This window comes from Tautonia rosea (assembly GCF_012958305.1).
Lineage (GTDB): Bacteria > Planctomycetota > Planctomycetia > Isosphaerales > Isosphaeraceae > Tautonia > Tautonia rosea.
On record NZ_JABBYO010000005.1, the window covers coordinates 115344 to 173014 of the forward strand.

At 60.1% G+C, this 57671-nt stretch carries 47 protein-coding genes and 1 tRNA gene (1 of these 48 only partly in view); 20 read left to right on the forward strand and 28 right to left on the reverse strand.

What is annotated here, in order from left to right; all coding sequences use genetic code 11:
• The first annotated feature begins 122 nt into the window (after window positions 1-122).
• Window positions 123-1388 carry an alkaline phosphatase family protein gene (locus HG800_RS10220; RefSeq protein ID WP_169976525.1) on the forward strand — a complete coding sequence of 422 codons (1266 nt, stop codon included), beginning with the start codon at window positions 123-125 and terminating at the stop codon, window positions 1386-1388.
• 71 nt (window positions 1389-1459) lie between these two features.
• Here HG800_RS10220 and HG800_RS10225 read toward each other — a convergent pair whose 3' ends face one another.
• The 4 genes from HG800_RS10225 to HG800_RS10240 form a co-directional block, all read right to left on the reverse strand.
• Window positions 1460-1855 (reverse strand): hypothetical protein, encoded by a 396-nt coding sequence (locus HG800_RS10225; protein ID WP_169976527.1) that lies wholly within the window; start codon window positions 1853-1855, stop codon window positions 1460-1462.
• A 92-nt stretch (window positions 1856-1947) separates the two neighbouring features.
• Entirely contained in the window at window positions 1948-2787 is an 840-nt protein-coding gene (locus HG800_RS10230) for a TatD family hydrolase (protein ID WP_169976529.1), read from the reverse strand.
• Between the two features lie 163 nt (window positions 2788-2950).
• Window positions 2951-3946, reverse strand: a complete 996-nt coding sequence (locus HG800_RS10235; protein ID WP_169976531.1) for a polysaccharide deacetylase family protein — start codon at window positions 3944-3946, stop codon at window positions 2951-2953.
• Window positions 3947-3984: 38 nt separating this feature from the next.
• Window positions 3985-5070, reverse strand: coding sequence for an isochorismatase family protein (locus HG800_RS10240; RefSeq protein WP_169976532.1), 1086 nt, complete (start codon window positions 5068-5070; stop codon window positions 3985-3987).
• A gap of 151 nt (window positions 5071-5221) precedes the next feature.
• Between HG800_RS10240 and HG800_RS10245 the strand changes: the two genes are divergently transcribed.
• Window positions 5222-5758 (forward strand): glycine cleavage system protein R, encoded by a 537-nt coding sequence (locus HG800_RS10245; protein WP_169976533.1) that lies wholly within the window; start codon window positions 5222-5224, stop codon window positions 5756-5758.
• 90 nt (window positions 5759-5848) lie between these two features.
• On the opposite strand, the gene HG800_RS10250 is transcribed toward HG800_RS10245, so the two are convergent.
• Window positions 5849-6721 carry a sugar phosphate isomerase/epimerase family protein gene (locus HG800_RS10250; protein ID WP_206352208.1) on the reverse strand — a complete coding sequence of 291 codons (873 nt, stop codon included), beginning with the start codon at window positions 6719-6721 and terminating at the stop codon, window positions 5849-5851.
• A gap of 291 nt (window positions 6722-7012) precedes the next feature.
• Here HG800_RS10250 and HG800_RS10255 point away from each other — a divergent pair, with 291 nt between their 5' ends.
• Window positions 7013-9466, forward strand: a complete 2454-nt coding sequence (locus HG800_RS10255) for a DNA topoisomerase 3 (protein WP_235963575.1) — start codon at window positions 7013-7015, stop codon at window positions 9464-9466.
• On the opposite strand, the gene HG800_RS10260 is transcribed toward HG800_RS10255, so the two are convergent.
• From HG800_RS10260 to HG800_RS10275, 4 genes are all read right to left on the reverse strand, one after another.
• Complete coding sequence (locus HG800_RS10260) at window positions 9467-10771, reverse strand: alkaline phosphatase family protein (RefSeq protein ID WP_169976534.1); 1305 nt, start codon at window positions 10769-10771, stop codon at window positions 9467-9469. It lies immediately after the preceding gene.
• A 224-nt stretch (window positions 10772-10995) separates the two neighbouring features.
• A complete protein-coding gene (gene gnd, locus HG800_RS10265) occupies window positions 10996-12459 on the reverse strand; it encodes a decarboxylating NADP(+)-dependent phosphogluconate dehydrogenase (protein WP_169976535.1) in 1464 nt (487 codons plus the stop codon).
• A gap of 63 nt (window positions 12460-12522) precedes the next feature.
• A complete protein-coding gene (locus HG800_RS10270) occupies window positions 12523-13815 on the reverse strand; it encodes a diphosphate--fructose-6-phosphate 1-phosphotransferase (RefSeq protein WP_169976536.1) in 1293 nt (430 codons plus the stop codon).
• Between the two features lie 178 nt (window positions 13816-13993).
• Window positions 13994-14896: an HAD family hydrolase gene (locus tag HG800_RS10275; protein ID WP_169976537.1), complete on the reverse strand. Its 903-nt coding sequence runs from the start codon at window positions 14894-14896 to the stop codon at window positions 13994-13996.
• A gap of 312 nt (window positions 14897-15208) precedes the next feature.
• On the opposite strand from HG800_RS10275, the gene HG800_RS10280 reads away from it, so the two are divergent.
• Entirely contained in the window at window positions 15209-16501 is a 1293-nt protein-coding gene (locus tag HG800_RS10280) for a serine/threonine-protein kinase (RefSeq protein WP_169976538.1), read from the forward strand.
• Window positions 16502-16524: 23 nt separating this feature from the next.
• On the opposite strand, the gene HG800_RS10285 is transcribed toward HG800_RS10280, so the two are convergent.
• Window positions 16525-17517, reverse strand: a complete 993-nt coding sequence (locus tag HG800_RS10285; protein ID WP_169976539.1) for a TIGR01777 family oxidoreductase — start codon at window positions 17515-17517, stop codon at window positions 16525-16527.
• Between the two features lie 332 nt (window positions 17518-17849).
• Between HG800_RS10285 and HG800_RS10290 the strand changes: the two genes are divergently transcribed.
• The 3 genes from HG800_RS10290 (at window position 17850) to HG800_RS10300 (ending at window position 21101) form a co-directional block, all read left to right on the forward strand.
• Window positions 17850-18707, forward strand: a complete 858-nt coding sequence (locus HG800_RS10290; RefSeq protein ID WP_169976540.1) for an alpha/beta fold hydrolase — start codon at window positions 17850-17852, stop codon at window positions 18705-18707.
• 101 nt (window positions 18708-18808) lie between these two features.
• Window positions 18809-19390 (forward strand): ornithine lipid N-methyltransferase, encoded by a 582-nt coding sequence (olsG, locus tag HG800_RS10295; RefSeq protein ID WP_169976541.1) that lies wholly within the window; start codon window positions 18809-18811, stop codon window positions 19388-19390.
• Between the two features lie 85 nt (window positions 19391-19475).
• A complete protein-coding gene (locus HG800_RS10300; RefSeq protein ID WP_169976542.1) occupies window positions 19476-21101 on the forward strand; it encodes a GH3 family domain-containing protein in 1626 nt (541 codons plus the stop codon).
• Between the two features lie 18 nt (window positions 21102-21119).
• Here the strand turns inward: HG800_RS10300 and HG800_RS10305 are convergent, their stop codons facing one another.
• Both HG800_RS10305 and HG800_RS10310 read right to left on the reverse strand, forming a co-directional pair.
• Window positions 21120-21371: an acyl carrier protein gene (locus HG800_RS10305; protein ID WP_169976543.1), complete on the reverse strand. Its 252-nt coding sequence runs from the start codon at window positions 21369-21371 to the stop codon at window positions 21120-21122.
• Between the two features lie 64 nt (window positions 21372-21435).
• A complete protein-coding gene (locus HG800_RS10310; protein WP_169976544.1) occupies window positions 21436-22980 on the reverse strand; it encodes an alkaline phosphatase family protein in 1545 nt (514 codons plus the stop codon).
• 309 nt (window positions 22981-23289) lie between these two features.
• On the opposite strand from HG800_RS10310, the gene HG800_RS10315 reads away from it, so the two are divergent.
• Window positions 23290-24027 (forward strand): polysaccharide biosynthesis/export family protein, encoded by a 738-nt coding sequence (locus tag HG800_RS10315; RefSeq protein WP_169976545.1) that lies wholly within the window; start codon window positions 23290-23292, stop codon window positions 24025-24027.
• Between the two features lie 52 nt (window positions 24028-24079).
• Here the strand turns inward: HG800_RS10315 and HG800_RS10320 are convergent, their stop codons facing one another.
• Window positions 24080-24529: a hypothetical protein gene (locus HG800_RS10320; RefSeq protein ID WP_235963576.1), complete on the reverse strand. Its 450-nt coding sequence runs from the start codon at window positions 24527-24529 to the stop codon at window positions 24080-24082.
• 294 nt (window positions 24530-24823) lie between these two features.
• On the opposite strand from HG800_RS10320, the gene HG800_RS10325 reads away from it, so the two are divergent.
• The 3 genes from HG800_RS10325 to HG800_RS10335 all read left to right on the forward strand — a co-directional run bounded on the left by HG800_RS10325 (window position 24824) and on the right by HG800_RS10335 (window position 29570).
• Complete coding sequence (locus HG800_RS10325; RefSeq protein ID WP_169976546.1) at window positions 24824-26461, forward strand: MFS transporter; 1638 nt, start codon at window positions 24824-24826, stop codon at window positions 26459-26461.
• Between the two features lie 124 nt (window positions 26462-26585).
• A complete protein-coding gene (locus tag HG800_RS10330; protein WP_169976547.1) occupies window positions 26586-28091 on the forward strand; it encodes a hypothetical protein in 1506 nt (501 codons plus the stop codon).
• Between the two features lie 153 nt (window positions 28092-28244).
• Window positions 28245-29570, forward strand: coding sequence for an MFS transporter (locus HG800_RS10335; RefSeq protein WP_169976548.1), 1326 nt, complete (start codon window positions 28245-28247; stop codon window positions 29568-29570).
• Between the two features lie 108 nt (window positions 29571-29678).
• Here HG800_RS10335 and HG800_RS10340 read toward each other — a convergent pair whose 3' ends face one another.
• The 3 genes from HG800_RS10340 to HG800_RS10350 all read right to left on the reverse strand — a co-directional run bounded on the left by HG800_RS10340 (window position 29679) and on the right by HG800_RS10350 (window position 33962).
• Window positions 29679-31052, reverse strand: coding sequence for a neutral/alkaline non-lysosomal ceramidase N-terminal domain-containing protein (locus tag HG800_RS10340; RefSeq protein WP_169976549.1), 1374 nt, complete (start codon window positions 31050-31052; stop codon window positions 29679-29681).
• A gap of 261 nt (window positions 31053-31313) precedes the next feature.
• Window positions 31314-32135 (reverse strand): acyl-ACP--UDP-N-acetylglucosamine O-acyltransferase, encoded by an 822-nt coding sequence (gene lpxA / locus HG800_RS10345; protein WP_169976550.1) that lies wholly within the window; start codon window positions 32133-32135, stop codon window positions 31314-31316.
• Window positions 32136-32654: 519 nt separating this feature from the next.
• Window positions 32655-33962, reverse strand: coding sequence for a type II secretion system F family protein (locus tag HG800_RS10350; protein WP_169976551.1), 1308 nt, complete (start codon window positions 33960-33962; stop codon window positions 32655-32657).
• 244 nt (window positions 33963-34206) lie between these two features.
• On the opposite strand from HG800_RS10350, the gene HG800_RS10355 reads away from it, so the two are divergent.
• A complete protein-coding gene (locus tag HG800_RS10355) occupies window positions 34207-35631 on the forward strand; it encodes a dicarboxylate/amino acid:cation symporter (protein WP_169976552.1) in 1425 nt (474 codons plus the stop codon).
• Here HG800_RS10355 and HG800_RS10360 read toward each other — a convergent pair.
• Both HG800_RS10360 and HG800_RS10365 read right to left on the reverse strand, forming a co-directional pair.
• Window positions 35620-36774 carry a glycosyltransferase family 4 protein gene (locus HG800_RS10360; protein ID WP_169976553.1) on the reverse strand — a complete coding sequence of 385 codons (1155 nt, stop codon included), beginning with the start codon at window positions 36772-36774 and terminating at the stop codon, window positions 35620-35622. The two genes, HG800_RS10355 and HG800_RS10360, sit on opposite strands and share 12 nt — an antisense overlap.
• A gap of 109 nt (window positions 36775-36883) precedes the next feature.
• Window positions 36884-38038 carry a carboxypeptidase-like regulatory domain-containing protein gene (locus HG800_RS10365; RefSeq protein WP_169976554.1) on the reverse strand — a complete coding sequence of 385 codons (1155 nt, stop codon included), beginning with the start codon at window positions 38036-38038 and terminating at the stop codon, window positions 36884-36886.
• 251 nt (window positions 38039-38289) lie between these two features.
• Here HG800_RS10365 and HG800_RS10370 point away from each other — a divergent pair, with 251 nt between their 5' ends.
• The 3 genes from HG800_RS10370 to HG800_RS10380 all read left to right on the forward strand — a co-directional run bounded on the left by HG800_RS10370 (window position 38290) and on the right by HG800_RS10380 (window position 42898).
• Entirely contained in the window at window positions 38290-38565 is a 276-nt protein-coding gene (locus HG800_RS10370) for a hypothetical protein (protein ID WP_169976555.1), read from the forward strand.
• A 246-nt stretch (window positions 38566-38811) separates the two neighbouring features.
• Window positions 38812-41439 carry a PSD1 and planctomycete cytochrome C domain-containing protein gene (locus tag HG800_RS10375; protein WP_169976556.1) on the forward strand — a complete coding sequence of 876 codons (2628 nt, stop codon included), beginning with the start codon at window positions 38812-38814 and terminating at the stop codon, window positions 41437-41439.
• The gene (locus HG800_RS10380) at window positions 41429-42898 is read left to right on the forward strand and encodes a DUF1501 domain-containing protein (protein WP_169976557.1); all 1470 of its coding nucleotides are present in this window, start codon (window positions 41429-41431) and stop codon (window positions 42896-42898) included. Before HG800_RS10375 ends, HG800_RS10380 begins: the two co-directional genes overlap by 11 nt.
• Before the next feature lie 4 nt (window positions 42899-42902).
• Here HG800_RS10380 and HG800_RS10385 read toward each other — a convergent pair whose 3' ends face one another.
• The 4 genes from HG800_RS10385 to HG800_RS10400 form a co-directional block, all read right to left on the reverse strand.
• Window positions 42903-44000 carry a DSD1 family PLP-dependent enzyme gene (locus HG800_RS10385; protein WP_169976558.1) on the reverse strand — a complete coding sequence of 366 codons (1098 nt, stop codon included), beginning with the start codon at window positions 43998-44000 and terminating at the stop codon, window positions 42903-42905.
• A gap of 127 nt (window positions 44001-44127) precedes the next feature.
• Entirely contained in the window at window positions 44128-44496 is a 369-nt protein-coding gene (locus HG800_RS10390) for a thioredoxin family protein (RefSeq protein WP_169976559.1), read from the reverse strand.
• A gap of 272 nt (window positions 44497-44768) precedes the next feature.
• Window positions 44769-45623 (reverse strand): amidohydrolase family protein, encoded by an 855-nt coding sequence (locus HG800_RS10395; protein WP_169976560.1) that lies wholly within the window; start codon window positions 45621-45623, stop codon window positions 44769-44771.
• Between the two features lie 89 nt (window positions 45624-45712).
• Complete coding sequence (locus HG800_RS10400; RefSeq protein ID WP_169976561.1) at window positions 45713-46405, reverse strand: hypothetical protein; 693 nt, start codon at window positions 46403-46405, stop codon at window positions 45713-45715.
• Window positions 46406-47239: 834 nt separating this feature from the next.
• Between HG800_RS10400 and HG800_RS10405 the strand changes: the two genes are divergently transcribed.
• Window positions 47240-48133: an acetamidase/formamidase family protein gene (locus tag HG800_RS10405; protein ID WP_169976562.1), complete on the forward strand. Its 894-nt coding sequence runs from the start codon at window positions 47240-47242 to the stop codon at window positions 48131-48133.
• 30 nt (window positions 48134-48163) lie between these two features.
• Here HG800_RS10405 and HG800_RS10410 read toward each other — a convergent pair whose 3' ends face one another.
• From HG800_RS10410 to HG800_RS10420, 3 genes are read right to left on the reverse strand one after another with little or no spacing between them, the layout of a single operon-like run.
• On the reverse strand, window positions 48164-49075 hold the full coding sequence (locus tag HG800_RS10410; protein ID WP_169976563.1) for a dihydrodipicolinate synthase family protein: 912 nt from the start codon (window positions 49073-49075) through the stop codon (window positions 48164-48166).
• Window positions 49076-49088: 13 nt separating this feature from the next.
• Complete coding sequence (locus tag HG800_RS10415; RefSeq protein ID WP_169976564.1) at window positions 49089-49991, reverse strand: amidohydrolase family protein; 903 nt, start codon at window positions 49989-49991, stop codon at window positions 49089-49091.
• Between the two features lie 30 nt (window positions 49992-50021).
• Entirely contained in the window at window positions 50022-51410 is a 1389-nt protein-coding gene (locus tag HG800_RS10420; RefSeq protein ID WP_169976565.1) for an MFS transporter, read from the reverse strand.
• Window positions 51411-52070: 660 nt separating this feature from the next.
• Between HG800_RS10420 and HG800_RS10425 the strand changes: the two genes are divergently transcribed.
• Window positions 52071-52940 carry an endonuclease/exonuclease/phosphatase family protein gene (locus HG800_RS10425; protein WP_169976566.1) on the forward strand — a complete coding sequence of 290 codons (870 nt, stop codon included), beginning with the start codon at window positions 52071-52073 and terminating at the stop codon, window positions 52938-52940.
• A gap of 119 nt (window positions 52941-53059) precedes the next feature.
• Here HG800_RS10425 and HG800_RS10430 read toward each other — a convergent pair.
• A tRNA-Leu gene (locus tag HG800_RS10430) sits at window positions 53060-53145 on the reverse strand.
• Between the two features lie 144 nt (window positions 53146-53289).
• Window positions 53290-54081: a HisA/HisF-related TIM barrel protein gene (locus tag HG800_RS10435; RefSeq protein WP_169976567.1), complete on the reverse strand. Its 792-nt coding sequence runs from the start codon at window positions 54079-54081 to the stop codon at window positions 53290-53292.
• On the opposite strand from HG800_RS10435, the gene HG800_RS10440 reads away from it, so the two are divergent.
• The 3 genes from HG800_RS10440 (at window position 54080) to HG800_RS10450 (ending at window position 56996) form a co-directional block, all read left to right on the forward strand.
• Window positions 54080-55264, forward strand: a complete 1185-nt coding sequence (locus tag HG800_RS10440; RefSeq protein WP_169976568.1) for an ATP-grasp domain-containing protein — start codon at window positions 54080-54082, stop codon at window positions 55262-55264. The two genes, HG800_RS10435 and HG800_RS10440, sit on opposite strands and share 2 nt — an antisense overlap.
• The gene (locus HG800_RS10445; protein WP_169976569.1) at window positions 55261-56307 is read left to right on the forward strand and encodes a hydantoinase/oxoprolinase family protein; all 1047 of its coding nucleotides are present in this window, start codon (window positions 55261-55263) and stop codon (window positions 56305-56307) included. Before HG800_RS10440 ends, HG800_RS10445 begins: the two co-directional genes overlap by 4 nt.
• An 86-nt stretch (window positions 56308-56393) precedes the next feature.
• Window positions 56394-56996: an amino acid kinase family protein gene (locus HG800_RS10450; protein WP_169976570.1), complete on the forward strand. Its 603-nt coding sequence runs from the start codon at window positions 56394-56396 to the stop codon at window positions 56994-56996.
• Window positions 56997-57590: 594 nt separating this feature from the next.
• On the opposite strand, the gene priA is transcribed toward HG800_RS10450, so the two are convergent.
• Window positions 57591-57671 carry the final stretch of a replication restart helicase PriA gene (gene priA, locus HG800_RS10455; RefSeq protein WP_169976571.1) on the reverse strand. The gene runs 2217 nt beyond the window's last position, so 81 of the gene's 2298 nt are visible here — the last part of the coding sequence; its start codon lies off the right edge, out of view; it ends in the stop codon at window positions 57591-57593.

The window sequence follows — 57671 nt, forward strand, 5'->3', positions numbered from 1 at the left end:
ATCGGGAATCAATCACGGCCTTGGACGCGCGACTCGTCTGGTGCAAGACTGAGAACCTCTGAAGGTTGCGTCGGTCCTCAACCGATCGTCGAGGCCTTCCTGAGCAAGATGCCGAGGTGACGATGTCTGATCGTGTCGTGCTCTTGACGATTCCCCAGCTTCGGTGTCGGGATGTGACACCCGGGGGACTCGGATCGCTGGAACGCCTGACTTCCCGAGGGTCAATGACCTCGGCGGTTCCGCCGTTCCCGGGGCTGGCGTCGTCGGCGTTCGCCACACTGATGACGGGCCTTGAACCTCGGGAACATGGCCTGATTGGGAACATCTTCCTGGACCGTGTTGCCCGAAACGTGGTGACGGTTCCCCTGCCCGACTCGGCCGTCCTGGGTCGGAAACTCTGGCACATGGCCCGCGAAGAACGTCCCGACGCCCGGGTGATGCTCTGGTTTACTCCAGACACCCGAGGTGCCGACGTGGACCTGATGGCCTGGGTCGATCGCCCTCGCCAGCTTCACACCGTCCCCGAGACACTGCAGGAACGACTGGAAACCGCGCTCGGTCCGTTCCCGAAGGAGGATCAGACCGACGAACCAACCTTCGAGCCGGCGAGCACCTGGGTGCTCCAAAGCGCCGCTCAGATCATCCGAGACGAACGTCCCGATCTGGCCGTCGTCCGCGTCCCCTACCTTGGTCAAATTGCCCGCCGCTATGGCCCCGATGGCCGCCACGCCGGTCGAGCGATCCGATCGCTTGACGCAATGCTCACCGACTTTCTCAAGTCCCTTCCTGAAGGGACCGCCGTCGTCGCCGTGACCGAGTCGATTGTCACACCGGTGACAGAGACCATTTACCCGAACCGCATCCTGCGCGATCTCGGTTTGCTGAAGATGGAGACCCTGCCCTCTGGGGGGCTCGGTGTCGATCTCGCACATTCCCCGGCCTTCGCGTTGGCCGATCATCAACTCTGCCACATCTATTTCAATGATTCTTCCGTCGCGGGGACGGTGGCCTCGACCTTTTCCGGGGCTCACAGTGACGGCGTGGCGCTGGTGGTTGCCTCAGACGAACAACGGAACCTGCTGGGGCTCGATCATCCCAGGGCCGGCGATGTCGTCCTTGTCGCCTGCCCGGATTCCTGGTTTGCCCCGTCGTGGTGGATCTCTGATGAGGAACGACCCGTCGTTGTGACAGAGTCATCCATTCCCATTGGCGATTCGACGTTACTGAACCCCGACCATGTCCGAGGCTCCCTCGGCGCCCCGCCGCCGAGCGACCTGTACATCGGCGTCCTCATCTGCTCCGAGCCGGGAATGATCACGGTGAATGAGGAGCGCCCCTGCTCCAGTTCCGAGGTCGTCCGCCTTGTGCTCGACTTGCTCAGGCGGTGAGTTCTCCGTCAACAGATCGTGGTCGGGAAGCCGCATCCGGCGTGACACCTCGACGGAGCCTCGCGAGAGATTCAAGTCGAGAAGGAACCGACGAGAACCAAGCAGTAGAAGAAGGCGATGGTCAGGGCGAGGCTGAGGATGAACATGGTTGCAGCCCGTCTCCAACGCATATGAAGGCAGGAACGGGCCGCAACGGCGAAAAGAAGCGACATGACTCCAAGGATCGCAAAGGACCCCATGAGCATGATCCCGGCCGCGTCGGGATGGGAGATGATGCCAAAGCCTTCGAGTTCCGCCGAGACGAACAACATCAGGCCGAAGCCGAAGAACCCGAATAATGCAAGGGCAGCAAGTGCGAGGGGAACGGCGAGGACGAGCCCGAGCCTCGACGACCTGCGACCCACGGTGTCGCGATCATCGCGCGGGTGGGTCGTCGGGGGGGAATACGGATTCGAGGGTTCGGTCATGGTGAATCCCGTGGGCCCCGAATCGGAGGATCCCAAGAGTTCGAGCTATCAGCACCCTCGTCAGGCTCCTGGATTCGTCCCTGGATCGCAGATCAGACCGCCGAGGGTTCTCCCTGTGCAGCCCTCGGGGTGTACGAGAACCGCGAGCACTGCGAGAAGAAGGTGAGCGGATTGTCGTAGACGAGAGTCTTGATGGTGGCGTCGTCGTGACCCCGGGCACGCATCTCGAAGATGAATTCCGGGACGGCCAGGGGATCGCTGTGACCCCAGTCGCCGGCTGAATTCACCATGATCCGCTCGGTGCCGTAGACCTCGATCAGGTCGGCGGCACGGGCGGGGGTGCATTTGGTGGTGGGGTAGAGGGTCATGCCGACCCAGTGGCCGGCGTCGAGCGCGGGCTTGATCGTGTGCTCTTCGACGTGGTCAATGCAGACTCGTTCCGGAGCGATGGTGTCGCGGTACTCGCGGACCATGTCGAGAATCATCCGGGTCCCCTTGTACTTGTCCACCAGGTGCGGCGTGTGGACGAGTACCAGTTCATCAAGCTTCGCGGCGACGTCGAGATGTTCCAGGAACACGGTCGCCTCGTTCGGCGTGTTCTTGTTCAAGCCGATCTCGCCGATGCCGAGCACCTCGGGGTTGTCGATGAATTCCGGGATCATGGCGATGACCGCGCGGGCGAGTTCGACATCCTCAGCCTCCTTCGCATTGATGCAAAGCCAGGTCCGATGCTCGATCCCGTGGGCCATGGACCGCTTTCGTTCAAACGCCGTGAGCTGTCGAAAGTAGTCTCGGAACCCTTCCGGCCCTGACCGATCAAATCCGGCCCAGAATGCCGGTTCGCTAATGAGCACACAGCCGGCCAGCGCCATGCGCTTGTAGTCATCGGTGGTCCGACTGACCATGTGAATATGCGGGTCGATGTAATCCATGATGCCCTTTGCTCCTGAGTGACCAAGGTGTGAGGTCGTCGCAACGTACGAAGGGCAACGCTTGACCCGGGCCACGGAGCCCCGGAAGCCTTGTGTGCGTTCAATTTCAGGTTACCACGAGAACCCTCCCCGGGAAAACGCCGAGCTGAGGTGCCAGACCTTCTCACACCGCAACACGATCGGCAATGGTCTGCAGATCGACGATTGCGGCCCGATCTTTCGCGGTGTCGACCAGATCGCAAATCAAGTCGATGGATCGGAACTCAGGGTCTTCGACCAGCAAGCACGAGGGATGGGCAAGGAAATCGAAGACCGCCCCTCGATCAATCGCCCAGGAGATGCAGCGGCGGAGGGATTCAAGGAAGGCATCGAGCGGCCACCGGCTGGTCCGGAACGCGCCGACATCGCTGATCGGGCTCATGGGAATCTCGATCAGGCCCGAAGGATAACGGAACGGCTGGGCTTCGGCCTGAGCGTTGACGATCGCATCGAGCAAGGTATCATCGGGGGCTGTGCCGGGTTCGCTTGAGGAATGGGAAGGATACTTGCTGCTGACCCAACGATAGCCCTGGTCTATTAGCAAGCGTTGAATGTCGGGCCGTTGAGCGATCCCTTCGTGGAACCCGCCCGGAGTTCGAAACCCGGCCACCTCAATGCCGAGCCGGGTGCGCAGGGCACGATCGGCAAGCCGAACGTTTTCGCGGAGAACCTCCTCGATGGTACGACCTTCGATCAGCCAAGGAGCCCGTTGAAATCGGAACTGGATGGCTCCGGGTTCCGTGGCCAGAAGGTTGACGTGATCGTAGGTATGGTTCCCGATCGGATGCCCGGCCTCGGCGATCTGCTCAAGCCAGGAGACGTCTTCCTGCTCCATCGTCTGGCCAAGGGCGAAGAAGTGGAGCTTACCCCCGCGATCGGCGACCCGACGGGCGGCTTCCACGGCGTATTGCTTTGTGTCCCGGTCCAGATTCCCCTTCTCGTAATCCCAATGAAACTGGTCGCGGGTCGGGTACTGGCGAGACATCTCGAGGTCAAGCGTGATCGCCACCATCGCCTGTCCTGGCTCGGTCTCTCGTGCTTGGACTCGGGTCTTCGGTACGGCGCTCGCGAGTGTGGAAAGGGCGGTGGCTTCGGCCAGGAATTGCCGTCGGTCGATCATAACAACACTCTTTGGGTCATCGGTTCAAGAGAGCCAAGTTAATCGGATGAGAGGGTCTTGTCCCGAGGTCGAATCCAGGACACCTGTGTGATGAACAGGTCGAGCGCGGCAAAGGAGACGGCGGCATTCGTTGCGAGGCTAGGGCGAGGGTTCGCAGGGAACGTGGCAAGGGTAGCATCACCGACCAAAAAGACGTTGAAATCTTTGCGCAAGTTCTCATGCCCAGCCGTTGTGGAACACACGCACATGTCGGTATTATAACCGGCGAGGAGGACGTGCCGGATCCCTTGTGATTGAAGAAAATCTCGAAGCAGGTCGTACCCTTCTCCGTCATAGATGACCACGTCGTTCGGATCAACCTCGATGGACTTCATGACGGGGATAGGGAGCTCCCAGAACCCGGGCGGGTCGTAGATCGGCCCGGCGTCGAGTCCCCGGAACTGCTGGAAGTAGTCGATTGTGGGAGTCTCAGTCGAAACCGTGATCTGCTCTGGCAAGGCACTCCCCCGGTAGGCAAAGGATCGCAGTGTGGCGGTCAGTTCCCGTTGGCCTTCGATGCGATCGTCAGCCGAGGGGGTGCCACGGACGGATCGGTAGAGTTTGGCCCGAATGGGGTCTTCGGTGCCGGGAAGACTGTAGACGACGGCGCCGACTCGGTCCCTCCAGGCGTTCAAGAACGGATTGATGACCTCCTTGGCGTGATCGAGTGCGATTGCGTTCTTGACGGGTGTGCATTGAAACGCAGCCCCAGCCGGTTCAGGGGTGTCCCACCCTTGCCCGTCGTCGACTCCCCAGGGGTGAACGACCACAATCGCGGTCCGATCGCTCCGGAGGTGGTTGGGAACTTCGATGATCCCTCTCGCATTGTACGAGAATCGCCAGGCTCTCACGTCAAGATCCGCCTCGGGATCGTCCACGAGCACCGGAGCCTCGAAGCGTGCTGATTCCTCGATGGGAGCAACGAACTGGGGAAAATCGGCGAGAATCGGCTGCGGATCGGTTAGCGGGGTCAGTTGATTGGCATACGTACGGGTCTCCCCGCTCGGTTCCTCAGAAACGGCTTCTACGACGCACAGGACCCAGAGGCCGAAGAACCATGTCACGCAAACGGGTACATTTCGCATCAAGGGGCTCCGAATCGTTTGAGCTGGTTGGGGCAAGTCCGTCAAGGGAATCCTCTCCTTGCCCGTTTTGTTCGGGACCAGGAGCGAGTTAAGCTCGATGGATGTTGGCCAAAGTTTCCGGCGAAGGCAAGCATGCGACGGGGGACTGTCGATGAGCAGGCATGTGATACTTACCCTCACCGGCGCGGACCGGATCGGAATCGTCGAGGAGTTGACTCGAATCCTTCTCGACCAGGGCGGGAACGTGGAAACAAGCCGAATGGCCCGGCTCGGCGGTGAGTTTGCCGTCCTGATGCTTGTCAGTCTGCCTGAGTCTCAAGATGCGGAGCTGCATCGAGGGCTGGAGAAACTGGCTGCTCGCGGCTACAAGTTCACCATCACCCCGACCGAACAGCCCTATGCCGAAGCCCATTCCGGGTGGCGAGGTTTCCGGATCGAGGTCGAAGGAGCCGACCACGAAGGAATCGTCCACCGGGTTGCCCGCCATCTGTCGACCCAAGGAATCAGCATCGAGTCGATGGAAACCGAGACGACATCTGCCCCCTTCGGGGGTGTTCCTCTCTTTAACATGTCCGCAAGTATTGTCGTCCCCCCCGAACTGGCCGAGACCTCGTGGAACGATGGGCTCTTTGCGATCGGTGACGAAATGAACCTGGAGATTCGCGTCGCTCCAGAGCCCGAGGGTTGATGATTTCACCGAGATCGAAGTGGCTGGACCCCTGTGGGCAGCCACTTCGGAGGGAAGGTGGAAAATGTGACGTCGTCGAAACTCTACGACTCAGCGTGTGTAGCCTCGGACGAAACCGATGCACTGTGCCACGCCAGGGACGTTGTTTTCCCAGTCATGTTCGTATTCGATCGAAATGTTTCCTTCGAATCCCTGGGCCTTCAACTCATCGAGCACGTCTGCGATATTGCAGACGCCCGTTCCGTAGGGTACGTCGTGGCCGGATCGCCCCATCTCATTGAGATCCTTGAGGTGAGAGCTAATGATTCGACCCTTGAGAATCTTCAAACATTCTACCGGATTGAGCCCTGAGCGAGCCCAGTGTCCCGTATCGGCGCAGGCTCCGAGTCGCGAGTCCCGATCCTTGACCAGTTCGGCGATGTAATTCGGATCCCAGACCTTGTAGTCAGGGTTATCGGGACGGCTCGGGTGGTTGTGGAATGCGACGCCGATGTTGTATTCCTTCGCCAGTTTCTCAAGGATGTCGATGGCATCGACCGATTCGGTCGTAATCGCCCTCATTCCCATTGCCTTGGCGAACTCGAACACCTTCCGAGCCTCATCCTCATTGGTCGGGACACCGACCACTCCGTAGTTGACGGCAATCAGTCCATGTTCATCGAGCTTCGACTTCAGCTTGGCGATGACTTCCTCGGGCTGGTCGTGTCCGACCTTGAGGTTGCGTTCGTCAGGGCTGAGAGCCTGGCCGGGATAAAACTCAATGACCTTGCCACCGGCCTGGGCGGTCTTCTCGATCGCCTCGAACGCCGTGAAGCGGTTGAACGTGTAGGCCTGGCAGCCAATGGCAAAGCCACCGATCTTGGCATCATCCGGGATCTGCGGCTGAGCCTGCGCCGCGGTGCTCATCATCAGGACGACCGCCGGCACCACGTGCCAGCGAGAGAGGGTCGCGTTGCAGATCATGATTCCTCCAGTTGCACGGTTCGCAATTCCGATTCGGATCAACGTGTGTTTGCCCGTCGTTCCGGGGATTCGGGCCTCGAGTGGGCGACCGTCCCGGACCGCTCGATTGTAATGACGATTGCTCGCCAATGCTCCCTTCCGCTTCGGGAGTGATTCGTCGTCGATCGTGATCTGGCAACATCCGATCCTCGTGCCTGAACTCCAGCGTCTCGTATCGATTCCCTCCAGCGTGCGTGTACAATCGGTCAGACTCAATGAGCCGAACGTCGTCCTTCCTGGACTGGTTGCTCGATGCCGAAGGATTCTGAAGCCGAGGGGGACATGATCGTCGTCATTGCCGAAAAACCGTCGGTCGCCCGCGATCTCGCCGCCTTCCTCGGCGCATCGAGTCGTCGAGACGGTTATCTCGAAGGCAACGGCTATCAGGTGACCTGGGCTCTTGGTCATCTGGCCACCTTGAAGGAGCCGGAGGACTATGAACCTCAGTTGAAAAAGTGGTCGCTTGAAACATTGCCAATTCTCCCGGATCGGTTTGAACTCAAGGCGATCGCCGAGCGAGGGGCGGGCTCGCAACTCGCCACGGTTCGTAAGTTGCTCCGAGCCGCCGATGAGATCATCGCGGCGACAGACGCCGGTCGGGAAGGAGAACTGATCGTCCGCTATATCCTCGAATTGACTGGCTGCACCCATAAACCAGCCCGACGCCTCTGGCTTAGCTCCCTCACCCGAGAGGCGATCCGAGACGCATTCAATCGACTCCGTCCGCTCTCTGACTACGATGCTCTTTATGCGGCTGCGCGATGCCGGAGCGAGGCGGACTGGCTCGTCGGTCTCAACGCCACGCGATTTCAGACGGTTCGTCAGCGATCCACCGGTATTCTCTGGAGCGTCGGCCGAGTGCAGACACCTGTCCTGGCGCTCATCGTGCAGAGAGATGAAGAAATCCGAACGTTCCGTCCCGAGCCATTCTGGGAGCTGATGACCCGCTACCGGGAGGTGACCTTCGCACACACGGGCGGTCGTTTCAAGACCGAGGAGGACGCCAATGAGTTGCTCAATCAGGTGCGGAATCAACCCCTGAGGATCCTCGGCGTGGAGCGGAAACGAGAGCGTGTGCTGCCTCCCCAACTCTATGACCTGACCGACCTGCAACGCGACATGAACCGCCGCTATGGGCTCTCCGCCGACGACACGCTGAAGGCTGCCCAGGCTCTCTATGAAGCAAAGCTGATCAGCTATCCCCGGACCGACTCGCGCCATCTTGGACGCGACATGAAGGGGAAGCTCCTTGGAATCCTGGAGAAGCTTCGCAATCTCAAGCCCGACGCCGTCGGTTCGCTCAACTTCTCGTCCCTTCCGTTTAATGGTCGGATCATTGACGACGCCAAAGTCAGCGACCACCACGCCATCATCCCAACCGGAAAGGCCCCGGGATCACTCCCCCCTGCCTCGTCAAAGGTCTTCGATGCGATCGTCACTCGCCTGATTGCCGTCTTTTTTTCGCCATGCATCAAGGAAGTCACGGTCGTCAATGCGACGGTTTCCGACGTTCCGTTTCGAGCTCGAGGCGTGCGGATCGTCGATCCCGGCTGGACGGTTCTCTACCCTCGGAAGACCGACGACGCAAATGAGGAGGAACAGAACCTTCCCGAGTTTCTCCCGGAAGAGTCAGGACCGCACGATCCCTTTGTCCGGCGTGGGGAGACCACTCCCCCGAAACCCTATACCGAAGCAACCTTGCTCTCCGCCATGGAAACCGCGGGACGGTTCGTCGAGGATGAACAACTCCGGGAAGCCCTCAAGGAGCGTGGGCTGGGAACTCCTGCCACTCGGGCTTCGATCATCGAGACTTTGCTGACGCGAGGCTATGTCGTCCGCGACAAGAAGACACTGGCCGCAACCGATCTTGGACGATTTCTCATCACTTCGATCCGGTCTCCCCTCTTAACGTCTCCTGAACTGACCGGTGACTGGGAGGCCAGGCTCCGGGAGATCGAACGCGGCCGTCTCGCTCCTGACCAATTCATGAGCGAGATTGCTCGATTCACTCGATCGATTGTCGGCAATGAACCAGAGGAACCGATCGACTCGACTCGCCTGGGCGATTGTCCTCGATGCGGATGTCCGGTCATCCGAGGAAAACGGGGATATGGCTGCTCGGCCTGGAAAGCGGGGTGTACCTTCGTTCTCTGGAAAGAGGTTGAAGGTGTGCCACTTGATGAGCATCAGATCCGAGAACTCCTCCAGCGCCGGGTGCTCACTCGGGCAATCGCCCTGCCCTCCTCCGGGCCTGCTCTGCTAAGGCTCGCCGATTCGGGAGCGTTGCTTGCGATCCCTGTCCCTTACAAGCTCCCCAAGCGTTTTGGCGAAAAAACGAGTCAGCTCGTTCGAACGTCGGCTTCCCCACGATCGAGGGCCTCGAAACGGCTGAACGCTCTGAAGGCGGCTCCAGAGGATGAATCGAAGGGGACGTTTGCCACCATCTCCCTCGGTCCTTGCCCTCGATGCGGAGCCGACGTGGTCGAGCAACCCAAGTCGTTCGGTTGCAGAGCCTGGAAGTCAGGCTGTTCGTTTGCGATCTGGAAGTCGATTTCCGGGAAGCGGATTACGGCCCGGACGGCCCGGACGCTAATCACGCAGGGAAAAACCGCCATACTCAAGGGGTTCAAGTCCAGGGCCGGGAAACCATTCGCGGCTCGACTGAAACTAGAGGAAGGGGAGGTGCGGCTGGAGTTCGACGCGTAATCAACGCGAAGGAGGAAGGTCGATCCCATCCTTCCGAGCCCCTTCGGCTGGCTCAATGCCCAGAAGTCGGGCCACGGTGGCATGAAGCTGGAGGGAGTGAACCGGGCCGAGATCAAGACCGCCAATCGGTTCGGGAAAACGCCAGACAATGGCCGCACCGAGCATTTCGGGGTTAGTCACTGGGTCGTAACCGTGCATCCCAAGGGGGCCGTCAACCTCGTTGACCGGCGCTGTGACGCGACCGTCGGCGGAGTCAAACCCTCTCCCGGCGAAGGCAAACCCTGTGTCTACCACCACAACGATGTCTCCCACCCGAGTCGGGTGACGATACTGCCAGGCTTGCGGCAGCGTCTCACGTCGGTAGGCACGAGCAAAGTCGAACCCGTTCACGCGCTCGATCAGCCGATCAATTTTCCCCTCACGATCCGGGTCATTTCGTTCCGTGAAGAAGAGATGTCCAACGTTGCCGCTTGTCAGGCGGACGACTCCGGGAGCACGCTCGACACCGGCCAACCGATCCAGATCGACCATGGTCGTCACGGTCGACATACCGTGATCGGTCGTGATCAGCAGAATGAGTTGATCGTCCGGTGACATCTTCGTACGCCAGAGTTCGAGTAAATCCGCATGGAAATGCTTGAGAATCTTGTCGATCTCCTGGATTGCCTCGTTCACTTCCGGCGCATCGGGACCGTAGGAATGGCCCGCCTTGTCGAGACCGCTCCCGTAGCCGAGCAAGAGCCGAAGTGGTTCGTCACCGCGATCGTCTCGCCAGACCGAGAGCAGGCGATTGAGTCGATCTGAGTCGGAGAGCTGGCCATCGAACGCCGGGTCGAAATAGTCTGTTCGGATGGGCCCGAGCTGGTTGTGAGAAAGGGTCCAATCGAGCGATGCCACCCTCAGCCCTTGCCGGGCGGCGGTGAGCCAGATCGGCTCGGCCTCGAGCAAGGCGGCATCTCCCGGATAGCGGTAGAACAACCCGGTTTCATCATCATAAAAGCTGTTGCTTGGAATACCGTGTTGCTCGACACCCACTCCGGTCGCCTGTGAAACATGGCTCGGGAAGGTGAGCGAGGGGAAGACCGGAATCAAGGCTTGGGAACTTGCCCCTTGCTGTGCCAGTTCGTTCAAGAAGGGTGAGGCGCCACGGTCCAGATAATCTGCTCGCCAGCCATCGAGGCTAATCCAAACGACCACGGTCCTCGATTCGTCTGAACCTCCCTTAACCTCCGACCCGATCGCCGAGTGTGCCCCGGCGAGCCAGATTGCGAATAGAACCCCCAGAATCCAGGAAGACTGACGCATGAAGACTGTCCCTTCTCGATGCCGATCATCGCCGACCCAACCCTGACCTGGACCAACCGAATGATCTTATCCGACCGGCATGAAGGATTGATGAGGATTCCGGCCCGGTTCGATCGAGGAAATGTCGCGACCGGGTTGTCGAGGGAGGCGATGGGGCGAGCCGAGCCTGGGACAGCCACGGATGACTGCCCCCACGGGTTGGGCGATCCAGGTGAACCGGTCGATCAAGCGTTATAGCTGGTCGAAGCGGTCGTACCGCCGCGTCCGGTCCAGTTGGTGTGGAAGAACTCGCCCCGGGAACGGTCGATGCGCTCGTAGGTATGAGCCCCGAAGTAGTCGCGCTGAGCCTGCAGCAGGTTGGTCGGAAGGCGCTCGGAACGATAGCCATCGTAGTAGGCAAGCGCCGAACTCATGGCAGGGATCGGGATGCCGTGGCTCACGGCGACCGAGACGACCCGCCGCCATCCGTTCTGAGCTCGCTCAATCTCACTGTGGAAGTACGGATCCAGCATCAGGTTGTCGAGGTCGTGACTTCGATCGAATGATTCCTTGATTTTCCCCAGGAAGGCGCTTCGAATAATGCAGCCACCGCGCCACATCAAAGCGACCTTGCCGTTGTCGATCGTCCACCCCGACTCCTTTGCCATGGCGTTCATCAATGCAAAGCCCTGGGCGTAGGACATGATCTTGCTGGCATAGAGTGCCATCTCAATGTCATCAACAAACTGCTGGATGTTCCCCGAGTAACCCGCGTCGGCCGGTCCTTTCAGGATCTTCGAGGCTCGAACGCGCTCGTCTTTCAGGGCCGAGAGGCAACGGGCATAGACTGCCTCGGCAATCAAGGTGAGAGGCACGCCGAGGTCGGCCGAGGAGACGACGGTCCACTTGCCCGTTCCCTTCTGGCCGGCCGTATCGAGGATCAAGTCGACCATCGGTTTGCCAGACTCAGGATCCCGGTAGCCGAAGATGTCGCGCGTGATCTCAATCAGATAACTGTCAAGCGGTCCCGAGTTCCACCGGTCGAAGACCTCGTGCAGGGCATCAGCGCTGAAGCCGAGCAAGGAGTGAAGCAAGTGATACGCTTCGCAAATGAGCTGCATATCGCCATATTCGATCCCATTATGGACCATCTTGACGTAATGGCCCGCTCCCTCGGGGCCGACCCAGTCGCAACACGGGGTGCCGCCGTCCACTTTTGCCGCAATCGCCTGGAAGATCGGCTTGACGTGCGGCCAAGCCTCGGGATCGCCTCCAGGCATAATCGAGGGGCCTTTCAGCGCTCCCTCCTCGCCACCTGAAACACCCGTGCCGATAAACTGGAGCCCTTTTTCCTTCAGAGCTCGGGTCCGCCGGGTCGTATCGGGATAATGTGTGTTGCCGCCGTCGATCAGAATATCCCCCTTGTCCAGATGGGGGACAAGCTGGTCAATCACCGCGTCGACCGCAGCACCAGCCTTGACCATGATCATAATCTTGCGCGGCGATTTCAAGGAGGCGACCAACTCCTCGATGCCGTGACAGCCGATGATCTTCTTCCCTTTCGCCCGATCGGCCAGAAACGCGTCAACCCGGCTGGTGGTCCGGTTGTAGACCGCCACGGTGAACCCGTGGTCCTCCATGTTGAGGACGAGGTTCTCGCCCATGACGGCGAGGCCAATGAGGCCGATATCGGCGGTGGGAGTGGCCATCGGAGTGTTCTCTATCTGACGGGTCGATCGGGGTCTGTGAGAGCGATAGAACGGCGATCGGGATCAGCGGCGGTAAGTCTGGGGGACGTAGGTTGAGAGTTTCTTCGGGGCGAGCACCTGAGAGATTTTGGCGAACCGCGCGAGCCCGTCAACCTGCGGAACGCTGACCCAGTCGCTCCCGATCAAGGGGCGTGCGTACTCGACGAAGTCGTCGGTCACGTCGATGCGGTTGGGTGCGATCCAGTGGTCCGGGAATGACCGATCCTTGGCAGCGACCTGTTCCAGCGGGACCTTATCATACGTGACGCTGTAGCCGCCTCGTGTCCGGTCACGAAGGATCGTCGCCATGTAGCCGTTGCCGTCGTCTCGCGCCACGGCGACTGCGTGGCAACCGACCCGGTAGGCCTCGTCGAGGTCGACCACACTGGCGTAGGCAATGGCGTTGCGCTGGTCGGTCCCCGGAATCTGGAAGCGGGCCTTGCCGGGCACGGGGAGATCAAGCGAATTGACGTAATTGGTCACGACCTGGGCGACAGTCGTCTGGCTGGCGCTGAACTGGACGTGGCCGAAGGTGTCACGAGAGGCACCCAGGTCGCCCACGTCGAACCCTTCGGAGACGACCACGATACAGCGACCGAATTCGCGGAGCGTCTCGACCACGTTCTGACCGAGTTGTTCAAGGCTGACCTTGGACTCAGCCATGTAGATTTGAAGCGGCATCTCGCGATTCGGGTCAGCCAGGCGAGCAGCGGCGGGGATGTAGCCGATCTTTCGTCCCATCGCCTGGATGACCATCACCGGGTCGGCCGGGCAACTTCCAGCGTTTTCCTCGTTCACTTGGCGGATGTACTGAGCCATGTAGCGGGCGACCGAGCCATAGCCCGGAGAGTGGTCGAGCAGGGTGAACTCGCTATCTCCCAGGTCGTTGTCGATGGTCTTCGGCACGCCGGTGGCGATGAGGTCGAGCCCCTTCTCGTGGGCGAGTTGGGCGACCTTGTGGGCGGTATCCTGGGAGTCGTTGCCGCCAATGTAGAAGAAATAGCCGACGTTGTGGGCCTTGAGGACCTCAACAACCCGGGCGAAATCCTCATCCTGCCCGGGTTTGAGCTTGTATCGGCAGGTGCCGATCCCTCCGGCGGCCGGAGACGTGCGCAATAGCGCGATCTCCTCGGCAGGTGACGCCGAAAGGTCGATCAGTTCTTCCTTGAGCACCCCTTCGATCCCGAACCGACCTGCGAAGACTTTGCCGAAGTGCTCCGGCATGCGGAAGCAGGTCTCGACGATCCCGCGGAGGCTGTTATTGATCACACAGGTCGGGCCTCCGGATTGGGCCACGACAACGTTGGACGCGGGCATTGGGGCACCTCAGGGTGTGGCGATCCTCGGCCGATGCTCGGGGATCTCATCGCGGTTCCGACCGGGCAGCCGGGAGTCTTGCGGAGTCGTGGGTTTTCGTCGGGGACGATTCGCAAGGGGGCTTGATTGCGCGTGTTCCCTGTGACGGCAATCGTTATGAAACGACGGATTCGACGGCTCAGGACGCCGACTCCCAGGGCGGATGCTCAGGGAGCAGGGCCTCGAACTCGGCGATACGCTCAGCCATGTACGAGCCCGCATAGGTGCCGTTGAAGAACCGAGGGAGCGCCTCGTCATGAAAACGTTGCCACGATTGATCTTCGAAGCCGGGGTTGATCGGGTAAAAGAGGACCCCGTTCGCCTCGGCGGCCTTGCGATCACCCGGCGCGTCACCCACCATCAGGATGTGATCGGGGGCGTAACGGCCTCCCGCGGCCAGTCCCAGATGCTCCTTCTTTGACCCAAGTTCCTGACCGGCGATCAGGCCGACGAATTGGGCCAGATCGTGTTCTTCCCACTCTCGGGTCAGGGCCTCGACCGGAGTGGCCGAGACGACCATCACGTCGGCTTTTCCCTTCAACGCCTCCATCGACTCTCGAACCATCGGAAAGGGAGGGACATTGTGAACCATCTCGCCCACGGTTTGATTAACCGCCTCACTCCACTTGAGGCAGAGTGTCAGATCGGGATCTCCGGTCCGTTCGACCTCGGCCTTCAAGACCGGGTTGCCCAGTTTCGACTCCCGATCAATCCAATCCCGTAGACCGCGCAATTCCGGAAGCTTGACCCCCCGGCGTTTGACTTCAGGGCGTCGTTCGAGCAGATCGAGTGCCTCGGTCAGGGCCGGAAACCGATTGATCCCGCGATGCTTCGAGTACAAGTTGACAAATTCAGCGGCTTCTCGGGCATATTTTGAGACGGCGGCAAGCCCGAAGAACTTGATGATGTTGGGGATGAAGCACTCCTTGTGCTTGACCTCCATCGTGTCGAACACGCAACCGTCGCTGTCAATACCAACGAAGAAATCGTGGGTTTTGACGAAGTTTCTCAGTGCGGCCTGTGGATCGGCAGCGGCCGACATGGGCGTCTCTCTCTCTGGCAACGTCACAACGCGGGAAAGGCTCGGCACTTCCGGGATCGGGAGCCGACGAGCCGAAGGGTTTGGAGGGCCGACGAGCACTCGCCCGGCGGTTTGGACCGTTCGGTTTGCCAGAACGGGTCGTGAATGAGCGGTTTTACTCGATCGGGACCATCGGGAACAAGGGGGCACGACCAGCGCTCTCCCCGCCCGAATCAATTGTTTCGACCCGAGTCGTATGTTAGTGTCTTGTCAGTGCTTGAGGGACGAGTGGTCAACGCTTCCATCGACGAAAACCACCGGGGACTCCGCGTCATGGCAACGAGCGATCGGCCACGATCTGAGAGTGATGTGCCCGTCGACTTTCTCGACACCCTGAAGCGGGCGGCAATCGTCTCGGACAAACTGCTGGCTGAGATTCGTTCGAAGGTCCTTGCCGGTGACTATCCGATCGACGCGAACGACCTGGCCCAGCAACTGATTGCGGATGAACTGCTGACAGAATACCAGGCCAAGCGTCTGCTCGGAAACCGCCCCGGTTCGTTGACCATTGGGCGATACGTCATCCTGGAGAAGCTCGGAGCCGGCTCGATGGGTCGGGTTTACAAGGCGAAGCACCGGATGATGGACCGGGTCTCAGCCTTGAAGATCATCGCGCCAGAGATCAGCAACAACGAACGGGTGGTCGCCCGGTTTCAGCGCGAGATGCGACTGGTCGGCAAGCTCGACCATCCGAACGTCGTTCGTGCCTTCGACGCCGACAAGGATCGCGGAATCCTTTACATCGCAATGGAATACGTTGCCGGAGATAGCCTGGGGCAGCGGCTTCGATCCAAAGGCCGAATCCCTGCGGCGGAACTGGTCGGCTATATCGCTCAGGCCGCCCTGGGATTGCAGCACGCCCACGATCAGGGGATCGTGCATCGAGACATCAAACCGTCGAACCTGTTGCTAGGCGCCGACGGTTCCATCAAGGTCCTCGACCTTGGACTGGCAACCTTGATGGAGGCCGACGATCAATCCGCCTTCGCCACGGCCGACGGGGTCGCGGTCGGCACCGTGGATTACATGTCTCCCGAACAGGCGATGGGAAAAGAGCTCTCGCCCGTGAGCGATCTGTTTAGCCTTGGTTGCACGATGTACCACCTTCTGACCGGCCGCTTGCCTTATCCCGGAAACTCTCCGCTTGATCGCATGTTTGCCCGGATCAATCAGGAACCGGTGCCAGTCAAGGAGTTAAGGCCCGATCTTCCCGATCGGCTGGTGGAGGTGCTCGCCCGCCTCATGGCGAAGCAACCTTCGGAGCGTTATCCGACCGCCGCCGCCGCCTCCGAGGCGCTTCAGGCCCTTGTCCGAAGGCGATCCGCGAATGCGGCAGTCGGAGTTGCACCCACCGTCAAACCGGCTCAGGTTCCACCGACCCCACCTGCTCCGCCACCACCACCTCAGGTGAAATATGTCAAGGTTTCGCCGACCTTCCCGTCCTGGTTTCAGCCGATCGCTCGGCTGGCCGAGCGATCGGCAGTCGGAGCCTTGCTCCTATTCCTGGGTGTCCTCGGTCTCGCATTTGGAGCGGGTTTGATCGTCGGCATCCTCGCCAGTGGCTGAGTCCGTAGGTCGTGGCAAAGACTTCAGGAGGCTGCCGAGGCTCCGTGCGATGTCTCACTGGACGCAGGGCTGAGCAGATCGTGAAGCGCTCCGGCCAGTTCGGGGAAGGCGAAGCGATAGCCGAGTTCAACCGCTCTGGCCGGCAGAACGCGTTGTCCCTTGGTGACGACCTGAGCGACCTCACCCAGGACGGTGCGAAGCATCACGTCGGGGGGGCCGATCGGCAGAAAGGGACGGTGGACCACTCGGGCGAGTTCCCTCGAAAACTCGATGTTGCGCACCGGGTTCGGAGCGGTGCCATTGATCGGTCCCTGAGCCTCGTTCGAGTCGATCGCCAGCACAATCAGGCCGACGATGTCCGTCAAATGGATCCAACTCATCCATTGTTTTCCGGTTCCCGGGACGAGCGGATTCGATCCACTCCCAACAGGAGCCGCACCTCCGGGGAGCCACTTGAACAGAGGAGTCATCACTCCAAGTGCTCCTTCGCCCTTTGCCAGCACGATCCCCGTGCGGATGATCGCCAGGCGTGTTCCCGCATTGGCCACGGATCGGGACGCGTCTTCCCACTCGCGGCAGATCACGGCCATGAAGTCCGATCCGGCGGGGCTAGATTCGGTCAGTTCCTCATCTCCGGTCATGCCGTAGTAGCCGACGGCCGAACCCTGAACAAAGACGGTCGGTCGTGTCTTGGCCTGTTCAACGGCCGAGACCAGGTGCTCAGTCGAGTGCACTCGGCTCTCTCGAATGAGGCGCTTTACCTCGGGCGACCATCGTTTGGCAAAGAGATTGTGTCCGGTGAGATTGACGACGGCATCGCAACCGTCCACGCTTTTTTGCCAGGAACCGCTCGTGGTCGGATCGCCCTGCACAACCTCGACCTGCCGGAATTCGGGTCGTTCCCGAACGGAAGACGCCCGACGGGTCAGGACCACAGGCTGATCTCCTCGGCCAACCAGTTCTGCAATCAGGCGGGACCCGATCAAGCCGGTTCCCCCTGCCATGAACACTCGCATCAGACCAGATCCTCTCGCTGAGTCGTTTCGGGAATTGGGACAACTCGGAGCCCTCGCCCCCGCCAAGACCCCTCTGGGATTCCGTTTGCAGAGTGAGCATTCCTTGGTGGGGTGCTCGCTCCTGATCCGGGAGGAATGAATCCTTCATCAAAAAGTCATGCATACAAGGCAGGGGAAACCTTGCCGAGGCTCGGATGTCGTATGGTAGACTTGTGCCTCCAGTCCTGGGAGTTGAACACCGGGAGTTTCGGGAATTCCGGATTGATTGCCCAGGCCCCTCGGCCCTTTCCCGGCCGGATTTCCCCTCGTGCATCCGAGAGTCGACTGATCCGATGAAGACGAACGGGCGCCATTTTTTCAATTTGCCCCTGGCTCTCCGGAGCTATCGGCGTTCCAATCCCCTCGTATTGGTCAACGGACTTGCCGAGCAATCCGAAAGCTGGTTTGCCAACCGGCATTCCTGGTCACGTCATTTCGATGTGAAAGTTCCCGAACTGCTCGTCTACGACGGCGAGGATCTCCACCGTCACATCGATGCCGGCGGCGAGGTGACGATTAGCTACTTGACCGATCGTCTCGCTCGGTACCTCGACGAGTTCGTCCAGAAACCGCCTTACCACCTGGTCGGATCGAGCCTCGGCGGGCAGGTGCTTCTCACCTATGCCGCCCGTCATCCGGACAAGGTGAGTAAATTGGTGCTCATTTGTCCCTCCGGCCTTCATGGTGAGGAAAACTTACCGATCATGGACGGGGTTCGCCGAAGCGATTACGATTCCCTCGTCCGCTCGGTCTTCTTCAAGACGCAGTTTGCCGGAGAGGAACTCGTCGAGGCAATCGAGCAAAAGTTCCAGGACCGCCGTTGGAAGAAAGGTGTCTTGCGAACGCTTCGGGGAACCGTAGGGCACTCGGTCGGTACCCTCTTGACCCAGGTTCCGCACCCGACGCTCTTGATCTGGGGCCAGGATGATCGGATCATCGCCGACATTCCCGGTTCGATCCGAGCGGCCGATGGGATGCCGAGGGCCCGTCAGATTGTCATTCCACGATGTGGCCATGCCCCTCAGATCGAGCGAGCCGGACTGGTCAACAAATTGGTCATTCGATTCCTCAAGGACCGGCTCGATTCGATTCCACCAACCCTGAGCGCCGGCCGGGTCATGAAGAAATCTCGGGGCGTCACACCGCTCTGATTAATCGGGTCCAGAGGATCTCGTGTTCTTCCCGTGTGTTCCGGATCGAGGCAGACACTTCGAACGGAGCATGTCGCCTTTCGTCCTTGGTTCGGGGTTCCATGAAGGATTCGTTTCTCTTTCTTGGCAAGTTTCTCCGACACGGAACGGCCATCGCCAGCCTCGCACCGAGTAGTCCCTGGTTGTCCCGGACGACGGTGCGGAATATTGACTGGGACCAGGCCCGAGTCCTGATCGAACTCGGCGCCGGAACGGGTCCGATCACCCAGGAACTTGTGACACGAGCACATCCCGAATGCCGCCTGCTTGTCCTCGAACGAGACGCCGATTTCGTGAAGGTTCTCCGCGATCGGTTCCCACCCCGGCCCAACCTTGACATCATCGAAGGGGATGTTCGAGACCTCCCCTCGATGCTCCAGGATCGTGGGATCGAGCGCGCCGATACGATCGTGTCGGGATTGCCCGTTCCCTCCTTTCCCAAAGACTTGCAGCGTGATCTGTTCCGAATGGTCGGGCAGGTATTGAAACCCTCGGGAACCTTCAATCAGATCACGGAGATGCCCTGGGTGTATTATCGTTTCTACCAACGTTTCTTTGACGAGGTTCGATTCACCTTCGAGCCCCGGAACATCCCCCCCGCCGGTGCCTATTACTGCCGGGGCGTGAAGCCCATCGCCGATTAACTCACTCCACGCACCTTTCAGCGGCCTCGACGCATCATTGCGATTGCGGGCGATTCGGCCTCTTAACCCGCGACCTCTTGATCCGATGAGTCGAGTATTGTCCCCCCTGCCCTGGATCGCTGGCCTTCCACCGATCAAGTCGGTCGTGAACCGGGTGATCCGAACCGCGGCACAGGTTTCGGAATCTTCCCGGACCGTCAATCCAGCAGCCGATCAGGCTGGGCAACTCAATCGACTCCTCACAAAGTCCCGCGACACGCGGTTCGGTCTCGATCACCAATTCGAATCCATCCGTCGCGAAGGAAAAGGATCCCCAGACCGACTCGTCCATGCCTTTCAGCGAGCGGTTCCCTTGCGATCCTACGAACAGCTTTGGAAGGATTATCTCGCCGACTCATATCCGACGCTCCGCAATGTCACCTGGCCGGGACTTATCCCCTACTTCGCCCTGACCAGCGGAACGACCCAGGGAGCCACAAAATACATTCCTGTCTCTCGTGAAATGCTGGCATCGAATCGGGCGGCGGCCTGGGCGATGGTCGGTTCGTTCATGGCATCTCGCCCCGATTCCCGAATCTTTCAGGGGAAAATCTTCTTCCTCGGTGGATCAACCAATCTGGAAATGCCCTCCCCAGGGGTTCGGCAAGGCGACCTCAGCGCGATTGCGTCTCTTGAGGTCAGCGAAATCCTTCGTCCCTATACTTTTCCACCCGTTGATCTTGCCCATGAAACGGACTGGGATCGGAAACTCTCGACGCTCGTTGATCAAAGTCGCTCCGAGCCGATCACCCTGATCAGCGGTGTTCCAAGCTGGCTCCTGATGTTCTTCGAGCGCCTCCTGGAGCGCAGTGGCGCTCGAAGCGTGGCCGAGGTCTGGCCGACGCTTGAAGTCGTTGTGCATGGCGGGGTGAAATTCGACCCGTATCGGCCGGCCTTCGATCGGATCCTCGGGAGCGATCGCATCGCCCTTCAGGAAACCTACCCCTGCTCCGAGGGGTTCATCGCCTACGGTGATCAAGCAACCGGTTTGCTTCGGCTTCTGGTGCGCAATGGCCTGTTCTTCGAATTTGTCCCGGTCGATGAACTCGATCGCCCCAACCCGACCCGCCACTGGATCGCCAATGCAGAACTCGGGGTGAACTACGCGATCGTGCTCTCAACCTGCGCGGGCATGTGGGCGCATGTGGTTGGAGATACGGTGCGGTTCGAGTCGCTCGACCCGCCTCTCCTGAGCTTCACCGGACGAACCAAGTACACGCTTTCAGCCTTTGGAGAGCATCTGATCAGTGAGGAGATTGAGGCCTCAATGGCCCTCGCTGCCGAGCAAACAGGGGCAGCCGTGCAAGAGTGGCACGCCGGCCCAGTGTTCCAGGGGTCGCTCGGCCACCATCACTTCCTGGTCGAATTTTCGACTCCGCCGACCTCCCTTGATGCCTTCCGCACCGCTCTGGATGCAGATCTGAGCCGACGGAATGCCGACTACGCCGCGCATCGGGTCGAGGGTGTCGGCTTGCCAATGCCTGCCCTCTCTTCCGTTCGATCCGGAGCATTCACCGACTGGATGCGATCGCGAGGAAAACTCGGAGGTCAGCACAAGGTGCCCCGCATGGACGGCACCGGCCAACTCACTGCCGAGTTGGCCGGTTTCTTCCGAGACTCGGGAGTCGTCCAGGACGATCGACCTGCCGGGGGGATAACGACCCCCCTCTGATTCCGTGTTAGCCTGAGATCAGGCGGCCTTTTTGCGAGTAATGAGCGAGGCAATCTGCTCGACGGTGTCGAGGTGATCAACCCCGGCCTCATGAGCTTCAAGGCTCACCTGAAACTGTTCTTCCAGGAAGACGACCAGCCGCAGCGTGCTGATTGAGTCGAGCACACCGCCAGTAATCAACGGCGTCTGGTCGGTCAGTTCGTCCGGATCTTCTCCTGGAAGAAATTCCAGAAGGAGGAAATCTCGAATCGTCTTTCGGATGGCGTCCATTGGGCTCGGTCCTGGGAAGATCGGTTTACGGAAGTCGACGAGAAGAATCGAAGGGCGGATCCGCTCAATCAAGGGCCGACTGATTCGGAATGGGGGTACCAGCCGTAGTCTGGACTCGGGACTGATCCCGAACCTCATCAAGAACCCGGCCTTCCATCACGTCGGGGATGGCAAGGCCAAGAATGGAGAGCGATGTCGGCGCGACGTCGGGCAACTCCGCGTCCAGCCGCATGCCTGGACGGATTCCAGGGGCCTCGATCGCGAGCACGCCATCGTTCCGGTGCGTGGCCGGCAGGTTCGGATCGGGACGGAGCAACGACCGGCAAAATGGGTCCCACTTGGCCATGGCCTGGTAGCCATCGGTCGAGGGGGCAAGGACGTCGGGCAAGCCCTCTGACGCCGGATCGAGGTTGTAACGCTCGGCCACGTCGAACGCGTCGGCAAAGAGGGGTTGGCCCGTCTCCGGGTCTTCGGCGGCTCGGCAGGTATCGATGATCTCCGCAATCACCCTGGAAGCGGCCGAGGAACCAGACACCAGCTTCGGGTTCAGGAAGATTGAGCCGCAGAGTTGACCAAACGGAGCGAACGCCACCGTTTTCGACCAGTCGCACCCAACCTCTCCTTCGATCGACCGAGGGCCTCGGCGGGCGGTCCCATCCGGAGTCCGTCGGCGTCGCCATCGATCGAAGCGATCACGGAGCCGACGAACTCGGTACGAGAGGCGGGTTCCGTAGGGCAATCTCCGCTGCAGCCCTGCCTGGCAAAGCAAGCCGTTGACGTCAACCAGCGCCCGACAGGGACCGAATCCATGGTCGGAAAGGGCAATAACGGCCGCATTGCGTCGCGAGGCCAGTTCCAGCAATCGTCCGACGGCCCGATCGAGTTCTCGAAGGCAGTTGACGACCTCGACCGACCATTCGGGCTGTTGCTCAGCCGTTTCGTCGAGGTCGAGATAGGGCCAGAGTCGATGCTGAATGCCGTCGAGGTTATGGAAATGAACCATCAAGGCGGTCCAGTCGCACCGGACGTCGGCTCGCTCGGCGGCTTCGGCCTGAGCTCGAAAGACCTCTTGGTTGCGTCGAGAGACGGCTCGAAGCTCTTCAAGCGATCGAGGTCGGCGCTTCCAGAGGACCTTATGGGAATAACCGGGGAGATCGCGAAGAATCTCCTCCCCGAAGTCGGGGCACTGGGCAAAGGCCCATTGCAAGCCGGGAGCGTCGGAACCGGCGACGACCAGTCCCCGAACATCGGGCGGGGGATAGGTCATCGGAAGGCCGAGGCTGACAACCTCGTGCCCACGTTCCGACAAGGTATCCCAGAGCGTTGGCACTCGGATCCGACCGGCATGGTTGGGTAAGATGGTCCGATCGACCGGGTCGAGATAGTGGAACTCGTGGATGCCGTGGGTCGGGGGATGGCAGCCGGTCAGGAACGAGGTCCAGGCGACGGGCGTAACCATCGGTTCGGAGGACCAGAGCGTGCCGGTCGCCGATCGTCGCCAGAGCGCCTGAAGGTTCGGCATCCAGCCCCGATCAAAGGCAGGCCGCAGAACCGCTTCGGTGGCGCCGTCGAGCCCAAGATAGACGACCCGAGAGGCGGGGCCCGGCATACGCACTCCTTCGCGATGACTTGGCCGGGAAGACCACCCCCTCCGATGCCCTTTCAAGCGGCACTCTTCCTGAGTCGCCGCCCTGGCATCCGGACCAGTCCTGACCGGAACCGCAGGCGAAAACCGGAGGGGACGTCGCACCCTATCCCGCTCGGCCCTGGTGGTCAATCCGAGATTCGATCAAGCCGGAGCCTTCCCTTCGCCGATTCTCTGAGCACAGGAGAGATGAGTATTGCCGGCCGGGATGGCGCCTGGCATCCGAGATGACTCGCCGAGGGATTGGCACCGCGACCAGGGAGGCGTCGTCCGATGATCGGACGCGGGGGCTCATCGTATCGTTACGTTCTGTTCGGCGTGGTGACCGGCCTCGCTATCTTGGGGATCGTCTCCGGGTGTTCCTTGCAGCAACGCAAGGAGGAACGGAGAATTCCTCAGTATGGGGTCGTCGATCTGGGACAGCCCCGAGAGCTGAACCAGGTCATTCTCCCACCCTATGTGATCGAGCCACCCGATGAGCTGGAGATCATCGTTCGACCGACGTCGATCGACCTGACCCAGCGGATTGCGACAGTCCAGCCCGATGGCGTCATCGACCTCGGCCTCGGAGGAGTCTTCCCTGTTGTTGGGTTGACACTGGAACAGGCAGAGGCAGTGATTACCGAACGCTTGAGAGAGCGTCTCGCTCGCGAAGGGAACACACCCGAAGACCCGATCGAGGTCTCGGTGCGCCTCGCGAATTCATCCCGCAGCAAGTTTTACTACGTGATCGGTGCGGTCTCAAATCAGGGACCGATTCCTTACACTGGTGGAGAAACCGTGCTTCGGGCGATCTTGCAGGCTGGGTTACGACCCAACAGTCTCCCCGAGAAAGCTTACCTGTCCCGCCCCCAAACCCTTGGCCAGCCCGATGTCGTCTTGCGGATCGACTGGGAAGCGATCCGAGATCGCGGCGACACCACGACGAATTACCAGGTCTTTCCTGGCGACCGGATCGTCGTACCCGGAACCAAGGAACGAGGGCTGCTCCAAACCCTGTTGGGGGGGTAAGGTCCGGCGCGATTCTGCGAGAAATGGCCTGACGTTCCAGGCAATCGATGGGTCACCAGGGATCGCCACAGGCTCGACGAGCATCCCGTTCGAACCAGTTATCGAGGTAATAATGCTGGCCTCGAGCCCAGGCCCATCCGCTCGCCAGGAGGTAGGCAGGAAGAAACGCTGGACCCCAGCGTTCGACCTGCCGGACGTGGGCCTGCTCGTGATCTCGGCAGCCGTCGAGACAGTGGGTGTCTCGTCCAATGATCACATGGCCAAGCGTCATGGCGGCGGCCCCGGCACACCGACGAAGGAACCAATGCGAGAAGCCGCCGTGGAATTCGATCGCTCCTCGACGAATCTGAGCCCGACCTCCTGAGCAAAGCGTCAGTACCCCGGCGGTCAGCCCGACGGCGGTCGTGGGAGAGGCCCAGGCATAGCAGACGCACCGTTTGACCCATCGGGCTCGGCGACGGGGGGGGGTGGCATCGGAGGCGGCGATACGGGTACGGCTCATTGTGAGATTCCTCCATTCGAAGGAATTCAGGACACGATCGTCGGTTCAACTCGCCCGAATTGGTGCTGAATTGCTTGCCGGATCGGTTGATACGGTTCTCTGAAACGGCTGAAAGCCGGGTGGTCAATTGATTGTACCGGTCTGCTCGGGTATGAAGTTGCCGAGCCAGACCATTTTCCCGAACTCGTTGCCGGGACGGGGCGTCCTACATCGTGACCGTTGAGCCGAAGTGGGCATCACCAGCCCCCTCCCGGGACGATCGACGCCCTCCTGAGCCTCCAGGGAGCTGACTGCATGAGCCACCACGACGATCCGAACGCCGCAGGCGCCGCCAAGGTCGGGTCACGCGACCTGTTTCTGTTCTGGTCCTGCTTCATTGCGTTGATCGCCACAGCGTTCGCCTTTATCACCCGAGTGCTGATCATGGACGAGTGGCAGGCCGACTTCGGCCTGACCGAGACGGAGAAGGGGGAGATCTTCGGCGTCGGCCTCTGGCCGTTCGCGGTGAGCATCGTCCTGTTTAGCCTGATCATCGACCGGATCGGTTACGGCAAGGCGATGGCCTTCGCCTTCGCCACCCACCTGGGGGCGGCCCTGATCCTCTTCTTCGCCAAGCCGCTCACCGAGAGCCTGGGCATCCGTGGCTACTGGGTGCTCTACATCGGCTCGTTTGTGATGGCGCTGGGGAACGGGACGGTGGAGGCAGTGATCAATCCGGTGGTCGCCACGTTGTTCCCGAACGCGAAGACGAAGTGGCTGAACATCCTGCACGCCGGCTGGCCGGGCGGCCTGGTCCTGGGTGGCATCCTGACAATCGCCATGGGAGGGCTGAGCTGGCAGTACAAGGTGGGCCTCGTCTTCTTGCCGGTCATCGCCTACGGGGTTCTGATGCTCCCGCAAAAGTTCCCTGTGTCTGAGCGCGTGGCGGCGGGTGTCTCTTACAAGGCGATGCTGCAGCAGGTCGGGGTCATCGGCGCGCTCATCGTCTCGATCATGCTCGTCTGGGAGATCACCCGGGTCTTCATGGAGTCGGGCGTGCTGTTCCAGGGGATGAGCGACCAGAACATTCTGATCGCCCGGCTGGTTATCGTGGCCGTGATGACCGGGGCCTTTGGGGCTTATGTGCACGCTCCGGGACGTCCAATTTTCATCTTCCTCTTGCTGATCATGATCCCATTGGCAACGACGGAGCTGGGGACCGACAGCTGGATCACCTCGCTGATGGAACCGGAAATGACCCGGTTCAACCTGAACCCGGGATGGGTCCTGGTCTATACGTCACTAATTATGCTCATCCTCCGATTTTTCGCCGGGCCGATTGTGCACCGGATCTCCCCGCTCGGATTGCTGGCGGTCAGCGCTCTGCTGGCCGCCTGCGGCCTGGTCTTCCTCTCAAAGTCGAGCGGGTTGATGATTCTCGCCGCCGCCACCCTGTACGGCTTCGGCAAGACGTTCTTCTGGCCGACGATGCTGGGCGTGGTGGCCGAGCAGTATCCCAAGGGAGGCGCCATGACGCTCAACACGATCGCCGGCGTCGGGATGCTCTCCGTCGGTGTGCTCGGGAACCCGCTGCTGGGGAATATCCAGGACAAGGAGGCGGTCGAACAGCTTCAGGCCACGAATCCGACGGTGTTTGAGAAGGTGGTCGGAGAGGAGCGGATCAGCGTCTTCGGAACCTATCGGCCATTGATTCAGGAGCAGATTGACCAGCTCCCGCCCGATCAGCAGGCCGAAGTCGCCGCGATTCGCGAGGCAGCCAAGAAGAACGCCCTCATGACCGTGGCGATCTTCCCCTGCATCATGTTCGTCAGCTACATGCTCCTGATCCTTTACTATCGCTCGCAGGGTGGCTACAAGCCGCAGATCCTTGTGACGGATCAGGAGGAGTCGGAGATGATGACGGGTGGTGTCGTGGGTCCGGCCGAAATGTGACGATTGCCCATCTCCTGAGCGTCCGCGGGGGCAGGGTCCGGCGTTTCGACCGAGCACGGTCGATGCGATCGGTCCCCTGCCCTCGCTGCGTTGCTGACGATCGAGCGTTGCACGAGAATTCCTGATGAACCTCAGAGACGTTGGTTGGCCCCCCCGGTTGCAAAGGGCGTTGCAGAACCCGTCAACCGACCGAGACCCCTGGTCGGCTCGGGTCGCGGGGGCCTTGATTTCAGGCTATCTCTGGGTGGCATTTACCGATGCAATCGCCACGACCTCTCTGGCCGTGGGTGGCCTCGTACCAGCAATCACGGGGGCGGCGATCGGTGGGCTCCTGGCGTGTGTCCTGCTCTTTCTTGGACCATCACTGCAAGGACTGCAAACTCGCCAGCCGTTGATGGTGGTGGCGAGCGCTGCGTTTGGAATTCGTGGCTCGGCGTTGGTGCCGGGGCTCTTGCTCGGCCTCGTGCAAATGACCTGGTTCGCCGTCGCGGTCCATTACGCCGTCGAGTTCAATCTCAGAGGGTTGCTTGCCGCCGGACTGATCAATCCGAGAGATCTCCGGGCCGGGCCGATCGGCTCTCCGATCACCCAGAGCACGGTCTACGCCGCGACCGCGATGCTCTGGGCCGTGTCAGCGGCTTTGGTTTCCACCCGGTTCATCCGATGGATCGCAGCCCTGATGATCGTCTATCCGATCTTCATCGCTCTCAGTTACGCGGGAGCGATGGTCTGGTCGATTCCCGGCCTGCCAAGCTACCGGGACGCCGCCGCCGACCCGATCAACGCCGCCCGACTGGCCACCGGTCCTGCCTTCTGGGGCATGGTTCAGTATGTCTTCGGTTTCTCGGCGATCGTCTCCAGTCAGGCGGTCAACTGGGGAGCCACGCTCAACCGAGAGAGCGACGTGCGGAAGGCAGGGGCGGTTGGGGTCGGCCTGGCCTCGACGATCATTGCGACGATTGCCTTGCTGATCGTTGCCGGCTCGATCGGCCGGGATGCGATGGATCAAGGCTCCGAGGCAGGAGCCAACTCGAACGACTTGCTCCTCGCCAACCCTGATGCAGCCGAACTCGCTCCTCCCCTCGTTCCCTTTCCCAGGAATCCCGAAGCGTACAGACTTGGAACTGTCCTGGAGAGTCGCATCGGAGGCATCCTCGGTGGGATTGCCTTGATCGTGCTGGGCCTCGGTTCGCTCGCCTCCGCCGTGTATGCGGCGTATGCCTACAGCAACCGACTGGAGTCGATCCGGAAGCGTCCCCGGCGCTGGGCCTGGGGAGTGGTGGGAGCGGTTGTCGCCTATCCGTTGATGGTCACGGGCCTGGCTGCCAATGTCCCTCTAGTTATCGACCTGACGGCCGGAATGGTTGCGCCCATGCTCGGCGTGCTCACGGCGGCCTGGCTCCGGCATCGCACTTCCTGGCCTGGTCCCGCTCCTGGAATTTGCTTCGATGCGATGATTGCCTGGGGAGCCGGTTCGATCGTGGGACTCCTCCCGGTTCTCGCCCGAGTGGTCCCGATGGCTGCAGCAGTTCGATGGCTTCCCATGGCGTTGCTTGCCTACCTTGTCGCAATCGCGATCATGACGGGAAGCGACGTCATTCGCTCTCTTGGGAAACGTTCCGCCACGTAATGACCTCGGAAACACTTCGAGGCGCGAGTCATTCTGCGCCGACTCCCCAATCCATGACTTTAGGAACGATTGTCGGACAGAGCCTTCGGGCCGATAATGAGGGTTCAGTGATCGTTGACGATGCCCCGAGACGTGCCCCCTCACGGAGTCCTCATGGCCGCCGCCTCCCGCTCGGAATCAGGTCGGCTCTGGCGGGGGAGGACCTTCGAAGCGCTGGTCGAGAATCCCCATTATCGACGCTTTTACATGGGGCACGGGATCAGTCTCGTCGGCACCTGGATGCAGGCGGCGGCGGTCAACTGGATCGTTTACGACCTGACTCGATCGGCCTGGTGGCTCGGGGTGGTTGAGGCGGCGAACCTGTTGCCAGGCCTGGCGGTAGGACTGTTTGCCGGAGCCTTGGCGGATCGGACGAATCCGCGATCCACGGTCCTGACTACCCAGCTCATCCAGCTCGCGCTGGCAATCACCCTGGCCGCTCTGTTCACGACGGGGGTGATCAAGCTCTGGCACCTGATCGCTCTGCTCGCCCTGGCTCGGGTGGGAAACACGTTCGAAATGCCGGCCCGTCAGGTGTTTCTCTACGAGTTGGTCGGACGGCAGCATCTCGGCAATGCGATCGCCTTGAATGTGGGGCTGTTCAACGCGTCTCGGGTCCTAGGGCCTGCGCTTGCGGGGGTCTGTCTGGCCTGGTTTGGCCAGAACTCCCCCTTCGTGCTCAACGCGCTAAGCTTTCTGGCGGCGATCGCGGCGGTCCTGTCGATCCCAAAGCGGCACTCTCCGCATGTTCGGTCGGGGCAAGGACCGTCCGACGTGCTCGGTGGGTTCGCCTATCTGCGGAAGGATCGGCGGGTCGCCCTTCTCTTCGGCCTGATGGCGTTCTTTGGGATTGCGGGGATGGGCTACAACGCGATGCTCTCAGCCTACGCCCGCGACTCAATCGGAACCGGCGCCCTCGGCTACTCAGTTCTGCTGGCTTGTGGCGGCCTGGGAGCGGTGGCCGGAGCGTTGATCGTCGCCCGAGTCGGTGGACGGCTGAGGAGAGAAGATTTGATCGTCGGAGGACTGGCCCTCTTCGCCCTTGCCCTTGCTGGAGCGGGGATTCTACCCGGCCTTCTGGGCTCCAGGAGCCCGTCGTGGTGGCCGATGGCCGTGGCGATGCTTTGTCTGCTCGGCACCGGATTCGGCGCGATTACCTTCAGCTCCTCGATCCAGACAATGGTCCAACTCGACGTCCCGGATCAGCTTCGAGGACGTGTGGCGGGGGTCTGGATGGTGGTCTTCTCGGGATCTGTGCCGCTGGGAGCCTTGGTTACTGGGAGGCTCTCGCAGTGGTTTGGCGTCGAGCCGGTGTTGGTTGCTTCGAGTCTACTCTGTGGCACGCTCGCCCTGACGCTCGGCACCAGCCGGATTCTTGATCGGATCGGACGACGAGCGATCGAAGCCGAACCGATCGAAGCCACGATCAATCCAGACTGACCTCGACACCGCCGCCTGGCCAAATGGGAATCGTTCGAAGACTGGGCAATCAACCCGATTCCCAAGGGAATTCAGGACGTGATTGCCCCACTCACCCATTTTCTCGACTCAATTTCCATTCGTTTCGTGGAGCAATTCGTTCGCGGAATGAATGATCCGTTCCTCGACATCCTCGGCCCAGGGACCGGGCTGACCGTAGTAGATCATCGCTCCCGCCCCTTCATAGCCCCCTTCCTTCAGTACTCGGAGCGAGGGAATGTATGCCATCACGTCATTGCAGTAGGCTGAGACAAAGGTGTCGGGACCGAGATTTCGCTTCATCCGGAGTGCGTAATCAACCACCACCTCTCCTCCCAGGAAGAACCAGGTCAGATCGCCGAGCTTCCAGACCTGAACCGGGTAGGGATACGATTCGGGAAGCGACTCCCCGCGATCGAGCCGTTCCAGAAACATGCGAGCCCGATTGGCCAGGGCGAATTGATCGGCCTTTGCTTCGGCTTCCCATTGCGATCGCTCCGGAATCGGCGCGAATTGCAAGTCGATCTCCTCGTAGGCTGATCGCAGCGAACCGAGGACCGGGCGGAGCGGTCCTTTGACGGTCCGACGCACCGCGTCCGCAAGTTGCTTTCCGTAATTCTCGGCAAGTTCGACGGTTCGGCGCGGTAAGGGGTTTTGATCGGCTCCACATCCGGCCACAAACAAGGCCACGGCATCGGGATACGCACGCTCCAGCTCGATCATCGCGAAACCCGCGTAGTCGCCGGAATAAGAGTTCTCTGAGAGCGTTGTGCAGTGACAGGCATAGGAGAAGACGACCCCTCTGACCGTTCCGTCGGAGTCCTTGATGCAGAGCACCGGCACGTCATGATCGACGGGCCCTTTCAGTGCCATCTCGGCGCGGAGTTCCTCCGCCTTGCTCTGATCATTCTCGCGACGATTTACCGCGAATCCGGCCTCTCCCTGTCCCCAGGAAAGGCGTGTCTCGGTCAGGTTCTTAAGTGCTTCTCCTGAGAGCTCCACAATCATCTCGCCGAGCAGTTCGGTGTACGATTCGACCCGATGCTTCTGCTCGTCGTCGAGTGGGTACATGGTGATCAGGTTTGTCCCCACCACCGGACCGGTGTGGGTGTGCGAGCAGGCCAGCACGATGCGGTCGATCGGAATCTCGTAGCGATCGGCGATCGACTCCCGAACGCTGATCGAGAACTCGCGGTCAATCCCGCAGAGGTCCAGTGTCACCATCAAGGCCCGGGTTCCGTGTGGGTCTTCGAGGGCCAGGGCCTTGGCCCAGATGTCATGCAAGACCCCCTCGGACGGGCTACTCCGGGACCCGTAACCCGCCATCCACATCGGGCGTTCGGGGGTTATCGTGACCTTGGCCAGACCAGCCTTCCAGGCGTTCAGTTCGGAGGCCGTCGCGGTCGAGAGCAAGGTCGACCCGAGCAGGGCCGTTCCGAGAAGCCACCGAGTAACGGTTGCCATCCTGATCCTCCAAGGTGTCGCGTCATGAAGCTGCGAAGCAATCGAAGCGAAACGCCATCACGCCTTGTTAGTGCGTGTTGGGTCCCCTTGCGATCGAGACGGACTTGATCATCGAGAGAACCAGCTGGCCTGTCAACGCACCGCTATGTTGATCATTTTGTGATCAGACACGAGGGCTCGTGACGTTGAAGGAAAGCGCGGGAATGGCCTTCAGGAGTACTCCGTTCCGTTCCCGCGTTTCCTCCCTCTGCTCGACACGAATCAGGCACACCAGTTGCGGCGCTCTTCGTTGCGAATATGGTTGATGCCGATCCGGGTTCCTCGGATAAAGTCGAGGACTTCCTGAACTTCGGGAATCGATCCGAGTCGCGATTCCACCCGCTCCAGGGCTTCGCCCTGATTGCGACCTTCCTGAAACAGTGTTCGGAAGGCTTCACCCAACGCATCGATCACCGCAGGAGGCGTTCCAATCCGTTGCAACCCTTGCAAGTTAAGGGCGGTGATGCAGTTGTAGCCTTCCTGCACCACGAACGGAGGCACGTCCTTGGTACTCCCGCCGAGTCCGGAGAAGCGAACAAGCCGCCCGATTCGTACCCGTTGCTGAATCACAACGTGGCTGGCCAAGTCACAGCCATCCCCGATCTGGACGTGACCGGCGAGCAAAACATCCGACTCGAGCAGACAGGAATCGCCCATGATCACGTCGTGACCAAGATGTGCCCCTCGACGAAGGATGTTCCCGTTGCCGATCGCCGTCAGGCCGCCTCCTTCGACCGTCCCTCGATGGATGGTTACGTAATCGTGAAAGGAGTTGCCATCGCCAATGATCAGGCGAGTCGGCTCTCCCCGATACGTCCGAGATTGAGGCCCTTTGCCGAGGACGGCTTTGTAGCCGACATAATTCTCGCGGCCCATTTCGATCGGGCCGCTGAGGCAAGCGTAGCCTTCAATCACACAGCCCGGCCCGATCCGAGTCGGACCTTCAATAATGACATAAGGGCCGATCCGGACGTCGGGAGCGATCTCCGCGTCGGGACCGATCACGGCCGTCGGGTGGATCAGTCCGGAGACTGCCAAGGTCATCGTGACTCGCCCTCCGCATGGGTCGCCCGGCCTGGCGTTTCTGACCAGCAAGATTCTGGATCGACCCCATTGGATCCGGAACTTGAAGGACTTCGAGCACAGGCTCCACAACGCCGGGAAGAGTCTCCTCGGCTTGCGGTTCTGGTCGCGGCTGATCGCGTCCGATCCTTCGGCCCACACCGGAACAACAATCACCGATCAGGGGCGATCTAGTCTGACCGTGTTATGGTCAGGCCAGGACGGCTAGGCGAGAAACCCTCGAATCTGGAGCATCGGTCGCGAAGAAGTGAAATCGAATTCGAGCGGATCGACGCCACAGGTCCGTTTGCCCCGTGTCGACGGTCGTCGTAACTCGGCGGGGTGCGATCTTCGTGCTCTTGAAATAGTGAAGAATCGGCCTGGCGTAAAGGCCAATCTTGCAGATCGTGGCCTATCGGAAGACTCCGATTCCCGTTTCCCCTCGACGTGACTTCCCCTGAATAACCTCATCATCCGGACGGAGCCCTGCCCCGCGTTCATTTACAGGCCCGACGCGAGGTTGGTAATGACCGAGATGTAGGCCATCACAAACGCAACCACGATGAAGAAGACGATCCCGCCAATTCCGATGGTCAGGATCGGCTGCACCAGCTGACCAAGATTCGAGACCATCCGCTCAGCCTGTTCCTCGTAGTCGTCGGCGAGGTGCTCAAGTGCTTCAGGCATTTTCCCGGTTTCTTCTCCGGAGGAAAGCACCTGAATCACATCGACATTGAACTGGTGGCTCCGGTCGAGCACCTCGCTGAGCTCGGTCCCTGCCATCACCTCGGCGCGAGCCCGATCGACGGCCCGACGGATCGGGGCCGCATGCAAGACCTCGCTCGTCAGGCGGAGCGAGGTGTCATAATCCACGCCCGCTTCCAGTAACGTCGAGAGGGTTCGGGCGAATCGCGTGGTGTCGAGCGTCCGCAACAAGGTGCCGAGCACCGGCAATCGAAGCGCAAATCGGTCCATCAACTCCTTACCGGCCGAGGTTCGGTAGACACGAAGCATCCCGAACAGTGCAGCCACGGCGAGAACCGGGACCAGCCACCAACCCACTCCCTGCATGAAGTTGCTCAGGACGACCAGGGCTTGTGTCGGAGCTGGAAGATCGCCCCGCCCTCGCGTCATGTCCTGTAAAATCTCAACAAATTGCGGCAACACAAAGACGGTCAAGAGCCAGCCAACACCTGCTGCGATCAGGACGACCGACACCGGATAGATCATGGCCGATCGCGCTTTTCGAAACAGCCGGACTCGATTCTCATAGTGCCTCGAAAGCTGTTTCAAGGCCTCGGGCATACCTCCCCGAGCCTCGGCAACCTGCATCATGCTCCGCATCATGCGATCGAAGGTCCGAGGCTCCCGATTCATCGCCTCAGAGACGGAGTCTCCCCGTCGAATCGAAGTCTGCAGTCGGGCGATCACCGGTCCCAACGCTGTGGCCCGAAATTGCTTTTCCAACGCTCCGAGCGCGCGGAGCAGGTCGACACCCGCATCCAGATATCCGCCCAGTTGTCGACAAAAGCTCGCTAGGTCCGTCGATCGAACCGAGCCGAACACGATCCGTTCCATCCACGATGCGCGACCCGAGGGGGCGGCCCGGCGCGATCGAGGAATCTCGGACGCATCCCCCGGGTTCCGATCATCCTCGGGCCTTCGACTTCCTCGCTTTGGCGGGACGGATGAGGGGCCAGGAGTGGGACGGAAGGTGCTTGCATCGTCCAGATCCGACGAAGGAAGGGGCTGAGGACCTCGTCGGGGATTCCGAGGTGGCCTCGGATTGCCGTCGTCGGGGGTGGTCATGCGGACTCCTTCTTCCCGAGAGGACCGGGGTTTCGGGGCGATCGGCCATCGCGTGCCGTATTGCTCTCTTGAATTATCAACCGCGGACGCGAGGCTCGGCAACTCCGGGGTGTCCTCCGAGCGATCCGAAGGCGAAGCTCCATCGCATGAGACTGGGGTCCCCTCTTGACAGTCGATCGGCCGATCGGCCAACGTCGTCCGGTTTGAGGGTGCGCCTCCCAGATGATCGTGGAGCCGAGTGCGGATGACAGAGCCGAAGCCCATTTCTCCCGTCGTCCGAGAGGCGGCACGATTCCGGACGTTGCCCCTTTACCTCTGGGTGGTCCTGGCGGTCCTGCTGGCAATCCCGACCGGGCTCTTCCTCGGCGTCGATGCGAGCTGGTACGAGCAAATCCCAGGCCCGTTCCGACTGCTGCTTCGAGCTGTCGCCACCGGGCTGGATCTGGCTCCCCAGTTAATCATCCGGGCACTCGGCGCGATGGCTGCGCCTCTGGTTGTCCTGGCGATCCTCACGGCAATTGTCACCAACGACATCCGGGGGCTTCAAGGGGCCCGGATGATGGGCTACTACATGTTCAACACCACCGTGGCCATGGTCGTCGGCCTGGCGATTGCCATGATCGTCCGACCTGGCGAGGGGGCCATGCTCGATGGCAGTCAGGCTATCGAACCCGGAGATGCCAGGCTCATCGACGCCCTGATCGACCGCCCTGCCCCTCGGGAACCTGCCCCTCAGAAGACAGTAGCCCAGATCCTCCTCGAACTGGTCCCCCGGAGTATCGGCGAAGCCTTTGCCACGAACAACCTCGCGCAGCTCGTTCTGGTAACGATCGCCGTGGGGATTGCCCTGGCGAAGATTCGCGATCAGCAGCGTCGCAGCGGCCTGCAGAATCACCAGGCGATCGTCGATCTGGTGACGGTTGGCTTCGAGGTTCTCATGACGATTCTACTTTGGGTCGTCGCGCTCGTGCCGGTGGCGGTCTTCGGGGTCGTGGCGATCAGTATCGCTCGTGAAGGATTTGGCCTCTTCATCAGGCTTGGCTGGTTCGTAGGGGTCGTCCTGGCGGGCCTGGCGGTGCAATTGATTTGGTATCTTATGGAACTCGGCCTGCTGGCTCGTTTCGGACCCCTTCGCCTCCTTCGAGGATCGGCCGATGTGATCGCCATGACCTTCAGCACCGCGAGTACGGCCGCGACGATCCCGATCACGCTCCGATCGCTCATCGATCGCCTTGGCATCTCTCGGGCGTCAAGCCAACTGGCAGCCTGTGTCGGCACGAACTTCAACAACGACGGAACCGCCCTGTATCAGGCTGTGGCCGCGTTGTTCTTCGCTCAGGCGGCCGGAGTGGAACTGGCCCCCGCCGATCTCATCGTGGTGATGATGACGACACTTCTGGCCAGTATCGGCGCGGGTGGCATTCCCTCGGGAAGCTTCGTGACGATGCCCTTGATCCTGGCCGCGATTCGGGTCCCGGTGGAAGCCTTGCCGATCTTACTCACCATCGACTGGTTTCTTGACCGTTGCCGAACCACGGTCAACGTCCTTGGCGATATGACCGTCGCCATTCTGATCGACCGCCACGAGCCGGCCGACACCTCCTCCAACCCGAACGATCTTGAGGCCCCTGACCTGCTCGATCCCTTGCCACACGATTCAGTTACGTGATCGTGTAAGCAATTTTCGATAAAGCTCCTCGTAGCGATCCACGACGATCGGTAGAGCGAATTCCGATTCCACCCGTTGCAGTGCATGCTGACCGAGGGTCCGAGCAAAGTCGGGGTTATCGAGGAACGAGCGGATGGCTTCAGCCCATCCGCGAGGATCGTTCAAAGGCACCAACACGCCGGAAGGGCCCACCTCAAACAAGTCCACATTCCCACCGATTTTCGAGGCGATACAGGGCAATCCGGTCGCCATGGCTTCCAAAAGCGAATTACTCATCCCCTCGGCAACGCTGGGAAGCACGAACACATCCGCTGCCCGAAGATAGGCGGCCGGATCACTCACCGGGCCGAGAAAGTGCACACGATCGACCAGACCGAGTGCCTCGGCTCGGGCTGAGAGTCGATCACGATCCGGGCCGCCACCGAGGAAGATCAGGTGGCCCTCGGCTCGACTCGCAGCGACCTCGGCCCAGGCATTCAGCAACAAATCCAGGTTCTTCTGAGGATGAAGCCTTCCCGTGAACATGACCCGGGGCCTGGGTGGTAAGTGCGCCTCGAGGAGACTCGGGCCCGGATGAAACACTGAGGGATCGACCCCGCTCGCCATGCGGAACATTCGATCCGCCGGCACCCCGAGGGCTCGCCACTGCGTTTCGAGATCGAGGGAAATGGCCGCAAACGCCGAATTTCTGAGAATCAACCGCCTGAGAACCGGAAATCCGCGGGTTCGTTCCAGTTCCTCCGCCTCGCCGAAGTACCCTGAACTGGCCGGCTGAACAAGCGTGGGCCGGTCAATCACGGAGCGCGCCACTCCACTGGCAACCGCTTCCCAAAGGGCCTGGTGCGTGTGGACCAAATCAAATGTGTTGCGAAGTGTTCGTAACGCTCGAACCGCTCCCGAGACGAAGCTCAGGCCAAAGAGCGGGCCAAGCGGCACCGAATCGATCCACCGATGAACGGTGACTCCCTGAACCAGATCATCCCGGGGAAGCCCCGAGCCGCGGACTGCTTGGGTCACCACTCGCACTGAATGGCCCCGTCGCGCAAGCTCGGCCCCCTGAGCCAGCGCCTGTCGTTCCGCACCACTGGCATACGGATGAAAATAGGCGACCAGGTAACAGATCCGGAGGGGCGGTTCGTTCATGGAATCCGAAAACGAAAGACGGCGCTGGCCTCAGACCAGCGCCGTCCCTTGTGCTTGGTGCAACCGGGCCGGAACTCGTCTCCAGGCCCGGCGAGGAGCACTCAATGACTCAGTAATCGAGTACCAGCTTCGAATAATCACGTCCCAGTCGATCGTAGATACGGCCACTCATGACCGTAATCAGAGGGTAAGTCCGGGTCGGGGCCTCCCCGTTGGTTCCGGAGACGACAATCGACCAGTCGCCATCGGGCAGGAATTCCGCAAGCTGGAATTCACCGCGATCATTGGTCACAGCCTGACGTTCGGCGAAGGTCGCGATCGTGTTGGAGAACCTTACCACCGCCCCGGCAACCGGTCGGCCGGTGTCTTCATCACGAACGCGTCCCTGAACCAGTCGGGTGGCCGCGGCGAGGGTCGATCCCGGCACGTTTCCCGAAAAGGCCGGTCGCCGCGATTCCCGAAACTCTTCAAACGGCAGCGACGGCAAGGGACCAATTCCCTCGATCGACCCGTCATCGCTCGGAGCCGGGAGATCCGGAGGACTCAGCGGCTCAGGTTCGATCGTGCGAGCCGGCTCACTCGGCGTGGGTTCGGGCTCGGGACGAGGATCAATCGGCTGGTTCTCCAGGGCGGGTGCCCGACCGACGCCCGGCGGATTGCCCCGCTGACGGTTCTGCTCGATCGACAGGCCCGGTTCCGACTGACCTTGGGGCCCTGAGGTCACCGCGGGGGCCGAAGGACGATCCACGTAAATCGGGGCGCCCGAGTCAATGATCGGAGCATCGTAAACCACACTGGACGGGTACACGATGCTCGACGGGTAGACGAAGCTTGAGGGGTAAACCACGCTTGAGGGAGAAACAAACCGCGTCGCGGAGAGCACCGAAGTCGGTACGAACGATGTGGCAACGACATCGCTCGTGTAGTATCGAGTGGGTTGAAGGAACGAACTGCCCACCAGGTAGCTGGTCGGTAACACGGTCGTCGACGCTGGGCGATAAATCGTTGGCGCCAGTGTGTAACGTGCTGGGCGATACACCACGGACGTGGTCGGAACCAGGTACGATGTCGACACAACTGACGTCGTCGGAATCACATACGACGAAACCGTTGGGACCACCGAGACGGTTTCGATCGGAGTGATGTAGGTGGTCTCTCTCGGACCGAACAGCCCGAGTCCGCTGGCCTGGGCCGTCATTGGCCCAAGGCTCACCAGCAGGGCAATCAGCCCTCCGAACGTGAGTGGGCGGAGGAACCGGGTCATGGAAGTCATCTCCAGGATAATCAGTCCGGCGACCGGGTTCGGCGCACGCAACGCGCCGGGGACGCCTGATCGACCGATCCAATACCTACTACCATACCACTCCGATCGACCACGACAAGCGGTACGATACGACGCAAGCGTCTTTCCGGGGTGATCTTGGGCACGCGACACGACGACAAATTGCGTGCCGCTCTGTCCTTTGAGAGACTGCGTACGGCCTTGTTCCACAGAGCTTGCGAGGAGGAATGGTCATGTCTCAGTCCCGCTCGGCGTCCGATGTGCTCGATCGCGACTTCCTCGAAATTCGATCCAGGATTCTCGATCTTGCCGCGGCACTCGACCGTATTGACCGCGCCTCGGACCGCGATCGCCTTACGAATGACCCCCGACTGGCCCAGTGCCAAACCGCGCTGCAAACCCTGCTCCGCTCCGATCCAAACCGCGCCGAGCTGGTTCAGCTCCTATTCTCCGACCCTTACCAGGACGACTGGCGGCAACAGCTCCCTATCGCCCCCCGGATTGGTTAAGTCGCTCTCCGTCCGCTACCTGGCTTTTGTTCAACACGGCAATTCCTGCGGCATCCTGCATCTTTCAACGGTTCCGCCGCGACTCCGTTCACGGGGTCGTTTTGAAGAATCGGGATTGTATTTCAGGTCCGAATTGAACAAGAATCAAACAGCGAAGCAGCGTACGACCCGGACGGGAGACGCCGATGCCGTCGTTGGCCATCGGAACCACCCCCCTCAACGGTCGTGTCTCAATGGGGATGACGTATGATTCTCCTCCGCCCGACTCTTGCCCTGGTGCTGGTGCTTTCGCTCAGGCCGGTGATGGCGATGGAGGAGTCTCCCGAGAGATTGACGTTCGAGCATCAGATCCGCCCAATCCTGAAGGCCTACTGCCTGGACTGTCACGGCGGCGAGGAAGAACTCAAAGGCGGTCTTGATCTTCGCCTCAAGCGCTTTGCGGAAGCCGGTGGCCGAAGCGGAACCGCGCTCGTGCCGGGTGCTCCCGACGAGAGCCTCCTGCTCATTCGCATGCAGGATGCAGAGATGCCTCCGGGAGAGGTCAAGGTTCCTCCCGAATCGATCGCCCTGATCGAACAGTGGATTGCTGTCGGTGCTCCCACCGAACGCGACGAACCCGAATCAATCCCACCCGGCATCGGCATCACCGCCGAGGAACGCTCCTACTGGGCCTTCCAACCGATTCGCCGTCATGAGCCCCCGACCTTCGCCTCCGAGGATCGCGTTCGCACGTCGATCGATGCGTTCATTCTCGACCGGCTCCGAGCCCTGGGGCATGACTCTTTCGCTCCCGACGCAGACCGACTCACCTTGATCCGTCGCGCCAGTGCCGATCTAACCGGATTACCTCCAAGTCCAGAGCAATTGGATGCTTATCTCAACGATTCCGATCCTCACGCTTACGAACGCATGATTGACCGTTTGCTCGATAGCCCAGCCTACGGCGAGCGATGGGCGCGACACTGGCTCGATGTGGCCGGCTATGCCGATTCGGATGGCAACGGCTCGCATGACACTCCCCGAGCCTATGCGTATAAATATCGGGATTATGTCATTCGATCGCTCAACGCCGATACACCGCTCGATCAGTTCATCATTGAGCAACTGGCCGGTGACGAGTTGGTTCCAAGGCCCTGGTCGAACCTGACACCCGGTCAGCAAGATACGCTCGCCGCCACGGGCTTTTTGAGAACCGTCGCCGACCCCACCTCGTCCGGTGATGGAGATCTGGCTCTCGACTCCAATCAGGTTGTGGCCGACACGCTCAAGGTCGTCGGTTCCTCAATGCTCGGCCTGACTGTCGGGTGCGCACAGTGTCATGACCACCGCTACGACCCGATTCCTCAGGCCGACTACTTCCGTCTTCGGGCGATCTTCGAACCTGCCCTCAACCCCCAACAATGGCGACGTCCCTCGCAGCGCCTCATCTCACTCTTGACCGACGAGGAACGGCAACATTCCGAGGAGATCGAAGCCGAAGCCCATCGTCTCCAGACCGCACTCGACGAAAAGACTCGTGTCTTCATCGCCGCAGCGTTCGACGTGGAGTTGGAGAAGTTTCCCGAGGATCGTCGAGCCTCCCTTCGCGAGGCTTTCGAAACTCCGGCCGATCAGCGAAGCGAGGAACAGAAGGCCCTGCTTGCCGCCAACCCAAGCATCAATATCTCTGCGGGTACGCTTTACCAGTACAATCCGAAAGCGGCCGATGAGCTGAACGCCGACCGTCAGCAGGTTGCCGCCAAACGGGCCGAGAAACCAGTCGAAGAGTTCATCTCGGTGCTTGATGAGGTTCCTGACCTTCGGCCCGAAACCCGCGTGTTCCACCGAGGGGACCACCGTCAACCGCTCGATCCTGTCGGCCCTGGCGATCTCACCGTCTTCGCCCCCGAGGGAGAACGCTTCGACATCCCGGACGATGACCCGAACCTGCCCACCTCCGGCCGTCGGCTCGCCTTCGCCCGTCACCTGGTCAACGGTGAGCATCCTCTAGTGGGTCGCGTCCTTGCGAACCGGATCTGGATGCACCACTTCGGTCGAGGACTGGTTGAGACTCCCGGCGACTTCGGTGTCCTCGGCCAGTTCCCATCACATCCGGAATTGCTCGACTGGCTCGCGACCGAGTTGGTTCGCCAGGGCTGGAGCCTCAAGGCGATGCACCGGTTGATCATGACGTCGACAGTCTATCGACAGTCTTCCCGCCATGACCCAACACTCGACGTCGTTGACTCTTCCAATATTTACTACGGCCGGTTTCCGGTCCGACGACTCGACGCGGAGATTCTTCGAGACCGCATTCTGGCCGTCAGTGGCAGGCTCGACCTCACACCCTTCGGCCCCCCGATTCCCACCGTTGAAGGAACCTTTGGCGAGGCGATTCCCGAGGGAAATTCGACCCGACGAAGCATCTACCTGCAGGTTCGACGATCTCAGCCGGTCTCATTTCTGACCGCCTTCGACGCTCCGCTGATGGATGTCAATTGCGACCGTCGGACGCTGAGCACCTCTGCTCCCCAGGCATTGATGCTCATGAATAGCCCTTTCGTGGTTAGCGAAGCCGAGGCCATGGCTGATCGACTGGTTGCCGAGACTCCCTCTGACTTCGCAACCGATCAGATCGAAGCGACCGGCTGGAATGAGGGTGACAGCTTTCGCGGTGATCAAGGCGCTACAATGGCTCAAATGATTGCCTATGCCTGGTCGCTTGCCTATCAACGATCGATCTCGCCGGAAGAGCTTCAACTCGCTCGTGAGTTTGTCACGGCTCAGCGAGCGGCAATCCATCCCGAGCAGGCCGAGTCGGGGCCCGAGCGGGCCGTGCTCGCCAACCTTTGCCATCAACTCCTCAGTTCAAACGAGTTTCTCTATGTGGACTGAATCGTCTCGATGGGGCCGGCGAGCCTTTCTGGCAAACACCGGGTTCGGAGTGGGGGCTTTCGCCCTCGCATCCTTGCTCAAGCAGGACGGTGTCCTGGCCGAGTCTCCCCAGAAGCCGAACGAAAATCTGCCCCTCAACCTGTCGGCTCGGCCCCCGATGTTCGCTCCCAAGGCGAACGCGATGATCTCACTCTTCATGCATGGTGGTCCATCTCACGTTGACTTGCTCGACCCGAAGCCCGAGCTTTCCCGCCTGCACGGCAAGGAATACGGCGGGGATGTAGCTTTCAGCTTTGTCAATCGTGCCAGCAAGACACTGCTTGGCTCTCCCTGGACTTTTCGGAAACACGGCGAGTCCGGGACCGAGGTTTCGGAACTGCTTCCCGAGATTGCCGGAGTGGTCGATGATCTCTGCGTGATCCGGTCGATGCACACCGGACACAATGGGCACGAGGTCTCGATCCGCTACTTTCATGGCGGCCTCGCCGGGATCACCGGGCGCCCCACGCTGGGCAGTTGGATCGTCTACGGCCTTGGCAGCGAGTCGGACGAATTGCCCGCCTACATGGTCCTTTCCGATCCCGGTGGCCAGCCGGTCGACGGCTCTCATAACTGGTCCAGCGGATTCATGCCCCCCCTGTACCAGGGAACCGTCCTGCGTCCTCAGGAACCCCGCATTCTCAACCTCGACCCTCCGGCTCACCTCCGAGGGACCGTTCAAGAAAACAACCTTTCCTTCCTCGATCAATTGAATCAGCGCCACCTGGAGCAACACCCCGGAGAGGCCGACCTCGAGTCCCGAATCCGAAGCTATGAACTCGCCGCGTCCATGCAGGTCGCAGCCAAGGAAGCGCTTGATGTTTCCGAGGAACCCGAGTCCATCAAGCGGCTGTACGGGCTCGATCATGACGACACCCGCGAATATGGCACGCGATGCCTCATCGCCCGCCGGCTTGTCGAACGAGGTGTGCGGTTCGTCCAGTTATTCCTCGGCGGCCAGCCCTGGGATAACCACAACACAATCAAATCCTCGTTACCCGCCATCTGCCGACGGACCGACCGACCCGCTGCCGCCCTGATCAAGGACCTCAAACAACGAGGCTTGCTGGAGACGACCCTCGTCCACTGGGGAGGTGAGATCGGACGGCTTCCTGTGACCGAGGGCGCACTCGACGACTCGGCCGGACGTGACCACAACGGCCAGGGCTTCTCCATCTGGATGGCAGGCGGTGGAATTCAAGGGGGCATGACCTACGGCGCCACCGACGAGGTGGGCCACCGAGCCGTCGAGAACATCGTCACCCCGAACGACTTCCAGGCCACGGTCATGAACCTTCTCGGCCTCGACCACGAGCAATTGATCTATCGTGCCAACGGTCGCGAGCATCGGATCACCGACGGCCGTCCCTCTCAGATTCTTGAGGGGATCCTGCAATCTCCTCCGCACCAAACCGGCTGAGCGATCACTGGAGCATTCCTCGACCCAGCAGGTTCCAGCACGCTTCGACCATGCCGTTTCGGTGTGCGAGGATGCGATCGTGGAGCACAAAGGTAAAGTCGCTGTATCCCGGAATCACCATCACGCGTTCTCCAATTCGCAGCGACTCATCCGAGGCAACTTCCACCGTTGCATGTTCCGCCGAGAGCCCCAGAACCTGACATCCCGGATGCCCGGCAAGCACCGGTGGTGTCTGGAAATCACTGATCGACTTTCGGCCGATGTCGAGAATCGCCCGATTGGCTTCTGGACGGCTCACCACTGTTGCCAGCACCGCAATGGCCGGTTGATGCCCCTCGACCCGGCAAATCTCGGTGTAGTATCGGCAGGCGAACACCCCCCCACCGGCCTGAAGTTCGGTGATCCCCGGAATATCTGACGTGAACTGGTAAGACCCCGAACCTCCCGCCGAGAGAATCCGGCAAGGAAGACCGGCATCCTCCACCGCCTTACTCGCAGCGAGGAGCCGACCGATCGCCTCCCCAATCGCGTGTCGCTTGGCGTCCGGGTCGGGAATGAACAGGGTATGCCCTTCGTATCCCATCAGACCATCAAAACGCAGTCCCGGCGTATCTGAGACGCGATGCGCCAGTTCGACAGCCGCTTCCGCCGACCGAACACCACACCGTCGCATTCCCAAGTCTACATCCACCAGAATTCCCACCTCCACCCCTGCCCTCACCGCGGCCGATCCCATCGGTTCCAACTGGTCGAGATGATCCACCGTGGCCTTCACATCACTATGACGTTGCAGCGCAGCGAGCCGAGCAACCTTCGACGGCCCCACCACCATGTGAGCGATCAAGATGTCTGCGATCCCGGCCGAGGCCATCACCTCTGCCTCAGAGACCTTGGCCACTGTCACACCAATAGCGCCTGACTTTCGAAGCTCATGGGCGATGGCCGGACATTTGAATGCCTTCGCATGCGGTCGCCACTGCACGTTTCGCGAGGCAAGATGCTTGGCCATGGTCTGGACATTCGCCTCGAATGCATCCAGATCCAGAAGCAACGCGGGGGTGTCGAGTACCTCAAGCGTCCGTCCAATTGAACTCAGCAGCATGGAGCGAATCCCTTGGTGAGGAGATCAGATCGCATTTGTCTCAAGTGGTCGGGAAATCGTCGGAATCACGATTCCACCCCGGACAGGGTCGGAAACCGACCCGACCCGGCCCGGTATCAATAAAATCTCATCTCGTCGGTCCGACCACCGGACGAATCCAGTGAAGAAATTTTCTCGCATCAAGATACCCTGCCTGATTCGCGACAATCCGACCATCCGGAGTGATCGCCGCAAGGGTCGGAACCGCCTGCAGGCCGAGTGCTTCGACCAACGATTCGTGGGCAGGATCATTCGCGTCGATCTTCAGCGGCACGGTTTGCGTGTTGAGCAGTTCAACAACTCTCGGGTCCCGGAATGTGGTTCGTTCCAGTTGACGGCACCAGCCACATCCTCGCGACGAGACCGAAACCAGGATCGGTTTTCCTGATTGCGCCGATTGGTGAAGAGCCGTGCCGTAACTGTCATTCCAGGCAATCCCGTTCGTAACAGCTGCCATCGGCAGCATCGCCAAAATTGCCAGGGGAATGATCCTGCATCGTTGGAAGCGTGGCGTCACTCTCATACCAGAAAATCTCCCTCGTTCCTCAGTCGGATAGGGCCCCGATCCAAACCGAAGAGCTGATTGATCCGCTCTCTCGATGTTATCGGGTGTGATCTGGTCCTGGCGGTGACGATACGAAGTCCACGAGGAGGATTGTGCTGACAAACATGATCAGCATTGGTGTTCCAGTCAACGCGCCGATTCGAATCAAGTAGGGTTCGCCCGACTTAACTCGGCCCATCCAATCCCAGCAGCGGGAGCGAATCTCTGAAAATCACCCGTTCAATCGCTTGCGAGTCGAGTCGAGGAAGCTGGGTCCCCTCAAGCATCTGGTTCAGACCACGTAATCCGTCGATGGTGGCCTTCACCGTGGTAAAGGGATAATCCGTTCCAAAGAGAATTTTTGACCAAACCCCATATTCCTGTACGAGCATCAAGCTGTGGTACAGCTGAAAGGGTCGATAATGGAGCGCACTGAGATCGGCATACACATTGGGATGCTTCCGAATCACCGCAACACATTCCCCCTCATAGGGATGACCCAGGTGCGCAAGGATGATTTTGACTTCGGGGAACCGAATTGCCACCCGATCGAGCAATCGAGGCAAGGTACAGTCCAGTGGCGCCTGAGACACAAAGGTTGTCCCAGTATGCAGGAGAACCGGAAGCCGGTGTTTAGTGGCGTAGGTCCAAAGTGGATTGAGCCGATCATCGTCTGGTGAGAATCCCGCGTACATGGGCATCAACTTGATCCCCCGCAGCCCAAGGGTCTGATGTCCCTCGTGCAACTCCTTTTCCCATCCTTGCTGCGTGGGGTCCAGTGAGAGGAAGCCAAAGAGTTGGTCAGGATGCTCTGCGACATAACGAGCCACGTAGTGATCATCGACCCAGAGACCACTCAGCCGGGCTTTACCACCAAAAACGATGGTGCGCACCTCGGGAACCGACGTGCGTTGGTAATCCTCAAATCGAACAGTCAGGTCAAGCGCCTCTCCGGCCTTTGCCCGGCTTGCCTGCAGACGAAAGTCATCATTGAAATGGTCTGGGAATTCCCAGGCGTGACTATGAACATCAAGAATCATGGCCAGTCTCTTCAACGATTCGAGATTTACCAGCACTCAAGAGTGTGATGCTTTGTCTGATTCCGTATTGGGCCCTGATCCGAAGGTGTTTATTGCCCTCGGACCAGTTTCCAGACATCCGGTTTCATGTTGTTGCCCGCCACCACCCAGAGCGCATTGTCATACACGAATACACTGGCCGCATGACGAGGAGCCCAGGGTGTGTCCTCCATCTCATACCAGTTGACGCCATCTTCCGAATACCAAACATCGTTCCGGTTGCTCCCAGAAAACCCTTCCAGGACCCAGAGACGATCATCAAACGAGGCGACTTCGTGGTACTGCCTTGCGGCCCAGGGTGCTCGACTGGTGTGCAATGTCCAATGAATACCATTGTTCGAACTCCAAACGTCGTTGTAATAGTTTCGCGAGGGTGTTTGGGGCGTGTCGTATGTGCCTCCACCAAGAATCCACATGCGATCACGGTGAACGGCTGAGCCTCCGATCATGCCTCGAGGAGCCCAGGACGGGGCTTGCGGAATCACCTGACTCCACTGGACCCCATCTTCCGAGAACCAGACATCCCCATAGAAGACTTCTTCCGACGGGGCAAATCCTGGCATCGTCTGCCCACCTATCACCCAGATCCGATCGTGATAAACCAGGGTGTAGTGGAGTGCTCGAGGTCCCCAGGGTACCGGTTCCTGAGCATTCACATGATTCCATGAGCGCCCATCCTTGCTATTCCAGACATCATGCTGATAGTGTCCCTGGTTCACATCACCTCCAACAATCCACATCATGTCGTTCAAAACAGCATAACCTGCCGTATGGCGTCCCTCCCACTCGGAAGTGGGATCGAACGATTGATCGAGAAAGCGATTCGGTTTTTCAAGAAGCCAGTTCTTTCCATCCACACTTGACCAAACTTCGTTGTTGCAGATCCTCGGGAAATGGGTCTTATCGCCTGGGTTCCATCCCCCCAGCAGCCACATTTTTCCCTGAAACACCAACGCTCCGGCCCCATCTCTTGCGGCAAAGGGTGCCGAATCCGTCACTTCGACCCAACGATACGAGGGAACCTCTCGCGAAGCCTTGATGCGAAATCGTGTCGATCGAATCGACACGTTCGGTCCCCCCTCCACATCGAGGCGGAGGCGACAGGCATCGGAAACCCGATCAGGGACAGTCCAGACGAACTCCCCACGTTCCCAATGAACCTTCTCGATCATTTCCCAGGTGACACCGTCATCCGCAGAGAACATCAACTGGCCCTGGGAACTCCCTCGCGCCTCTGGTGACTCCCAGGTCAGCCAGTGTCTGCTGCCAACGCAAAACGGTACTTCCTGGTCGACTGAGGTGAATCGTAGCTGCTCTGCACCATTGCCCTGATCGTCTTTGGGGGGGTCGAGAAGCCCTGGAGTCAGAAGGAGTATCACCAAGAACACAATCATGAGCAATTTCCCATTCAATTGTCCAGAGTTCTCGAACGACGACCCAAAACGGAATCGTACGATGGTCTCGACGAGACATCCAGTGGGTTGATTGCGGCATTCGCGACGAAGCCTTGCTATGCTGATCGCAAATGGCAGTCTATGCCGTTGAAGCTTCGGCGTTCATCCTGATTGAGGAGTCTCGTGAAACACTTACCGATTGGCCCGCTGTACTATGAATTTAGCCGTCATCACCAACCACGGCTTCGCATTGCCCCTGGCGAAACGCTGGTGGTGGCGTCGGAGGATGCCCTCTCGGGTCAGATCCGGACCAATGCCGATCGCCGCGACAAGGAAGCAATGCCTTACAGCAATCCTCTCACTGGACCAATCTGGATCGAAGGTGCGGCACCAGGCGATTCCCTGGCGGTGACCATCCACCAAATCCGTCCCACCATCGGCCAGTGTGCCACGAGAACCGCCGACCCGAAACAACTCTGTGAGTGGCTCGGAAGCGACTGTCCACACGGGACGCATGTTTGTCCCATCCGTGATGATCTGATCTACTGGAGCGACACCATCACCATTCCCTACACCCCAATGCTCGGGTGTCTTGGAACGGCGCCGGACTGGGGATCTCCGACAACCGCACCGGCAGGTCCGCATGGCGGCAACATGGATCTCATCGAAACCTGCCCAGGTAATACCATCCTCTTACCCGTATTCGTTCCAGGAGGCCTCCTCTCGCTCGGAGATGCTCATGCCGCGATGGGTCACGGAGAACTCTCGGCAACCGGTCTGGAGATGCCGGCAGAAACTACCCTCACTGTGAACCTTCGCAAAGGGCAAACGATTCCCGGCCCTCGGATCGAATCTCCTTCGGAAATCATGGCCGTTGCCAGTGGTGCGCCGATGGAGCGTTCCCTTGCCCAGGCATTTGCATACCTGATTCTCTGGATGGAATCGGAGTTCGGATGGGATCGATGGCGCGCGTACGATCTCTTGACGCATGTCGCGAAAATCTCAGTCGGATATTATGGAATCGGGACCGTCGCGGCCAAGATCGAACGACGCTATCTGAACGGAACCCTTTCGTGAACGATTCTGAGTGCGGGTGGGTTTGGTAATTCAACGGCCGAGGGCCGCCTCGGCCTCAAGGATTGGTTCCAAAAACTTCTTGATCTCTCGAACTTCCTCGTCGGTCAATTGGCGTTGGGGAGGTCGTGGCGGACCGAAGTCTCGCCCTAGGAGACGAAGACCAGCTTTTAACAACGAGATGTTATACGAATCCGAAGAACGAGCTCGGGCATCTTCAATGGGACGGAGAATGGAGAGTAATCGCATTGCATCCTGAAATCGATGTTCCGAAAGTGCTTCGTGCAATGCGAGCGTCAGGCGAGGACAGAGATTCCCGGCTCCGGATGTATATCCTGTAGCCCCTGCCAGGTGAAAAAACGGCGCGAATCGCTCTGCGGTCCCACAGTACAGACCCATTCGCCCCTCAACCCTTGACGCGAACCGGGTAAAGGCATCCAGATCATTCACTGCGTATTTCACCCCAATGAATTGATCAGTTTCTCCGAGTTCCTCAAGCAGGGTGTCACTGGGGTACGGCCCCTTCTTGTAGACAAGGAATGGCTTTGGAAGCCTCTTCATAAGATATTGAAAATAGTCTCGAACCCCTTCATCACTCAGATAAGGATGAACGGGGGGCATGATCAGTAATGCGTCTGCGCCAACTTCGATTGCCCCCTTCCCCGTTTCGAGCGCATGGCTCACTCCCAGGCCGATTGGAGCCACGACGATCCCCTCTCGACCAATGGCGTTCCGTGTTGCTCGAACACAGGAGACGACCTCTGTCGACGAGAGCGAATGAAATTCTCCCGTTCCTGCTCCTGGAAGAACGACTCGAATCCCGTGACGATGGACCTCTCTAAGGAAGTCCTCAAGCACCTCTGGCAGAAGTTCTTGCCCATTCTGCGAAAACGGGCTCGGTGGAACCAATTGAACGGTTGAGAGGAGCTCAAGATCGAGTTCCATATGTAGATATCCTTTACGTTGTTTCGCTCAGTGAGAGAACCTGCTTCCAGTTCTCATACAGAATCTGGTGGATCGCCTCGTCGGGAAATCGAGGCATCTTTGTTCCCTCAACAATCGCGTTCACTTTGTGCAATCCGGCAATGACCTGAGTTGGGGTTGCTGAAGGAAAGTCGGATCCGAACAACAATTTCCGTTCGACCCCATACTCCAGCGCGGTAATGAACGCCTGATAATGTCGTAAGGGACGATAGTGAAGCGCCGAGATATCAGCATAGAGATTCGGATGTTTCCGAATCAAGGCGATACATTCGACTTCCCATGGATGACCCATGTGAGCGATGATCATGGTCAAATCTGGACAAGCAATGGCAATATCTTCCAGGAGAATCGGATTCGAGTACTTCAGGGGTCCTTGACGCACAAATGACGTTCCCTGGTGCCAGATGACCGGAATCCCCAGATCCTGAGCCTTGCGAAATAATGGGAGATGCTTCGGATCCTGTGGATCGAAATTCTGATAGATCGGTCCGAGTTTCAATCCTCGTAGTCCCAGATCTTCGACGTAATAGACGAGTTGTTCCACACAATCGGCATCGTTCGGGTCGACGGAACACCAGCCGATAAACCGATCCGGGTGCTGTCGGACAAAGTCGGCAATCACGGTCTGGGGTACATCGAAGCCTGTGTAAGGCGCCTTGATTCCGAACACCACAACGCGGTCGCACTCCTTCGTCGCTTCGAGAAGTGTCTCGGGCGTCGAGTCGAAGGCGTTGTTTGCCTCCTGCTCACTTCCGGCGAAATACACATCGGACGTCATCCGCATCTTTGCCTTTTTGGCTGCGAGGCCCGCCCGCACGAACTCCTCGGAGAGATGATCCGGATACCAGCAAAGATTGGTGTGAATATCGACAAGCATGAGCCCTCCTACGTCTTGTGACCAGAGCCCTTAGTTCGTCTTCCTCCAGGCGCGGTTGACAACGGAGCGCCTTGGGTCAAGCACAAGCCAGCAAACCGCACCGGCAAGATACACCACGGAAAACAGGTAGAGGACGAGTTCCCAGTTGGCGCCCGATTCTTGGATCTCCTCGAACAGATAACCGACCACAACAGGGCACGCCATAGCACCAAAATTTCCCGCCATATTCATAACCGCAAAAACAATCGCGGTGTGGCTCCCCGCAATATCCATGGTTGTGGCCCAAGTTGTTGGGCCGGTGATGCCGAAAAACAGGGTTCCGACCGTAATCAACAGAACCGCCCCCATAGGATCGCGGATCAATGTTGCGGCAAGCATGGTCAGACTACAGACAAGAAGCGCCCCCGCTGACAGTCCACTCCGGCTGAGCCAGCAATTCCCCGTCCGTTTCAGAATCATGTCCACCAGATATCCACCCAGAAAACTGCCTACCACGACCCCAAACAATGGTCCCATAGTCAACATTCCAGCATCTTTGAGTTGCAACCCTCGGCTTCGCTCCAAATAGGCAGGAAACCATGTGATAAAAAATGCATATCCAAACGCTCGGAAAAGCGATTGCCCACAAAACGCCCACATTCCCGGACGGATCGCCATCCTCGCGAGCGCGGTTCCCGTCGAGATGTCTCGATCCTGAATCGCGGTTTCTTCAGCGTTGTATCCTCTTTCGTGATTCCCATTCACGCCGCCCGCCCCTGATCCCTGGTGTCCAAGAATCAAGTCCCTCTCCGCTTGATTGGTCCCCTGATGTTCTTGCGGAGTGTTCCGATACCAAAGCGCAAACACTACCGCCCAGACGATTCCCAGCACAGCATACCCATGAAAAACTCCTCTCCAGCCGATTGCGGGGATCAAGACCACCGTGAGGCCACTGGCAAGCACGGATCCGACTGACATGCAAGCGGTTGGGACAGCTCCCGCAATCCCGCGTCGATCAACCGGAAACCAGGCAGTGATGACCTTCGCTGATATGGGAAACAATCCCCCCTGTGCGAACCCGACGGCCGCTCGGGTCCACCAGAGTGCTGTGGCAGAATCGGCAAGTGCGGTTCCGATCGTTGCGACTGACCAAAGCATGCTCAAAAGGGCAAGACCCCGTCGTGCCCCCAGTCGATCTCCTAGCCATCCACCTGGTACTTGAGCCCACAGGTAACCGAGGAAAAATCCTCCCAGCACGTAACCCATTTCCCGATCGTCCAGGCCCATTTCTGCCTGAATCGTCGAGGCCGCCGGAGCCAGCGCAACCCGAGAGAGATACGAGATCACCGCCGCCATCGCGAGCGCCAGCAAGACCACGTAACGCACTCGGCTCGGACGCTCAAACCCAGAATCAAGCGGACTACTTATCGGTTGATTCATGGAATGTTCGTTTGTGATCGAATTTTTGAATGCACAACAGATCCTTCACTTGGACTCGCTCCTGCTCGATGAGGATCGAGCGAGCCTGCAAAAGTAGGATGGATCGTTCATCGTCTCCGACACCGTGTCAAGGCGCTGCCGGGCCTTGAAGTCTGACTTTCCCCGATCTGGACTCGGTCTCTGCAACTCCTCACCCGCTCCAGTTGCACGTTCCCCTCCAGTCACGCTGACCAGTCGAGCAACGAAGACGACACTCCCGAATCCCGCGAAGGCCAACATCGGGTTCTCGATCGGTTGAGAACCCGATCCGCAGAAACTCAGCCTTCATTCACCGCACGTCCTTCTCAGACACCGTGTTCAAGTCGGCCGATTTTGTATCGAATAGCGGATGATGAGTTGGCCTATCATTCACAATGTTTCTTTCATTCGCATCGAATGATTCGCCTGCAACCATAGATTCCAGATGCCGTTGCGACAACTCCGACCCGGCGAAAAGAGATCGACTGTGGAAAGCCTCACCACCCCATCGTTGAAATGAGTGACATCTTCGAAGGCAGAAGGTCGTACCACCGATGGAAAAAGGTTGATATGCTCGGCAACACTCGATGACGTCTCACACCACCCTACCGGGGTTTCCCATACGATTCATTCGGAGTACCCATGAGCCTTCCCTTGATTGTCCTTGTCATCAGTTTCATGACAGGCCCGCTCGACGAGCCCCCCGAAATGCGGGTGATGAGCTTCAACATTCGATACGGCACCGCCGGGGATGGCAAAGACGCCTGGGAACACCGCAAGGACTTGGTCATCGAGACGATCAAGACCTTCTCACCCGATCTGCTTGGCACTCAGGAGACCCTTGCGTTCCAGCGCGATTTTCTGGCAACAAAGCTCCCCGAGTACTCATCGTTCTCCGCAGGTCGCGACGACGGACGTGAGCAAGGGGAGATGATGGCGGTGTTCTACCGAACCGATCGCTTCCAGGTGATCGACAGCGGTCACTTCTGGCTGAGCGAAACCCCCGATCAGCCCGGCAGCACGAGTTGGGACAGCTCTCTGCCTCGGATGGTCACCTGGTTGAAGCTTCGAGACCTCCAGAACGCAGACTCGCTCCCGGTTGCCCTGTTCAACACCCATTTCGACCATCGCGGCGAGATGGCCCGACTGGAATCGGCCCGGCTGCTCCGACGCATGATCGCCAAGCTCGCCCCCATCGCTCGCGTCGTGGTGACCGGCGACTTCAACTGTGCCGAAGGAAGCCCACCCTATCAGGCAATCTTCGTCGAGGACTCCGACACCGGTCCCAATCTGATCGATACTTATCGGGCCGCGCACCCCGAACACCGCTCCGACGAAGGCACGTACTCCGGCTTCCGGGCTGATGCGAGTCGAGGCCCCCGAATCGACTGGATCGCCTGCTCGGACGACTGGAAGATCCGTTCCGCCGCGATCGATCGTAGCGCGCGGAACGGCCGCACTCCCTCAGATCATTTCCCCGTAACCGCCATTCTCACTCTCCCTTCTGAGTGACAGAGACGATCAGCCACGGCTCACCAACAGATCTGGTCCAACTCACCCTCAATTTCCAGGCGTTCGAGGGTGATAAAAAAAGGGCTCACGGCCAATCGCCGTAAGCCCTATGCTGGAAGTGCCGAAGAGAGGACTCGAACCTCCACCCGGGGTGAACCGGACTAGGACCTGAACCTAGCGCGTCTGCCAATTCCGCCACTTCGGCTGTGGATTGGATGTGACACGATTCCCAAGCAGTTGGTAACCAACTCACATCACCAGAGCATTCTAGCGAGGTTGAAGGGTCGGAAGCAAGACAGTCGGCTCAAGAACAAAAAGAATCATGCGGAAATTGTTTCCGGAAAACGGGTTAGGGAGCTGGTCTTGAAGAGGGAGGCTCGGGGCCAATGGAATTCCTCGGGCGAAGGTCGGTGAAGCGGAGACGGCCGTCTCGAAGGGCCGAGCCGACCAGAACGGCATCCACTCGGGCCTGGTCAAGCCGATGCAGATCCGAGAGCCCAGAAACGCCTCCCCCAGCGATCAACTCTAGAGAGGTCGGAGACTCCTGGCGGATGGCCGAGATCAAGGATTCGGTTCCGGTACCCGTTCCCGTCCCGATGCGTGCGAGGTCGAGGACCAGCACTTTTTGGACTCCCAGGTCGATCGCGCGACGGACAAGCCTGAACGGGTCGTCGGTGCCCCACGAGGCCTTCGGATCACCCATAGGCCGTTGATTCTTCAGATCGAGTCCGAAGCAAACACGCTGACTTCCCGCGTCGTCCAGGATGGCGGCGAGTGCGTCGGGGCCGGATACGGTCTCAAGCCCGACGATGATCGTATCCACCCCGGCGGCAAGCAGTTGCGGAACGTCATCCGCCGTACGGACCCCCGCATCGACCCAGAGCAATAGGTCCAGCCCGGCCAGGCTGGAGAACAATTCCAGGTGAGGCGGTTGCCCCTCGATCGCGTCGAGGTCCGCCACATACAATGTCGGTGGATCGGTCAGACGGGCATCGGCCATCTGATCCCGGAATCGTCGTGCCCAGGCAAGCGGGTTGCAACCTTCCGGAGTACCTCGAAGCAAGCCGTAGCGGTCGCGCTCTCCGGCAATCGCGGCAACTGCCAATCCGGCCTTGAGGTCGAGAACAGGGATAACCCGCATGGGAGTTGGGGATTCCGGGCTAGGTTCGGATCGCACGGTTCTGATTCACGAATTTGTGACTGGCGGCGGTCTGGCCGACGACGATCTACCGTCGTCGCTCGCTCGCGAAGGCCGCGCCATGCGGCGAGCCCTCGCCAGCGATTTTGCCAGCGTGCCTGGGGTTCGGGTCCTCACCACGGTCGACTTCCGTGAGCCCCACTCAGACGCCTCGGGACCCTGGAAGCTCGTCCGGATCCGTCCCGGCCAGGAACTGTCTCGCGTCGCTGAGCTTGCGACTGAGGTCGATTGTACCCTGATCATCGCTCCCGAGACCGGAGGATTTTTGTTCGATCGAGTCCGAATGCTCGATCAGATTGGCGTCCGATCCCTCGGGTGCACCTCCGAAGGGGTCGCTGTGGCAGGCAATGTGCTGCTGACTCTCGATCGGTTGCGAGACGCTGGAGTACGCATTCCTCCGACCCGCGTCGTCTCCCCTCGACAGGGCTGGCCCAGACGCCTGACCTTCCCCTTGTCCGAGCTTGCCCGGGTCTGCCCCTTCGTGGAAGTCCCCGAACCCTTGATCGATTGCCCGCCCCATCGCGCGTCCGACGAAGCGATTGAACATCCAGGAGTGCTCAAACCCGTCGATGGTGCGGGGGCGACGCATTCGTACGTGCTGGCCGGTGAGGTTTCCTGGCCCGATCCGGCCTGGAGGCCCGAAGTCGCGGTCCTTCAGCCCTGGATCGACGGGAAACATCGAAGCACCTCGATCCTGGTTTCGAGCCTCGGCCGGCCCTCGCTCATCGGCTGTGCCTCCCAGCGAATCACCGTCGATCGAGGCCGGATGGCGTATGCCGGAGGCACGGTTCCACTACCGGCGAGCCCCGCCGTGAAGCGGATGGTCGATCAGGTGGTCGAGGCCTTGCCAGGGCTTCGAGGGTGGGTCGGTATTGACTGGATCGACGACGGACAGGGCGAACCGATCGTCCTGGAAGTCAACCCCAGGCCCACCACCTCCATTGTTGGCTTTCTTGCCTTGCTCCCTCCCGGTATGCTGGCCAATGCATGGCTTGGGCTGTTCGACGATCCGCTCAGTCCCCTGCCCGACCTCTTGTCTGACCTCGTCCGATCGGCTGGCGGAGACTCGGTCTCGTTCGACCCCGACGGCACACTCTCCTCTCTCCGGGATGGAGCCGGACCATGAGCACCGGAGACTCCCGACCTCTCTGGCTTGGACTCGACATCGGTGGCGCGAATATCAAGGCCGCCCACACCAGCGGCCCGGCCCAGATCCTTCCCTTCGAGGTCTGGAAACGCCCTTCCGACTTACCCACAACCCTCGCTCGCCTCGGTCGCGTCATGCCCGAGGCCCATGCCGTCGCCGTCACCATGACCGCCGAATTGTGCGACTGCTTCGCGACCAAATCCGAAGGGGTCGCCGCAGTCCTCGGCGCCGTCTGGAAAGCCTTCCCCGGTAAACCGATTCACGTTTGGGGAACCGACGCCGCTTTCCACGACATTGAGACTGCCGTCCTCCATCCCGACCTCGCCGCTGCGGCCAACTGGCTGGCCCTGGCGACCCTCGCCGCCCGATTGCTTCCCGAGGGACCAGGCATCCTCATCGACATTGGCTCCACCACCGCCGATCTCATTCCCTTGCAGGATGGAACTCCCACCACCCGCGGGCTCACCGATACCCGACGCCTCCAGACCGGAGAGCTTCTCTACGCCGGTGTTCGTCGAACCCCAATCATGGCCCTCGCAACCGAACTTCCCCACCAAGGCAGACCAACTGGCCTGGCTGCCGAGATGTTCGCCTCGACACTCGACGTCTACCTGACCCTCGGCGACATTCCCTCCAATCCGACCGACCTCTCCACCTGCGATGGTCGTCCCGCCACGGTCGAAGCCGCCCGCGACCGCCTTGCCCGAATGGTGGCCGCCGATCGCGACACCTTCTCGATCGAAGACGCACTCTCCCTCGCCCAAGCAGCCGACCACGCACTCCTCTCTCGGCTCCAACGCTCCGCGAATCGTGCGTGCGACTCAACAATCGGCTCACCTCGCGGCGCGGTTGTCTGTGGCTCCGGATCGTTCCTCGCCCGCCGACTCGCTCAACGACTCATCGAACCCGGCGATCCGATCCTGGCTCTCGACGACGTCTGGGGACCCCTCGCCTCTCATGCCGGATGTGCCTATTCTCTCGTGGTCCTGGCCGGAGAACGAGCGAGGCTCGAACCGGCTTGAACCGAAATCGAGCCCGTTTTCAGCAAGCTCACGGTCCGAGTCTGTCAACCCAGGCTCGATCCCGATCATCAAGCACCTGGCCCCCGATGCCCCCTTCCCTCCTCGTCGCAAAGGTCGGCGGAAGTCTGCTCAACTGGAGCGGCCTTCCCGAGGCCCTCGCGACGTTTCTCGATCGAAACCGTCGTCATCGCCATCTCCTTGTGGTCGGGGGAGGTGAGAGTGTTGATGTGATTCGATCGCTTGACCAGACGCACGCCCTCGGCGAGGAAGTGTCCCATCACCTTGCACTTCGGGCGATGGACCTGACCGCCCACTGCCTCGCCGCGATTCTCCCGGGGCTCGTCGTCGCCGATGCGATGACCGACGTGCCGAGTCTCTGGAACCGCAACGCCATACCTGTCTTCGCCCCCCGCGTGTTTCTGGATCAGGAGGATCGAAAGACCGCTGACCCTCTCCCTCACTGCTGGAGCGTCACCTCCGACTCCATCGCCGCCCGGATCGCCACCGCTCTCGGTGCCGAACTGCTCGTCTTGCTGAAAAGCACTGACGCCCCACTCCCGATCGACCGATCACGGGCTGCCACCCTCGGGCTCGTCGATCCCTTTTTCCCTGCCGCCTGCCGAGGCATCCCCCATGTCAGCCTGATGAACCTCCGAGATGCCCGATTGCAGGAGACGGTCCTTCGTTGATCCGCAACAGCCAGGGCGTTGCCATTCACTCTTGATTCTCATTTTGTGTGACTGACCCCCCTTTAAATTCAGAGAATACTGTCATGCCGCGATCCGCTCTTTGACATCCTCTTGCGAGTTGAACCCCTCGATCCCCCAGATGCTCGGACACAAGCGAGCGATCCTGCGCCTCAGCCTTGACGATGATCCGAATTCCGTCTCGAACGGTTGAGTCGGTCGCCCGAATCAATCCTATTGGTCCAGAGGCTTCAGAATTCGCCGCAATGACGGAACGAAGCCGCGCCGATTGCCCCAACTTCAAGGCGAGATCTGTGATTGCGGTTCAATGCGTCCTTTCGAATTGAGCGCACCCTTCCGCACACCCTCGGCGCACCCCGCCGCGATGGTGGGGCGAACCCCCCCGTTCGATCCGTCTTTGTTCCCTTGGCCTCAGCTCCACCGAGCTCTTCCCTTTGGCTCACTCCGACACAACGCGGAAGGAACGGAACGAAGCCAAACACCGCGACCGAAGCCATTGCGGTATCGGGAATAACGCAATCCACGATGGCCACTGGTTCGCGCACCCATTGGCGCACCCCAGCGCACCAGGGCGCCTCAGAGGAGGCTGACCGGATCCACATCCACCGCCAGCTCGATCGGCTGAGGAGGGTCGGCCAGAGGCAAGGCCACACGGAG

Coding starts and splice junctions, on each gene's coding strand:
- HG800_RS10220 (WP_169976525.1), top strand. CDS start 123: ATGTCTGATCGTGTCGTGCTCTTGACGATTCCCCAGCTTCGGTGTCGG.
- HG800_RS10225 (WP_169976527.1), bottom strand. CDS start 1,855: ATGACCGAACCCTCGAATCCGTATTCCCCCCCGACGACCCACCCGCGC.
- HG800_RS10230 (WP_169976529.1), bottom strand. CDS start 2,787: ATGGATTACATCGACCCGCATATTCACATGGTCAGTCGGACCACCGAT.
- HG800_RS10235 (WP_169976531.1), bottom strand. CDS start 3,946: ATGATCGACCGACGGCAATTCCTGGCCGAAGCCACCGCCCTTTCCACA.
- HG800_RS10240 (WP_169976532.1), bottom strand. CDS start 5,070: ATGCGAAATGTACCCGTTTGCGTGACATGGTTCTTCGGCCTCTGGGTC.
- HG800_RS10245 (WP_169976533.1), top strand. CDS start 5,222: ATGAGCAGGCATGTGATACTTACCCTCACCGGCGCGGACCGGATCGGA.
- HG800_RS10250 (WP_206352208.1), bottom strand. CDS start 6,721: ATGATCTGCAACGCGACCCTCTCTCGCTGGCACGTGGTGCCGGCGGTC.
- HG800_RS10255 (WP_235963575.1), top strand. CDS start 7,013: ATGCCGAAGGATTCTGAAGCCGAGGGGGACATGATCGTCGTCATTGCC.
- HG800_RS10260 (WP_169976534.1), bottom strand. CDS start 10,771: ATGCGTCAGTCTTCCTGGATTCTGGGGGTTCTATTCGCAATCTGGCTC.
- gnd (WP_169976535.1), bottom strand. CDS start 12,459: ATGGCCACTCCCACCGCCGATATCGGCCTCATTGGCCTCGCCGTCATG.
- HG800_RS10270 (WP_169976536.1), bottom strand. CDS start 13,815: ATGCCCGCGTCCAACGTTGTCGTGGCCCAATCCGGAGGCCCGACCTGT.
- HG800_RS10275 (WP_169976537.1), bottom strand. CDS start 14,896: ATGTCGGCCGCTGCCGATCCACAGGCCGCACTGAGAAACTTCGTCAAA.
- HG800_RS10280 (WP_169976538.1), top strand. CDS start 15,209: ATGGCAACGAGCGATCGGCCACGATCTGAGAGTGATGTGCCCGTCGAC.
- HG800_RS10285 (WP_169976539.1), bottom strand. CDS start 17,517: ATGCGAGTGTTCATGGCAGGGGGAACCGGCTTGATCGGGTCCCGCCTG.
- HG800_RS10290 (WP_169976540.1), top strand. CDS start 17,850: ATGAAGACGAACGGGCGCCATTTTTTCAATTTGCCCCTGGCTCTCCGG.
- olsG (WP_169976541.1), top strand. CDS start 18,809: ATGAAGGATTCGTTTCTCTTTCTTGGCAAGTTTCTCCGACACGGAACG.
- HG800_RS10300 (WP_169976542.1), top strand. CDS start 19,476: ATGAGTCGAGTATTGTCCCCCCTGCCCTGGATCGCTGGCCTTCCACCG.
- HG800_RS10305 (WP_169976543.1), bottom strand. CDS start 21,371: ATGGACGCCATCCGAAAGACGATTCGAGATTTCCTCCTTCTGGAATTT.
- HG800_RS10310 (WP_169976544.1), bottom strand. CDS start 22,980: ATGCCGGGCCCCGCCTCTCGGGTCGTCTATCTTGGGCTCGACGGCGCC.
- HG800_RS10315 (WP_169976545.1), top strand. CDS start 23,290: ATGATCGGACGCGGGGGCTCATCGTATCGTTACGTTCTGTTCGGCGTG.
- HG800_RS10320 (WP_235963576.1), bottom strand. CDS start 24,529: ATGAGCCGTACCCGTATCGCCGCCTCCGATGCCACCCCCCCCCGTCGC.
- HG800_RS10325 (WP_169976546.1), top strand. CDS start 24,824: ATGAGCCACCACGACGATCCGAACGCCGCAGGCGCCGCCAAGGTCGGG.
- HG800_RS10330 (WP_169976547.1), top strand. CDS start 26,586: ATGAACCTCAGAGACGTTGGTTGGCCCCCCCGGTTGCAAAGGGCGTTG.
- HG800_RS10335 (WP_169976548.1), top strand. CDS start 28,245: ATGGCCGCCGCCTCCCGCTCGGAATCAGGTCGGCTCTGGCGGGGGAGG.
- HG800_RS10340 (WP_169976549.1), bottom strand. CDS start 31,052: ATGGCAACCGTTACTCGGTGGCTTCTCGGAACGGCCCTGCTCGGGTCG.
- lpxA (WP_169976550.1), bottom strand. CDS start 32,135: ATGACCTTGGCAGTCTCCGGACTGATCCACCCGACGGCCGTGATCGGT.
- HG800_RS10350 (WP_169976551.1), bottom strand. CDS start 33,962: ATGACCACCCCCGACGACGGCAATCCGAGGCCACCTCGGAATCCCCGA.
- HG800_RS10355 (WP_169976552.1), top strand. CDS start 34,207: ATGACAGAGCCGAAGCCCATTTCTCCCGTCGTCCGAGAGGCGGCACGA.
- HG800_RS10360 (WP_169976553.1), bottom strand. CDS start 36,774: ATGAACGAACCGCCCCTCCGGATCTGTTACCTGGTCGCCTATTTTCAT.
- HG800_RS10365 (WP_169976554.1), bottom strand. CDS start 38,038: ATGACCCGGTTCCTCCGCCCACTCACGTTCGGAGGGCTGATTGCCCTG.
- HG800_RS10370 (WP_169976555.1), top strand. CDS start 38,290: ATGTCTCAGTCCCGCTCGGCGTCCGATGTGCTCGATCGCGACTTCCTC.
- HG800_RS10375 (WP_169976556.1), top strand. CDS start 38,812: ATGATTCTCCTCCGCCCGACTCTTGCCCTGGTGCTGGTGCTTTCGCTC.
- HG800_RS10380 (WP_169976557.1), top strand. CDS start 41,429: ATGTGGACTGAATCGTCTCGATGGGGCCGGCGAGCCTTTCTGGCAAAC.
- HG800_RS10385 (WP_169976558.1), bottom strand. CDS start 44,000: ATGCTGCTGAGTTCAATTGGACGGACGCTTGAGGTACTCGACACCCCC.
- HG800_RS10390 (WP_169976559.1), bottom strand. CDS start 44,496: ATGGCAGCTGTTACGAACGGGATTGCCTGGAATGACAGTTACGGCACG.
- HG800_RS10395 (WP_169976560.1), bottom strand. CDS start 45,623: ATGATTCTTGATGTTCATAGTCACGCCTGGGAATTCCCAGACCATTTC.
- HG800_RS10400 (WP_169976561.1), bottom strand. CDS start 46,405: ATGATGTGGATTGTTGGAGGTGATGTGAACCAGGGACACTATCAGCAT.
- HG800_RS10410 (WP_169976563.1), bottom strand. CDS start 49,075: ATGGAACTCGATCTTGAGCTCCTCTCAACCGTTCAATTGGTTCCACCG.
- HG800_RS10415 (WP_169976564.1), bottom strand. CDS start 49,991: ATGCTTGTCGATATTCACACCAATCTTTGCTGGTATCCGGATCATCTC.
- HG800_RS10420 (WP_169976565.1), bottom strand. CDS start 51,410: ATGAATCAACCGATAAGTAGTCCGCTTGATTCTGGGTTTGAGCGTCCG.
- HG800_RS10425 (WP_169976566.1), top strand. CDS start 52,071: ATGAGCCTTCCCTTGATTGTCCTTGTCATCAGTTTCATGACAGGCCCG.
- HG800_RS10440 (WP_169976568.1), top strand. CDS start 54,080: ATGGGAGTTGGGGATTCCGGGCTAGGTTCGGATCGCACGGTTCTGATT.
- HG800_RS10435 (WP_169976567.1), bottom strand. CDS start 54,081: ATGCGGGTTATCCCTGTTCTCGACCTCAAGGCCGGATTGGCAGTTGCC.
- HG800_RS10445 (WP_169976569.1), top strand. CDS start 55,261: ATGAGCACCGGAGACTCCCGACCTCTCTGGCTTGGACTCGACATCGGT.
- HG800_RS10450 (WP_169976570.1), top strand. CDS start 56,394: ATGCCCCCTTCCCTCCTCGTCGCAAAGGTCGGCGGAAGTCTGCTCAAC.